The organism is Paracoccus sp. SM22M-07 (assembly GCF_001887735.1).
In the GTDB taxonomy this organism is placed as follows: Bacteria; Pseudomonadota; Alphaproteobacteria; order Rhodobacterales; family Rhodobacteraceae; genus Paracoccus.
This window is the reverse complement of record NZ_JPKW01000004.1, coordinates 245,342-285,721: the sequence shown is the minus strand read 5'-3', so window position 1 is coordinate 285,721 and position 40,380 is coordinate 245,342. Positions and strand designations below refer to the sequence as shown.

At 68.0% G+C, this 40,380-nt stretch carries 41 protein-coding genes; 26 read left to right on the top strand and 15 right to left on the bottom strand.

The genetic code is table 11. The features are described from left to right. Positions 1-819 (bottom strand): LacI family DNA-binding transcriptional regulator (locus tag IE00_RS08330; RefSeq protein WP_139291373.1); only part of this gene is annotated, 819 nt, incomplete at its 3' end. A gap of 137 nt (positions 820-956) precedes the next feature. On the opposite strand from IE00_RS08330, the gene iolG reads away from it, so the two are divergent. From iolG to iolB, 10 genes are all read left to right on the top strand, one after another. Continuing rightward, a complete protein-coding gene (gene iolG, locus IE00_RS08325; protein WP_072296615.1) occupies positions 957-1,961 on the top strand; it encodes an inositol 2-dehydrogenase in 1,005 nt (334 codons plus the stop codon). Further along, on the top strand, positions 1,958-2,779 hold the full coding sequence (locus tag IE00_RS08320; protein ID WP_205949660.1) for a sugar phosphate isomerase/epimerase: 822 nt from the start codon (positions 1,958-1,960) through the stop codon (positions 2,777-2,779). Before iolG ends, IE00_RS08320 begins: the two co-directional genes overlap by 4 nt. An 87-nt stretch (positions 2,780-2,866) precedes the next feature. Then, positions 2,867-3,790, top strand: coding sequence for a sugar ABC transporter substrate-binding protein (locus tag IE00_RS08315; protein WP_072296614.1), 924 nt, complete (start codon positions 2,867-2,869; stop codon positions 3,788-3,790). A 71-nt stretch (positions 3,791-3,861) separates the two neighbouring features. Next, a complete protein-coding gene (locus IE00_RS08310; RefSeq protein WP_072296613.1) occupies positions 3,862-4,965 on the top strand; it encodes an ABC transporter permease in 1,104 nt (367 codons plus the stop codon). Between the two features lies 1 nt (position 4,966). Continuing rightward, entirely contained in the window at positions 4,967-5,743 is a 777-nt protein-coding gene (locus IE00_RS08305) for an ATP-binding cassette domain-containing protein (protein WP_072296611.1), read from the top strand. Further along, on the top strand, positions 5,743-6,858 hold the full coding sequence (locus IE00_RS08300) for a Gfo/Idh/MocA family protein (RefSeq protein ID WP_072296610.1): 1,116 nt from the start codon (positions 5,743-5,745) through the stop codon (positions 6,856-6,858). The genes IE00_RS08305 and IE00_RS08300 overlap by 1 nt, the downstream gene beginning before the upstream one ends. Then, entirely contained in the window at positions 6,855-8,774 is a 1,920-nt protein-coding gene (gene iolC, locus IE00_RS08295) for a 5-dehydro-2-deoxygluconokinase (protein ID WP_072296609.1), read from the top strand. The genes IE00_RS08300 and iolC overlap by 4 nt, the downstream gene beginning before the upstream one ends. Next, positions 8,771-10,600 (top strand): 3D-(3,5/4)-trihydroxycyclohexane-1,2-dione acylhydrolase (decyclizing), encoded by a 1,830-nt coding sequence (gene iolD, locus IE00_RS08290; RefSeq protein WP_072296877.1) that lies wholly within the window; start codon positions 8,771-8,773, stop codon positions 10,598-10,600. Before iolC ends, iolD begins: the two co-directional genes overlap by 4 nt. Positions 10,601-10,612: 12 nt before the next feature. Next, positions 10,613-11,527 carry a myo-inosose-2 dehydratase gene (gene iolE, locus IE00_RS08285; RefSeq protein WP_072296608.1) on the top strand — a complete coding sequence of 305 codons (915 nt, stop codon included), beginning with the start codon at positions 10,613-10,615 and terminating at the stop codon, positions 11,525-11,527. Between the two features lie 62 nt (positions 11,528-11,589). Beyond that, the gene (gene iolB, locus IE00_RS08280) at positions 11,590-12,396 is read left to right on the top strand and encodes a 5-deoxy-glucuronate isomerase (RefSeq protein WP_072296607.1); all 807 of its coding nucleotides are present in this window, start codon (positions 11,590-11,592) and stop codon (positions 12,394-12,396) included. Here iolB and nagA read toward each other — a convergent pair. Together nagA and IE00_RS08270 are read right to left on the bottom strand one after the other, a co-directional pair. Further along, positions 12,393-13,499, bottom strand: coding sequence for an N-acetylglucosamine-6-phosphate deacetylase (nagA, locus tag IE00_RS08275; RefSeq protein WP_072296605.1), 1,107 nt, complete (start codon positions 13,497-13,499; stop codon positions 12,393-12,395). The genes iolB and nagA overlap by 4 nt on opposite strands. Next, positions 13,496-14,335 carry a BadF/BadG/BcrA/BcrD ATPase family protein gene (locus IE00_RS08270; protein WP_072296603.1) on the bottom strand — a complete coding sequence of 280 codons (840 nt, stop codon included), beginning with the start codon at positions 14,333-14,335 and terminating at the stop codon, positions 13,496-13,498. The genes nagA and IE00_RS08270 overlap by 4 nt, the downstream gene beginning before the upstream one ends. 122 nt (positions 14,336-14,457) lie before the next feature. Between IE00_RS08270 and IE00_RS08265 the strand changes: the two genes are divergently transcribed. Continuing rightward, positions 14,458-15,087, top strand: coding sequence for a hypothetical protein (locus IE00_RS08265; protein WP_139291372.1), 630 nt, complete (start codon positions 14,458-14,460; stop codon positions 15,085-15,087). Here IE00_RS08265 and IE00_RS08260 read toward each other — a convergent pair. Then, positions 15,042-15,329 (bottom strand): DUF2218 domain-containing protein, encoded by a 288-nt coding sequence (locus IE00_RS08260; protein WP_072296600.1) that lies wholly within the window; start codon positions 15,327-15,329, stop codon positions 15,042-15,044. The genes IE00_RS08265 and IE00_RS08260 overlap by 46 nt on opposite strands. Before the next feature lie 207 nt (positions 15,330-15,536). Between IE00_RS08260 and IE00_RS08255 the strand changes: the two genes are divergently transcribed. Genes IE00_RS08255 through IE00_RS08240 form a run of 4 tightly spaced genes read left to right on the top strand, consistent with a single transcriptional unit; the run spans position 15,537 to position 19,114 of the window. After that, a complete protein-coding gene (locus IE00_RS08255) occupies positions 15,537-16,457 on the top strand; it encodes a siderophore ABC transporter substrate-binding protein (protein ID WP_072296599.1) in 921 nt (306 codons plus the stop codon). Continuing rightward, entirely contained in the window at positions 16,457-17,410 is a 954-nt protein-coding gene (locus IE00_RS08250) for an ABC transporter permease (RefSeq protein ID WP_072296597.1), read from the top strand. Before IE00_RS08255 ends, IE00_RS08250 begins: the two co-directional genes overlap by 1 nt. Next, positions 17,403-18,359, top strand: coding sequence for an iron chelate uptake ABC transporter family permease subunit (locus tag IE00_RS08245; protein WP_072296595.1), 957 nt, complete (start codon positions 17,403-17,405; stop codon positions 18,357-18,359). The genes IE00_RS08250 and IE00_RS08245 overlap by 8 nt, the downstream gene beginning before the upstream one ends. After that, entirely contained in the window at positions 18,356-19,114 is a 759-nt protein-coding gene (locus IE00_RS08240; RefSeq protein WP_072296593.1) for an ABC transporter ATP-binding protein, read from the top strand. The genes IE00_RS08245 and IE00_RS08240 overlap by 4 nt, the downstream gene beginning before the upstream one ends. A gap of 9 nt (positions 19,115-19,123) precedes the next feature. On the opposite strand, the gene IE00_RS08235 is transcribed toward IE00_RS08240, so the two are convergent. The 4 genes from IE00_RS08235 to IE00_RS08220 are packed head-to-tail and all read right to left on the bottom strand — an operon-like array spanning position 19,124 to position 21,533. Beyond that, positions 19,124-20,071 (bottom strand): energy transducer TonB, encoded by a 948-nt coding sequence (locus tag IE00_RS08235; RefSeq protein ID WP_072296592.1) that lies wholly within the window; start codon positions 20,069-20,071, stop codon positions 19,124-19,126. Further along, positions 20,068-20,442: a biopolymer transporter ExbD gene (locus IE00_RS08230; RefSeq protein WP_170864107.1), complete on the bottom strand. Its 375-nt coding sequence runs from the start codon at positions 20,440-20,442 to the stop codon at positions 20,068-20,070. The genes IE00_RS08235 and IE00_RS08230 overlap by 4 nt, the downstream gene beginning before the upstream one ends. Before the next feature lie 15 nt (positions 20,443-20,457). After that, the gene (locus tag IE00_RS08225) at positions 20,458-20,853 is read right to left on the bottom strand and encodes a biopolymer transporter ExbD (RefSeq protein WP_072296590.1); all 396 of its coding nucleotides are present in this window, start codon (positions 20,851-20,853) and stop codon (positions 20,458-20,460) included. Next, on the bottom strand, positions 20,850-21,533 hold the full coding sequence (locus IE00_RS08220) for a MotA/TolQ/ExbB proton channel family protein (protein WP_072296588.1): 684 nt from the start codon (positions 21,531-21,533) through the stop codon (positions 20,850-20,852). The genes IE00_RS08225 and IE00_RS08220 overlap by 4 nt, the downstream gene beginning before the upstream one ends. 172 nt (positions 21,534-21,705) lie before the next feature. Here IE00_RS08220 and mobA point away from each other — a divergent pair, with 172 nt between their 5' ends. Beyond that, the gene (gene mobA / locus IE00_RS08215) at positions 21,706-22,311 is read left to right on the top strand and encodes a molybdenum cofactor guanylyltransferase MobA (RefSeq protein WP_072296587.1); all 606 of its coding nucleotides are present in this window, start codon (positions 21,706-21,708) and stop codon (positions 22,309-22,311) included. Beyond that, positions 22,298-23,158, top strand: a complete 861-nt coding sequence (locus tag IE00_RS08210; protein ID WP_139291371.1) for a hypothetical protein — start codon at positions 22,298-22,300, stop codon at positions 23,156-23,158. Before mobA ends, IE00_RS08210 begins: the two co-directional genes overlap by 14 nt. A 6-nt stretch (positions 23,159-23,164) precedes the next feature. Here the strand turns inward: IE00_RS08210 and IE00_RS08205 are convergent, their stop codons facing one another. Further along, on the bottom strand, positions 23,165-24,244 hold the full coding sequence (locus IE00_RS08205) for a LacI family DNA-binding transcriptional regulator (protein ID WP_240493827.1): 1,080 nt from the start codon (positions 24,242-24,244) through the stop codon (positions 23,165-23,167). A gap of 155 nt (positions 24,245-24,399) precedes the next feature. On the opposite strand from IE00_RS08205, the gene IE00_RS08200 reads away from it, so the two are divergent. The 7 genes from IE00_RS08200 to IE00_RS08170 are packed head-to-tail and all read left to right on the top strand — an operon-like array spanning position 24,400 to position 30,961. Then, on the top strand, positions 24,400-25,722 hold the full coding sequence (locus IE00_RS08200; RefSeq protein ID WP_240493826.1) for an NAD(P)/FAD-dependent oxidoreductase: 1,323 nt from the start codon (positions 24,400-24,402) through the stop codon (positions 25,720-25,722). Beyond that, positions 25,719-26,528, top strand: coding sequence for a DUF1365 domain-containing protein (locus IE00_RS08195; protein WP_072296583.1), 810 nt, complete (start codon positions 25,719-25,721; stop codon positions 26,526-26,528). The genes IE00_RS08200 and IE00_RS08195 overlap by 4 nt, the downstream gene beginning before the upstream one ends. A 9-nt stretch (positions 26,529-26,537) precedes the next feature. Beyond that, entirely contained in the window at positions 26,538-27,698 is a 1,161-nt protein-coding gene (locus IE00_RS08190; RefSeq protein ID WP_072296581.1) for a cyclopropane-fatty-acyl-phospholipid synthase family protein, read from the top strand. Further along, on the top strand, positions 27,691-28,950 hold the full coding sequence (locus IE00_RS08185) for an MFS transporter (protein WP_072296579.1): 1,260 nt from the start codon (positions 27,691-27,693) through the stop codon (positions 28,948-28,950). The genes IE00_RS08190 and IE00_RS08185 overlap by 8 nt, the downstream gene beginning before the upstream one ends. Further along, entirely contained in the window at positions 28,947-29,693 is a 747-nt protein-coding gene (locus IE00_RS08180) for an SDR family oxidoreductase (protein ID WP_072296578.1), read from the top strand. Before IE00_RS08185 ends, IE00_RS08180 begins: the two co-directional genes overlap by 4 nt. Before the next feature lie 3 nt (positions 29,694-29,696). Continuing rightward, positions 29,697-30,419: a tryptophan-rich sensory protein gene (locus tag IE00_RS08175; protein WP_072296575.1), complete on the top strand. Its 723-nt coding sequence runs from the start codon at positions 29,697-29,699 to the stop codon at positions 30,417-30,419. After that, positions 30,416-30,961, top strand: coding sequence for a redoxin domain-containing protein (locus IE00_RS08170; protein WP_072296574.1), 546 nt, complete (start codon positions 30,416-30,418; stop codon positions 30,959-30,961). Before IE00_RS08175 ends, IE00_RS08170 begins: the two co-directional genes overlap by 4 nt. 1 nt (position 30,962) lies before the next feature. Here the strand turns inward: IE00_RS08170 and IE00_RS08165 are convergent, their stop codons facing one another. The 3 genes from IE00_RS08165 to IE00_RS08155 are packed head-to-tail and all read right to left on the bottom strand — an operon-like array spanning position 30,963 to position 33,414. Next, on the bottom strand, positions 30,963-31,628 hold the full coding sequence (locus IE00_RS08165) for an SDR family NAD(P)-dependent oxidoreductase (protein WP_072296573.1): 666 nt from the start codon (positions 31,626-31,628) through the stop codon (positions 30,963-30,965). Then, complete coding sequence (locus IE00_RS08160) at positions 31,628-32,026, bottom strand: DUF2177 family protein (protein WP_072296570.1); 399 nt, start codon at positions 32,024-32,026, stop codon at positions 31,628-31,630. Before IE00_RS08160 ends, IE00_RS08165 begins: the two co-directional genes overlap by 1 nt. 11 nt (positions 32,027-32,037) lie before the next feature. Further along, the gene (locus IE00_RS08155) at positions 32,038-33,414 is read right to left on the bottom strand and encodes a deoxyribodipyrimidine photo-lyase (protein WP_072296568.1); all 1,377 of its coding nucleotides are present in this window, start codon (positions 33,412-33,414) and stop codon (positions 32,038-32,040) included. 150 nt (positions 33,415-33,564) lie between these two features. On the opposite strand from IE00_RS08155, the gene cobA reads away from it, so the two are divergent. Together cobA and IE00_RS08145 are read left to right on the top strand one after the other, a co-directional pair. After that, a complete protein-coding gene (gene cobA / locus IE00_RS08150; protein WP_072296566.1) occupies positions 33,565-34,320 on the top strand; it encodes a uroporphyrinogen-III C-methyltransferase in 756 nt (251 codons plus the stop codon). Positions 34,321-34,451: 131 nt separating this feature from the next. Next, positions 34,452-37,775: a calcium-binding protein gene (locus IE00_RS08145; protein ID WP_240493825.1), complete on the top strand. Its 3,324-nt coding sequence runs from the start codon at positions 34,452-34,454 to the stop codon at positions 37,773-37,775. Here IE00_RS08145 and queG read toward each other — a convergent pair. The 3 genes from queG to mtgA all read right to left on the bottom strand — a co-directional run. After that, positions 37,772-38,854 carry a tRNA epoxyqueuosine(34) reductase QueG gene (queG, locus tag IE00_RS08140; protein ID WP_083554177.1) on the bottom strand — a complete coding sequence of 361 codons (1,083 nt, stop codon included), beginning with the start codon at positions 38,852-38,854 and terminating at the stop codon, positions 37,772-37,774. The two genes, IE00_RS08145 and queG, sit on opposite strands and share 4 nt — an antisense overlap. A 16-nt stretch (positions 38,855-38,870) precedes the next feature. After that, positions 38,871-39,557: a glutathione S-transferase family protein gene (locus tag IE00_RS08135; protein WP_072296564.1), complete on the bottom strand. Its 687-nt coding sequence runs from the start codon at positions 39,555-39,557 to the stop codon at positions 38,871-38,873. A 75-nt stretch (positions 39,558-39,632) separates the two neighbouring features. Further along, positions 39,633-40,380 (bottom strand): monofunctional biosynthetic peptidoglycan transglycosylase (mtgA, locus tag IE00_RS08130; protein ID WP_371328433.1); only part of this gene is annotated, 748 nt, incomplete at its 5' end.

Below are 40,380 nucleotides of genomic sequence, written 5' to 3'. Positions count from 1 at the left end.
CCCCAGCCGATAACGGATCGCGTCCATGGCGCCGATGGCGATGATGTCGTTTTCGCAGACCAGGACATCGGGGCGGTCGGCCGCGGTGCGGTCCTGCAGCAGCGCGGTCACGCGGTCGATGGCGGGGCCGAAATCATAGGCCGCGGCATTGATCGAAGGCACATGCGTCCCGGTGCGGTCCTGCCAGTATTCGGTGAAGGTGGATTTGCGGTGCAGCTTGGCCGATTGCGTGTCGGGACCAGCCAGGAAGACGGGCTTGCGATAGCCGCGTTCCAGCAGGTGATCGGCCATCTGGCGCATGGCGATCACGTCGTCGCAGGCGATGGTCAGCGTGTTCGGATTCTGGCTGTAGCGGGCGAAGATCACCAACTTTTTCAGCCGCCGCGCCCCAAGCGCCGTTTCCAGCATCTTGTCGTCGAAGCGGGTGCCGATCACGACCGCCGCATCGACGCGGCGCTGGCTGGCCGCCAGCAGCGCCGCCGAGGCATCCTCGCTGTCGGACATGTGCACCAGAAGCGTCCCCCAGCCCCGCGACCACAGGATGCGCGTCAGGCGTTCCAGCAGCACCAGCTTGTGCGGGTTGTTGAAATCATTGGTGATCAGCGCGATCAGGTTCGACCGGTCCGAGGCCAGCGACGATGCCATCAGGTCGGGCGCATATCCCAGGGCCTCGGCCGCGGCGATCACGCGTTCGCGGCTTTGCCGCGAGATCGAGGCGTCCTTCTTGAAGGCGCGGGCCACGGTCCAGCGCGACACCCCCGCCGCGGCGGCGACGTGGTCGGCGGTCACGGTATCGGTGCTGTCCTCGGGGTCTGCCATGGGGGCATCCTATCTTGCGCATCAGCCGACCGGAAGTGTCTTGCACGCGCGTGCAGATAATTGTTGCACGCGCGTGCAACGCTGTGCAACGTTGCGTCACATACGGTTCTGCAGACGATTCGAGGGAGGAGTGCAGGATGCTTAGGGTTGCCTTGCTGGGGGCGGGCCGAATCGGTCGGGTCCATGCGACATCCATCGTCATGACGAAATCCTGCGACCTGGTCGCGGTGGCCGACGTGAACACCGACGCGGCCCGCGATCTGGCCGCCCAGATCGGCGCCCGCGCCATGAGCGTCGAGGAGATCGTCGCGGACGCCTCGATCGATGCGGTGCTGATCGCCACCTCGACCGACACGCATTCCGACCTGATCGAACGCGCCACCGCCGCGGGCAAGGCGGTCCTGTGCGAAAAGCCGGTCGATCTGTCGCTGGAACGGGCGCTGGCGACCCTGGCCAAGGCCGAGGCCACGGGCCAGCCGGTCATGGTCGGCTTCAACCGCCGCTTCGATCCGAATTTCGCCGCGCTGAAGGCTGCCTTCGACAAGGGAGAGATCGGCAAGGGCGAATTGCTGTCCATCACCTCGTTCGATCCGGCCCCGCCGCCGGTCAGCTATGTCAAGGTGTCGGGCGGGCTGTTCCGCGACATGATGATCCATGATTTCGACATGGCCTGCTGGATCTTCGGCGGTGCCCCCGCCAAGGTCACCGCCACCGGCGCGGCCCTGGTCGATCCCGAAATCGGGGCGGCGGGCGATGTCGATACCGCCGCCGTCACCATGGTCTGGGACGACGGGCGCATCGCGGTCATCAAGAATTCGCGCCGCGCCGGATACGGCTATGACCAGCGGATCGAGGTTCTGGGCTCGGATGGGCTGCTGTCGGCCGCCAACGTGCTGGAAAACACCGTCCAGAAGATCACCACCGCAGGGGCGGTCAGCGCCAAGCCGGTGCATTTCTTCCTGGAACGCTACATGCGGGCCTATCAGGACGAATGGACGGCCTTCGTGGATGCCGTGCAGGGCGGGACGACCATGCCCGTGACCCTGCGCGAAGGTGTCGCGGCCCTTGCCTGCGCCGAGGCCGCCACCCGGTCGATGCAGACCGGCCAGACGGTCGCCATCACCCCCGACATGCTGGGATGACCGCGATGCGACAGATCGGATGCTGCACCTGGATCTTCGGCACGAACGACATCGCGGCCATCGCCGCACGCGCCGTCCGCGCGGGTCTGGACGGGGTCGAGATCCATGGCGATCTGTCGATCGATCCGGTCCGGGCGGGGCGCATCCTGTCCGATCACGGCTTGCGGATCTTTTCGATCACGCCGGGGGATGCCGATATCAGCCATCCCGACGGGGCGATCCGCCAGGATGCGGTGGATTATTACCGCCGGCTGGTCGATTGGGCCGGATCGCTTGGAGATGCGCCGCGCGTCGGCTGCCACGGGCTGGTGCAGCGCATCCGTCCGCTCAGCGATCAGGCCCAGGAAGACGACCTGCTGGCCGACAGCACGCGCCGGATCTGCGCGCTGGCCCATGGGGCCGGGCTGGATGTCTGCTTCGAGATCCTGAACCGCTATGAAAGCCATCAGGTCCGCAGCGTGGCCCAGGGGTTGGCGCTGCTGGATGCGGTCGGTGCCGCGAACCTGGCGCTGTTGCCCGACGCCTATCACATGAACATCGAGGAGGCCGATCCCGCCGCCGCCCTGCGGTCGGGGGGCGGACGCATCGGCCTCTATCATCTGGCCGACAGCAATCGCGGCGCGGTGGGGGATGGTCACATCGACTTTGCCGCCCAGTTCCGCGCGCTGGACGCCATCGATTACGCGGGGCCGATCATCGTCGAACCCGCCGCCCCCGGACCCGATCCGTTCACCACGAACAAGGGTCCGGGCTTTGAGGATACGCTTGAGGATATGCTGGCCCGGTCCGTCCGGGCGATCCGCGCCTTGGGCAGCTGAGATCCGCGCGCCCGCAGAGGCGCCGGACGAACCCGCAGGCCCGAGGAGGGGCCGGGGATATATGACTTCAACCTTGGGAGGGAAGACATGACCACATTCAGAACCGCCGCGGCAGTCGCCGCATTGATGGCCTTCGGCGCCCCGGCGCTGGCCCAGAACATCATCGTCGTGGCCCATGGCCAGGCGAACGACCCCTTCTGGTCGGTCGTCAAGAACGGCGCGGCCAAGGCCGGCGAACATACCGGCGCGACGGTCGATTTCCGGTCGCCCGAAACCTTCGACATGGTCGCCATGGGTCAGCTGATCGATGCCGCCGTCAACCAGGAACCCGACGGGCTGGTCGTGTCGATCCCCGACGCGGATGCGCTTGGGCCCTCGATCGAACGCGCGGTCGATGCGGGCATCCCCGTCATCTCGATGAATTCCGGGTCCGACGTCGCCAAGGAACTGGGCGCGCTGCTGCATGTCGGTCAGTCGGAATTCGACGCGGGCAAGGCCGCGGGCGAAAAGCTGGCTGAGTTGGGCGGCAAGAAGGGCATCTGCGTCAACCAGGAGGTCGGCAACGTCTCGCTGGACCAGCGCTGCGCCGGTTTCGCGGAAGGCTTCGGCAACCCGGTTTCGGTCGTGCCGACCCAGAACGACCCGACCGAGGTCCAGTCCAAGATCCGCGCCGCCCTGGACAGCGACCCCGAGGTCGACACCGTCCTGGGCCTGGGCGCCAGCCTGGTCGGCGAACCGGCCGTGGCCGCCGTCAAGGCGCTTGGTCGCGACGACGTCCTGATCGCCAGCTTCGATCTGTCGGCGGGCTTCCTGCAATCGGTGGCCGACGGCGACGCCGCCTTTGCCATCGACCAGCAGCAATACCTGCAGGGCTATCTGCCGGTCGCCTTCCTGGCGCTGAACGCGGAATACGGGCTGATGCCGGGCGGCGACGTGCCTTCGGGGCCGAACCTGGTGATGCAGGACAGCGCCGCGCAGGTGATCGACCTGTCCGCGCAGGGCATCCGCTGACCGGCGGCCGAACAGGCGGGCGCATCGCGCGCCCGCCCATTCCGACAGAGCGAGAGGGGGGGAGGAAACCCATGGCCAACGCCACCGCATCCGCGGACGAGCGGATCAAGACCGAATCCATCACGACGCGCCTGATGAAGCGGCCCGAACTGGGGGCGATCGGCGGGGTGATCCTTGTCACCATCTTCTTCCTGTTCACCGCCAGCGGGACGATGTTCACCTTTTCGGGCATCATGAACTTCCTGACCCCCGCCGCCCAGCTGGGCATCCTGGGGATCGCGGCCGCGATGCTGATGATCGGCGGCGAATTCGACCTGTCGATCGGGTCGATGGTAGCCTTTGCCGGGATGATCTTCGGGGTCCTGGTCGTCAATATGGGCCTGCCGCTGATTTTTGCCATTCCGCTGACCATGGGCTTTGCCGCCGCGATGGGGGCCATCAACGGCGCCATCGTGCTGCGCACCGGCCTGCCCAGCTTCATCGTGACGCTGGCCTTCCTGTTCATCCTGCGCGGCGCTTCGCTGGTCGGGCTGAAGATCTTCACCAACGGCTCGACCCAGCTGCGCGGCGTGCGCGAATCGGTCGAGGGCGACTGGCTGGCGCCTTTCTTTTCGGGCGACGCCTTCGGGGGCGCCTTCCAGTGGATGGCCGACAATGGCTGGATCGAGGCGCTGAATTCGGGCACGCCCAAGGTCCCCGGCATCCCGGTCGAGATCCTGTGGTTCATCGCCGTGGCCGCCATCGCCACCTTCGTCCTGCTGCGCACCCCTGCCGGCAACTGGATATTTGCCACCGGCGGCGACAGGAACGCCGCCAGCAATTCGGGCGTGCCGGTGCGCAAGGTCAAGATCTCGCTTTTCATGCTGACGGCCTGCGCGGCGGCGCTGGTGGCCATCATCACCGTCATCGACACCGGGTCGACCGATGCCCGCCGCGGCTTCATGAAGGAATTCGAGGCGATCATTGCCGCCGTCATCGGTGGCTGCCTGCTGACCGGCGGCTATGGGTCGGCCATCGGGGCCTTCTTCGGGGCGATCATCTTCGGCATGGTCACCATCGGGCTGACCTATACCGGCTTTGACCAGGACTGGTTCCAGGTCTTCCTGGGCGGCATGCTTCTGCTGGCCGTGGTCTTCAACAACGCGATCCGCAAGCGTGTGACGGGGGAACGCTGACATGACCGATCCCATCATCCGGATGCAGGGCATCAAGAAGCATTTCGGCAATGTCATCGCCCTGAACGGCGTGAACTTCGATGTGCGCCCCGGCGAATGCCACTGCCTGCTGGGCGACAATGGCGCGGGCAAGTCGACCTTCATCAAGACCATGTCGGGCGTTCACAAGCCGACCGAGGGCACGATCCTGTTCGAGGGCAAGCCCCTGTCCTTCGACAGCCCCCGCGACGCGATGGAGGCGGGCATCGCCACCGTCTTCCAGGACCTTGCGATGATCCCGCTGATGAGCGTGACGCGCAACTTCTTCATGGGGCGCGAACCCACCAAGGGCCGTTTCGTCAAGCGCTTCGACCTGGAGGCCGCCAACCGCATCTGCATGGAGGAGATGCGCAAGATGGGGATCAACCTGCGCGCGCCCGACCAGGCAGTGGGCACGTTGTCGGGCGGCGAACGCCAGACGGTCGCCATCGCGCGGGCCGTGTATTTCGGGGCCAAGGTGCTGATCCTGGACGAACCGACCAGCGCGCTTGGCGTGCGCCAGACCTCGAACGTGCTGGCGACCATCGCGCGGGTGCGGGCGCAGGACGTGGGCGTCGTCTTCATCAGCCACAACGTGCGCCACGCGCTGGCCGTGGGCGACCGCTTCACCGTGCTGAACCGCGGTCAGACCCTGGGCACCGCCCAGAAGGGTCAGATCGACGCCGCCGAATTGCAGGACATGATGGCCGGCGGGCAGGAGCTGGCGACGCTGGAAGGCAGCCTGGGGGGCACCATCTGATGACGCAGGCACGACCCCTGGGCGTGGCCCTGATCGGCACCGGGTTCATGGGCAAATGCCACGCGATGGCCTGGCGCAACGTCGCCACCGTCTTTGGCGGCGCCCATCCCCGGCTGCAGGTGCTGTGCGACATGCCCGATCGTGCCGAGGCCATGGCCGCGCAATTCGGTTTCGCCCGCGGCACCGATGACTGGCGCCAGGCCGTCGCCGACCCGCAGGTGGACGTGGTCAGCATCACCACCCCCAACGGCCTTCACCGCCCCATGGCCGAGGCCGCGCTGCGCGCCGGCAAGCATGTCTGGCTGGAAAAGCCCATGGCGCTGACGCTGGCCGATGCGCAGGCCATGGCCGATCTGGCGGCGGACCATCCGGGGCAGGTGACGCTCCTGGGCTACAACTATCTGCGCAGCCCGGCCTTTCAGGCGGCGCGCGATCTGGTCGCCAAGGGCGCGATCGGGCGTCTGCTGGCCTTTCGCGGCGTCTATGACGAAGACTATTCCGCCGACCCGCTCCTCCCCTGGTCGTGGCGGATGACTCACGAGGGGGGCGGCCTGGGCGCGCTTGGCGATTTGGGCTGCCACCTCGTGAGTCTGATGGTCGCGCTGATGGGGCCGGTCGATCAGGTGACGGCCATGACCCAGATCGCCGTCCCGCAGCGTCCCTCGCCCCAAGGCCCGCGTGCGGTTGAGAATGAGGACAGCGCCTTGGCCCTGATCCGCTTTGCCAGCGGGGCGCAGGGGTCATTCGCCACCTCGCGCGTGGCGCGTGGCCGGAAATGCCGCCTGCAGTGGGAGGTCCACGGCGGCGACGGCACGCTGGTCTTCGACCAGGAAAACATGAACGAACTTTGGGTCCATCAGGCAGGCCAGCCGGGTTTCGTGCGGCATCTGACCGGACCCGAGCAGCCCGATTTCGCGGCCTTCTGCCCCGGCGCAGGCCATAATTTCGGGTTCAACGAACAGAAGGTCATCGAATGCCGCGACCTGATGCGCGCCATCGAAGGCCAGGGTCCCGCCACGCCCGATTTCGCACAGGGCCTGGAGATTGAACGGGTCATTCACGCGATGGCGGCCTCGGATGGCCGCACCGTGACGATGAAGGAGTTTCAAGGATGAAGACGATTGATGTCGTGACGATCGGTCGGAGTTCGGTTGATCTTTACGGTCAGCAGGTCGGCGGCCGTCTCGAGGACATGGGGTCCTTTGCCAAATATATCGGCGGCAGCCCGACGAACATCGCCTGCGGGACGGCGCGGCTTGGGCTGCGTTCGGCTGTGATCACCAAGGTCGGCGACGAACATATGGGCCGCTTCATCCGCGAACAGCTGATCCGCGAAGGCGTCGACGTGCGCGGGGTGGGGACCGATCCCGACCGGCTGACCGCGCTGGTGATCCTGGGCATCCGCGATCAGGACAGCTTTCCGCTGATCTTCTATCGCCAGGACTGCGCCGACATGGCCTTGTCGCCCGACGATATCGACGAAGACCTGATCGCCGATGCCCGCTGCGTGCTGGCGACCGGCACGCATCTGTCGCATCCGCAGACCGAAGCGGCGGTCATCAAGGCGCTGGATCTGGCACGCCAGCATGGCGCACGCACGGCGCTGGACATCGATTACCGTCCGAACCTCTGGGGCGTGGCCGGGCATGGCGATGGCGAAAGCCGCTTTGTCGAAAGCGCCGCCGTCACCGCGCGCCTGCAGGCGACGCTGCACCGCTTCGACCTGATCGTCGGCACCGAGGAGGAATTCCACATCGCCGGCGGCACGACCGACACGCTGGCGGCGCTGCGCGCGGTCCGCGCCGTCAGCGATGCCACGCTGATCTGCAAGCGCGGGGCTGCGGGTGCCGTGGCCTTCGAAGGCGCGATCCCGGACAGCCTTGATGCCGGTCAGGCGGGCCCCGGTTTCCCCATCGAGGTCTTCAACGTGCTGGGCGCGGGCGACGGCTTCTTTTCGGGCCTGCTGAAGGGCTGGATGGATGACGAAGCCTGGCCGCGCGCGCTGGAATACGCCAATGCCTGCGGCGCCTTCGCAGTCAGCCGCCACGGCTGCACCCCCGCCTATCCCAGCCTTGAGGAACTGCGTTTCTTCTTGGATCGCGGCGTGATGCGCCCCGATCTGCGCAACGACCCCGATCTGGAACAGATCCACTGGGCCACGAACCGTCAGGGCCGCATGGGCGGCGACTGGTCGACGATGCGGGTCTTTGCCTTCGACCACCGCATCCAGTTGGAACAGATGGACGGATACACCCCCAGCAAGGGCGGTGCGTTCAAGCAATTGTGCCTGAGGGCCGCGCTGCAGGTGCAGGACGGGCAGGCGGGCTATGGCATCCTCTGCGACAACCGCATCGGGCGCGACGCGCTGCATGCGGCATCGGGCACGGGGCTGTGGATCGGCAGGCCTGCCGAATGGCCCGGATCGCGCCCGCTGGCGCTGGAACCGGAACTGGGCCCCGATTGCGGCGCCCTGCAGGAATGGGCGCGCGAGAACGTGGTCAAGGTGCTGTGCTTCTGTCACCCGACCGACGACGCCACCCTGCGCGCCGAACAGGAGGCGACGGTGGCGCGGCTGTATGCCGCCGCGCGCCGCAACGGGCTGGATTTCCTGCTGGAGATCATCCCGTCGAAGGTCGGGCCGGTCGATGACGACACCACCGCGACGCTGATCACCCAGTTCTATGCCGCGGGGATCTTCCCCGACTGGTGGAAGCTGGAGCCGTTGACCAGCCCCGAGGCATGGTCGAAAGCCATCGCCGCCATCGAGGCGCATGACCGCGACACCCGCGGCATCGTGGTCCTGGGCCTTGATGCCCCCGAGGATCAGCTGGCCGCCAGCTTTGCGGCGGCCGCAAATTTCCAGCTGGTGCGCGGGTTTGCCGTGGGCCGGACCATCTTTGGCAGCGTGGCCCGAGACTGGCTGGCCGGACGCATCGACGACGCGCAGGCGGTGGCCACGATGGCGCAACGCTATGACCGGCTGTGCCGGATTTGGGACGATGCGCGCGCCGCATCGCGGGTGGCAGCATGACGGGCACGATCCGACTGACGGCCGCGCAGGCCATGGTCCGCTGGCTGTCGGTGCAGATGACCGAAGACGGCGAACGCTTCATCGACGGGGTCTGGGCGATCTTTGGCCATGGCAACGTGGCCGGCCTGGGCGAAGCGCTGCACGGCATCGGCGACGCGCTGCCGACCTGGCGGGGCCAGAACGAACAGACCATGGCCCACGCCGCCATCGCCTTTGCCAAGGGTCACGGACGCCGGCGGGCGCAGGCGATCACCGCATCCATCGGGCCGGGGGCCACGAACATGGTCACCGCCGCGGCGGTGGCGCATGTGAACCGCCTGCCGCTGCTGCTGATCCCCGGCGATGTCTTTGCCAACCGCCGCCCCGATCCCGTCCTGCAGCAGGTCGAGGATTTCACCGACGGCACGGTCAGCGCCAATGACTGCTTCCGCCCGGTGGTGCGCTATTTCGACCGCATCACCCGGCCCGAACATCTTCTCAGCGCGCTGCCGCGGGCGATGCGGGTGATGACCGATCCTGCCGATTGCGGGCCGGTCTGTCTGGCCTTCTGTCAGGACGTGCAGGCCGAGGCGTTCGACTGGCCGCAGGCGTTTTTTGAACCGCGCGTCTGGCGCATTCGCCGCCCCGCCCCCGATGGGCAGGAACTGGCGCAGGTGGCCGACCTGATCCGCGCGGCCAAGGCGCCGGTGATCGTGGCGGGCGGTGGCGTCATCTATTCGGGTGCCGAAGCGACGCTGGCCGATTTCGCCACTCGCCACAACATCCCGGTGATCGAGACGCAGGCCGGAAAATCGGCGCTGGCGCAGGACCACCCGATGAATTTCGGCGCGGCGGGGGTCGATGGGTCGGCGGCGGCGAATGCCGCGGCGGGCCAGGCCGATCTGGTGATCGGCATCGGCACGCGGTTGCAGGATTTCACCACCGGGTCGCGGACGCTGTTCGCCAACGGGCGCCTGGTCGGCATCAACGTGCAACCCTATGACGCGGCCAAGCACGGCGCGGTCACGATGGTCGCCGATGCCCGGGTGGCGCTGGAACAGCTGGGCACGGCGCTTGGCGATCACCGCGCGGCAGGTGCCGATACCGACAGCCGCGCGGCCTGGCTGGCGGCGGTGGACGCGCATTGTGCCGCGCCCACGGGCGATGGCCTGCCGACCGATGCGCAGGTGATCGGCGCGGTGCAGCGGGCCGCGACGCCTGCCAGCATCGCCATGTGCGCGGCCGGCACCATGCCCGGCGCGCTGAAGCTGCTGTGGCAGCCCAGCCAGGGCGGCTATCACATGGAATACGGCTTTTCATGCATGGGCTATGAACTGGCTGGCGCGATGGGCCTGAAGCTGGCCCGACCCGAGCGTGAGGTGCTGTGTTTCGTGGGCGACGGCAGCTACATGATGGCCAACAGCGAATTGGCCACGGCGGTGATGCGGCGCATTCCCTTCACCGTCATCCTGACCGACAATCGCGGCTATGGCTGCATCAACCGCCTGCAGCAGGGGTGCGGCGGCGCGCCCTTCAACAACATGTATGTCGACAGTCGGATCGAGGCGCAGCCGCAGATCGACTTCGTCGCCCATGCCGGGGCCATGGGGGCGCATGCCGTCAAGGCCAGCGACATCGCCGACCTGCAGGCGCAGATCGAAGCGGCGCGCGGGCGCGACATCCCCACCGTCATCGTCATCGACACGACCGCCGCCCAAGGCCCCGGTTTCGGCAATGCGGGCCATTGGTGGGACGTCGCCGTCCCCCAGGTGGGCGATACCGATGCGCTGCGCCGCGCCCACGAACGCTATCTTGAACAGGCGGGCCGTCAGGCCACGCGCAACTGAACGGACAAGACCATGATCCTTTACGGCACCAACCCCATCGCCTGGTCGAATGACGACGATCACAGCATCGGCGCCCATCTGTCGCTGGACGATTGCCTGTCCGATTGCCGCACGATCGGCTTTGACGGCATCGAAAAGGGCCACAAGATGCCCAATGAAGGCGGTGCGCTGAAGACCACTCTTGGCGAATACGGGCTGCGTTTCGTGGGCGGCTGGCATTCGACCAACATCCTGGCCGCCGGCGCGACGCTGGACACGGAAGAGGCGGCGCTGGATGTGCATATCGCCATGACCAAGGGCGCGGGCAGCGACGTGGTGATCCTGTGCGAATGCTCGAACGCGGTGCATGGCAACGATCAGGTCGCGGTGAACGACCGCCCCATCCTGTCGGATGAGGAATGGGACCGTCTGATGGCGGGGCTGAACGCCCTGGCCACCCATGCGGCGGGGCAGGGCGTGCGCGCCTGCTATCACCACCATATGGGCACCTGCGTGGAAAGCGAGGATGACGTCGACCGCTTCATGGCCGCCGCCGGACCCGACCTGCATCTGCTGCTGGATACCGGCCACCTGACCTTTGCAGGCGCCGACCCCGCGGCGGTCGCGGCGAAATACATGGACCGCGTCGGCCATATCCATTGCAAGAACGTCCGCGCCGACATCATGGCGCAGGTCCGCAACGACGGGCTGTCCTTTATCGAGGGCGTGCGCCGCGGGGCCTTCACCGTGCCGGGCGACGTCGAAGGCTGCGTCGATTTCCCCGCCGTCCTGCAGATCGCGGCCAGGGCGGGCTATTCCGGCTGGCTGGTGATCGAGGCCGAACAGGACAGCGCCATCCGCGATCCGCTGCATTACCAGTCGATGGGGCTGGCCGCGCTGAAGGCCGCCGCCGTCGAGGCCGGGCTGGACCAGGGCGTGACCGCCTGACGATGTGCGGGCGGGGCATTCCCGCCCGCATCCCTTCACGATCCGACAAGCAGGAGCCGACCATGACCCATCTTCTTCGCAAGCCCTTGGGGCAGCATGGCAAGGTGCACCAGATCACCGCCCAGGATGCCGGATGGCGGCATGTGGGGTTCTCGCTCTATCGTTTGCGGGCGGGGGAAAGCGCCGCCGAGGCGACCGGCGCGACCGAGGTGATCCTGGTCATGGTCGAGGGCAAGGCCGCCTTCACCGCCGCCGGCCAGGACTGGGGCGTGCTGGGCGACCGGATGGACGTCTTTGAAAAGACGCCGCCGCATTGTCTCTATGTGCCGAACGCGCAGGACTGGGCCGCGAAGGCCGAAACCGATTGCGTCATCGCCGTCTGCGCCGCCCCCGGTCGCGGCGGCCATCCCGCCCGCCGCATCGGCCCCGACGGCATCGCGCTGACCGAACGCGGCAAGGGCACCAACACCCGCCACATCAACAACATCGCCATGGAGGCCGAGGATTGCTGCGACAGCCTGCTGGTGACCGAGGTCTTTACCCCCGCCGGCCATTGGTCGTCCTATCCCAGCCACCGCCATGACGAGGACGACTTTCCGCGCATCACCTATCTGGAAGAAACCTATTACCACCGCCTGAACCCCGCCCAGGGCTGGGCCGTGCAGCGCGTCTATACCGATGACGGTTCCCTGGACGAGGTGATGGCGGTCAAGGATGGCGACGTGGTGCTGGTCCCGCGCGGCCACCACCCCTGCGGCGCACCCTATGGGTTCGAGCTCTATTACCTGAACGTCATGGCGGGACCGCGCCGCAACTGGCGCTTTGTCCCGGCCCCAGAGGTCGAGGAGATCATCGCCCGCGACGCCTAAACCGCCAAGGGGCCGCGCAGGGTCAGGTCGTGGTCCAGCACGATCAGATCCGCCCTGCGTCCCGCCGCGACATGCCCGAAACGGTCATCCGCGCCGATCAGCGCGGCAGGAATGCCGGTCGTCATGGCCAGCGCCCGCGCGGGGTCGGCCCCTGCCGCCACCACGGTTCGCATCGCACGGTCCAGCCGCAGATCGGCCCCTGCCAGCGTGCCGTCGGGCAGGGTCAGGCGTCCGTCGCGGCGCAGGATCCTGCGCCCGTGCAGGTCAAAGCGGTCCATGTCGCTGCCCGCCACGGCCATGCAATCGCTGACCAGGAACAGCCCCGATCCGCGCGCGCGCAGGGCCACGGCCAGCGCCGCCGGATCGACATGAATGCCATCCGCGATCAATCCCGCCTGGGCATCGCCCGACAGCACGGCGCCGACCAGACCGGGGGCGCGGTGGGCCATCTGGCTCATGGCATTGAACAGATGCGTGGCCACACGCGCGCCGGCGGCGAAGGCTGCGCGGGCGGTTTCCAGGCTGCAATCGCTGTGGCCCAGGCTGACCAGCGCGCCTGCATCCGCCAACTGCGTGATCTGGTCTGGGGTTGCGGCCTCGGGGGCCAGGGTCACCATCAGCACCGGCAGGTCGCGGGCGGCGGCGCAAAGCAGGGTCAAGTCGTCGTCCCGCAGGGGGCGGATCAGCGTCAGGTCATGGGCCCCGGCGCGGCGCGGGTCCAGATGCGGACCCTCAAGATGCAGGCCCAGCAGGCCTGGCGTTCCGGCGCGCAGGGCCTGGATGGTGGCGTCGATGACGCGGGCCGTCACCTCGGGGCGGTCGGTGATCAGCGTGGGCAGGATGCCCGCGCAGCCAAGCCCGCGATGAGCGGCGCAGATATGGGCCAGGGCGGCCGCATCCGTGTCCGCGCCCACCATCAGCCCGCCGCCGCCATTCACCTGCAGATCGACAAAGCCGGGGGCCAGGATGCCGTCGATGGCTTCGGCCCCTGCCGGGCGGTCGCGGGTGACGGCGGTGATCCTGTCGCCTTGGACCGTGACGGTCATGTCTTGGTGCAGGCGGGTGCCGTCGAACAGCAGGTCGGGGGCCAGGACGCGGGTCACGCCACGCCCCCCAGGTCCCGCGCCATCGCCAGCGCCCCGTCGACCGAGGACCCCAGGGCCGGGCGCACATCCCAATCCCGTGCCAGCTGTCCGGCATAGAAGGGGCCAAGCCCGCCCAGGCAGACCACGGGCAGGTTCCGCCCCTGCTGCAGGACGCGGATGGCATCCGAAATCTGGGCCACGGCCTGATCGCGGATGCGCCGCCCCTCGGGGTCCTGGGTGGCGATCAGCCGCGGGGCCAGGGTCGCGAAATCGGCGGGGCTGGCGGTGGTGCCGAAGGCGATGATGCCCTCATGGCCGCCAAATTCGTCGCGGATTGCCGCCAGCAGCGGGCTGTCGGGGGCAAAGCCGTCGCCCGCGCGCATGGCCTGCGCCAAGAGGGTCCGGCCAAGGACGGCGCCGCTGCCCTCGTCGCCCATCAGAAAGCCGCGCCCGCCATATTGGCGCAGATCGCCCCCCCGCTGCACGGCCAGGACAGACCCCGTGCCGACCGCCACCAGGATGCCGTCGGCCGTGCCCAGGGCGCCCCGCGCGGCGGTGACGGCATCGTTGACGACCAGCGTGCGGGCAAAGGGCAGGCTGTCGCGCATCAGGGCCGCGGGCCGGGCAAGCCCGCCCCCCGCGACACCCAGCACCGCCACCAGATCGGCGGGGGTCGCCCCGGCCTGCACCATCGCGGCGGTGGCGGCCGCCAGGATGCTGACCGTCGCCCCCTGCGGGTCCGAATTGATGTTGGCCGGCCCGCCTTCGCCACGGCCCAGCAGCTGACCGGCGTGATCGCAGATTGCCGCCCGACAGCCTGTCCCGCCGCCATCCAGTCCCAGATAAAGCACCATCACGCCTCCTGGCGGGCAAGGAACGCCATGCGGGGGCGAATGAAAAGCCCCAATTTCATCCCTTGCCGGGTTTTCAACAGGGCGATGTTCATGCAATGTTCACCTTCTGCCCAAGGTCGATCATGCTGCCACCCGAACCGAACCCCTTTCAGCTTGTGCCTGCCCGCATCCACGAGGTCGAGGGTGCGGGCCGCCATGCCTTTGCCATCTTTCAGGCCGCGCGCCATGCAGGACCGGTCTTCTGGGTCCGGCCCCTGCGCGATCGGGGGACCTTCCTTCCGGCGGGGCTGCCGCAGGGGCTGGCTGCGCGGCTGTACCAGGTCTGCGCCAGATCCGAGGTCGATCTGCTTTGGGCGGTCGAGGAAACTTTGCGCGCACCCCTGACGGGCTTCGTCCTGGCCGAGCCGACCAAGCCCCTGTCGCTGACCGCAGGGCGAAGGCTGCAGCTGGCGGCCGAGGCCGGGCGCACGACGGGCCTGATGATGATCGGGGCGGGGGCCGGGTCCAATGCCACCGAAAGCCGCTGGCATTGCAGGCCCTTGGCCGAGCCGGGAACAGGGGGCGACCTGGCCGCCCATCACTGGGCGCTGAGCAAGAACAAGCGCGGCCTGACGGGCGCCTGGCATGTCGCGTGGGACCCGCAGGATGGGGACCCGCGGATCCTTGATACCCGTGACGATGCCTGTGATGGTCAGGCGGGGTTCGGTCAGGCGGGGGCCGACCAGGCCAGCGGCGCCGGGTCGTCGCGCTGAGCAAAGCGCAGCAGGTGTCGTTCGACGACATCGCGCAGGCTTTCCATCGCCTCGGCATCGCCGGCATTCAGGACCAGATGCAGGCCATCCGCGGTCGTGGCGATGCGCGCAGTTCCCATCTCGAAGGTCAGGATCGCGTGGTCATCGGCCAGGGTGACCGGGATCTTGTGGCCGAAATGCTTGCCCATGGTGGTCATCAGGCCCGTGGCGCGTTCGGTGGGGAAATCTGCGGTCATCTGCATGGCGGAATCCTTTGGCATCCGGCCCCGCGATCGGGGCGATCCGCCTTGGGCTAGGGCGACCAACCAATTTTGTCAACAAATCGGCGCGATAACCTGACAAAAACACGCGGGCATTCTTTACCTTGGTCATCTGCCGCGCTAGGGCCTTGGTTGCGCGTCCGATCGTCCGGCCTGTCAAAGGGGTGCGCGTCAATGAAAGGATCTGCCATGCGTCGCATTGCCCTGTCCGGCCTGATGGCCGTCGCCCTGTCATCCGCCGCCCTGTCATCCGCCGCATCGGCCCAGGATGTCGGCATCCAGACCGCGCAGGGGTTGGTCGAATTGCCGGCAAACCCGCAACGGGTCGCCGTCTATGACATGGCGGCGCTGGACACCCTGCAGGCGATGGGCGTGACGCCCGCGGGCACCATCGACGACATCATGGTTCCGGCGCTGCGCGAAGGGGCCAAGGACGCCGCCCCCGTCGGCACGCTGTTCGAACCCGACCTCGAGGCGCTGGCGGGGCTGGCACCCGATCTGGTCATCGTCGGCGGCCGGTCCTCGACCCAGCTGCAGACCGTGTCGCAGGTGGCCCCCGCCATCGACATGACCATCGACACCGATCTGCTGCCCGAGGCCCGCGCCCGCATCGAGGCCTATGGCACGCTGTTCGGCAAGCAGGACCGCGCCGCGCAGATGCGCGACACCCTGGATGACAAGCTGGCCGCGCTGAAGGATGCCGCCCATGGCCACGACACCGCGATGATCGTGATGACCAACGGCCCCAAGATGGCGGCCTATGGCAAGGGGTCGCGCTTTGGATGGATCTACGGGGCCACCGGCCTGGCCGAGGCCGCGCCCGATCTGGACGAGGCCACCCACGGGCAGGCCATCACCCATGAATTCATCGCCGAGGCCGATCCCGACTGGCTGCTGGTCGTCGATCGCGGCGCCGCCATCGGCGAGGATGGGCAGGGCGCCCAGGCGACGCTGACCTCGGATCTGGTGGCGGGGACGACGGCGTGGTCCAAGGGGCAGGTCGTCTATCTGGACCCGGCGGCGAATTATATCGCGGCGGGCGGTTACGGGTCGCTGATCGCGACGCTGGACCAGCTGACCAAGGCGCTGGCCGACAGCCCCGCCCGCTGATGCGGCTGCTGCCCACCCTGCTGATGGCGCTGGTCGCGCTGATGCTGGCCAGCCTGACCGTCGGGGCCGCCCATGTCGATCTGCGCGACATCTTCCGCGACAGCCGCGCGATGCTGGTCCTGCTGGAATCGCGCCTGCCGCGCACCCTGGCCGTGGCCCTGACGGGGGCCGCGCTGTCGGTGGCGGGGGTGCTGATCCAGGCGCTGGTGCGCAACCGCTTTGTCGGGCCGGACACGGTCGGCACCGCCGAGGGCGCGGCCCTTGGCCTGCTGGCCATCACCATCCTTGCCCCCGCCAGCCCGCTGTGGGTGCGGATGATCGTGGCCAGCCTTGCGGCGATGGCGACGACCTGGCTGTTTCTGGGCGTGATCCGCCGTCTGCCCGTGCGCGAGGTGATGCTGATCCCCATCGCGGGCCTGGTCCTGTCGGGGGTGTTGGGATCGGTCGTGACCTTTGTCGGCTGGCAGACCGACCTGATGCAATATGTCGGCACCTGGCTGCTGAGCGGCGAATTTTCGGGCGTGATCGCGGGGCGATACGAATTGCTGTGGGTCGCGGCGGGTGCGGCGGGGCTGGCATGGTTCGCCGCCGACCGCTTTGCCATCTTGGGCCTGGGCGACCAGGTGGCCACGGGGCTGGGGCTGTCGACGGCATCGGTCATGCGGCTGGGGCTGGCGGTGGTGTCGGTGGTGACGGCGATGGTGGTGACCACGGTGGGCATGATCCCCTTTGTCGGGCTGGTGGTGCCGAACCTGGTGTCGCGCATCATGGGCGACAATCTGCGGGCCTCGCTGCCGGTGGTGGCGTTGTCGGGCGCGGTGCTGGTGATGGCCTGCGACCTGGCGGGGCGGCTGGTGATTTATCCCTACGAGGTTCCGGCGGGCCTGATCCTGGGCATCCTGGGCGCCGTCCTGTTCCTGTGGCTGCTGCATCGCAGGCCCGGCCATGGATAGGCGGCGCGGGCTGATGCTGGCCGGGCTGGCCCTGCTGTTGGCGGGGGTGTCGGCGCTGTGGATGGTCCAGGGCCTTGGGGCGGGCAATCGCGGGTTCATCCTGTCGCTGCGCGCGACCAAGCTGGCGGCGCTGATCACGGTGGCCGTGGCCATCGGCGTGGCCACGGTGCTGTTTCAGACGGTGGCGGCGAACCGGGTGCTGACGCCCTCGATCATGGGGTTCGACGCGCTTTACGTGCTGATGCAGACGCTGATGGTGGTGGTCCTGGGCAATGCCGGCTTCGCGGGCCTGCCGGCGGGCCTGAAATTCGGGGCGGATGTCGGGGTGATGACCGCGCTGTCGGTGGCGCTGTTCGGCACGCTGCTGGTCAGGGGTGCGCGCGACATTCCCCGGATGATCCTGACCGGGGTGATCCTGGGGGTGCTGTTCCGGTCCGTTTCCGGGTTTTTGGGGCGGGTGCTGGACCCCAATGAATTCGCCGTCGTGCAATCGGTCAGCTTTGCCAGCTTCAACCGCGTCGATGCGGCCCTGCTGCCTGTGGCGGGCGTGCTGACGGCGGGGGCTGTGCTGACCGCCCTCCGCCTGGCGCCGCAGCTGGACGTGCTGGCCCTGGGGCGCGAACCGGCGGTGTCCCTGGGTCTGCGCCATCGCAGGCTGGTCATGGCGACGCTGGCGTTGGTGGCGATGCTGGTGTCGGTGTCGACGGCGCTGGTGGGACCGGTGGCTTTCTTCGGGCTGATCGTGGCGGGGCTGGCGCATGGGGCGCTGCAGGACGCGCGCCACGCGGGGCTGATCCCCGCCGCCGGGCTGATCGCGGCCATCCTGCTGGTCGGCGGTCAGTGGCTGTTCGAACGCGTGCTGGGACAGGCCGCCACCCTGTCGGTGGTGGTCGAATTCGCCGGCGGGCTGTTCTTCCTCTATCTGCTGCTGAAAGGCCGTATCCGATGATCCAGATCAGCAATCTTGGCCACCAGATCGGCGGGACGCAGATCCTGCACGACATCACCACCCGCTTTCCCAAGGGCCGGTTGACGGCGCTGATCGGGCCGAACGGGGCGGGCAAATCCACCCTGCTGCGCCTTGTCGGACGGTTGGAACCCCTGCAGCAGGGGCGCATCACCGTGGCCGGCCACGACGTGGCCCGCACGCCCACCGCCGATCTGGCCCGCGTCATGGCGATTCTGGGCCAGCAGACCGCCATCGCCAGCCGGCTGCGCCTGTCCGAGCTGGTGGCCTTTGGTCGCTGGCCCCACCATCAGGGCCGCCCCGGTCCCGCCGACCGCGCCAAGGTGGCAGAGGCCATCGACGCCTTTGGCCTGACCCCCCTGCAGAACCGGTTCCTGGACGAGGTGTCGGGCGGCCAGGCACAGCGCGCCCATATCGCCATGGCCTTTGCCCAGGACACCGAATGGCTGCTGCTGGACGAACCCCTGAACAACCTGGACATGGCCCATGCCCGTGCGCTGATGGCGCGCCTGCGCGACCTGGTCGACCGGCAGGGCCGCAGCGTCGGTCTGGTCGTGCATGAAATCAACTATGCCGCCGCATGGGCCGATCACGTCATCGCCATGAAGGACGGCCGCATCGTGGCCCAGGGAACGCCCGATGCCGTCCTGACCCAAGGCGTTCTGTCGGATCTGTATGACGCGCCGATCACCGTCGGGCGGCACAAGGACCGCCCGCTGGTGCTGCATCACGCCTGATCCAGGGCCTCAGCGCAAGGCGAAGGGCTGACGGAAGGCCACTGCGGCCTCGGTCAGGCCGGCGGGGGCCGCGGGGCATCTGCCGGTGCGCTGCAGGGCGCGCTGGATCTGCTGATCGACGCGCGCATTCCCGGTCGAACCGGCCAGCGAGGCGCCTTGGATCTGGCCGCTGCGGGCCACCGTCACGTCGATATTCACCTGCTGGCCGCGCCCGCCGCTGATCCGCGACAACTGGCGGGCCAGGCATTGGTTGATCTGCGCGCCCCATTGGGCCTTCAGGTTGGCGCGGGTCTGGGCGCTGACGCCGCCGCCTCCGCCCCCCTGACCCGAGGCCTGGCTGGTCCCGCCATTCCCTTGACGGCGCGCGGGCTGGGCCTCGGCCGCCCGTGCGGGCGCGGGGCTGGCCGGTTCCGGGCGTGCCTGGCGCTCGGGCTGCGGTTCGGCCTTGGGCTGCGGCTTGGGGCGGGCGGGCTTGCGGTCGGGACGGGCCGAGGCCGCCAGCGCGGTATCGGGCTTGATCTCGGGCGGGGTCATCTGCTGCAGGTCGGGCAGGTCCAGCGTCGCGGGATCGATCCGGGGTTCGGGTTCCGGCACTGGCTCGGGCTCGGGTTCGGGCGGGGGCGGCAGGTTCGGACGCGCGGCGGTCGGCATGGGCGGGGCCATGTCGGGCAACGCGGCCATCTGCGGCGCCTCCTCGACCGATGCATCGGGCAGATCCGCGCTCTCCGGTTCCGGCTGGACCTGTTCGGGCTGCTCGGCCGTGTCGGGCTCGGTCTCCCATGCCTCGACCAGGGCCTGCGCTTCGGGTCCGCCCGCCGCCAGCGATGCGGGCGGGGCATCCATCGCGGCGCCCTTTTCCAGCTGGTCCTGCGGCAGCATCATCGCCGCCGCCGACACGTGCAGCGCCGCCGCGATGGTGAAGAAGCCCGCCGTTTCCAACATCCGCCGCGACATCATGGCTGACCCTTGTTGACGACCAGCTGTGCCCCGGCATCGGTCACCTGGCGCAGCTGTTTCAGATGGGCGGCCAGGCTGACCGCGGGGGTGGCGGCATCGGCGCGGATCTGGACGGGCAGGGTGTCGGTGCGGGCGGCGATCAGCGGCCATACATCCTCGCCCCGCGCCTCGTTCCAGGCCAGCTCACCGGTGGCCGACACGTAAAGCACGTCCTGCGCCTGCGTGCGCAGATCGGACCGGCTGTCCGGCGGCGTCACGGGAAACGGCGTCGAGGGCGATATCTGCGCCGTCAGCAGAAAGAAGATCAGCAGCAGGAAGACGACGTTGATCATGGGGATGATCGATTCGCCGCGCGGCCGGCGCCTGGGCATGTCGATATGCATGGGCTATTCCACCAGGATCATGTTGGTGATGCCGCCCGCGCGCAGATCGTCCATGACGCCGACCAGCCGCTGCAGGTCGGCCCCGTCGCGGGGGCGCAGGATGACGGCATCGCCGGGTTCGGGCAGCAGGTCGGACAGCGCCGCGACCAGGTCGGGCCGGGCCATCGCCGTGCCGTTCAGCAGGATCGCGTCGGGCGTCACGTCGACCAGGCGCGGCGCGCCCTGCCATTCGGTGGCCTGACCCTCGGCCCCGCCCGCGATGGGCAGGGCGACATCCATGCCGAAGCGCGATGCCAGCATGAAGAAGATCAGCAGCAGGAAGACCACGTCGATCATCGGCGTCAGCGACATCCGTCGCGGGTGCCGGCGCGGTCCCAGGTCGAAACCGCCCTGGGTCATTCCGCGGCCTGCAGCAGGCGGGCGCGGGCAGGGGCGGCGTCACGCTTGACGAAGACGCGGGTGGCCAGGTCCTCCAAGTCCGATTGCAGGCGGTCGCTGATGCTTTCGAACCAGGACAGCGCCACGCCCGCGGGGATGGCGACCGCCATGCCCGCCGCGGTCGTCAGCAGCGCCACCCAGATGCCGCCAGCCAGATCGGACGGATCAGCCTGGTTCCCCGAGGTCTGCAGCACCTGGAAGGCCGAGATCATGCCCAGAACCGTCCCCAGCAGGCCCAGAAGCGGCGCGATGGTGGCGATCAGCTCCAGCGCGCGCAGGCCTTCGCGGGACCGGTACAGGGTCTGGCGGGCGACGCGTGCGGTTTCCTCGCGCGCGGCCTGGTCGTCGAAGGCCGGATCAAGCGAGGTGCCGATCGCCGCCTGCGCCACGCGCGCCCGCGCCGAGGGACGCCCCCGCACCTGGTCCAGCGCTGCGCGGCGGTCGCCCTGCGCCCACAGCTCCAGCGCGCGCCGCGAATGCCGCCCGCCCCAGACCCCCAGCCGCCACAGCGACAGCACCTTCCACAGCACCACCGCCAGCAGGATCACCGAAAGCGCGGCGATCAGCCACATCGTCCAACCGCCGTCGCGGATCATCGCGAAAAGGGGAATGGAGGCCAATGTCGTCCCGAGTTCGGTCATGGGTCGGTTCCTGAATGCTGGGGCGGCGCATGGCCGCGGCAGGCGTGAAAGGCAGGCCGGCAGGGCCCGGATGCGTGGTTTCCCATGCCGATACCGTAATCTTAGTAAAGATGTCAAGAATAGGCTGGCAATAGCGCTTGCCCCGGCGATCTGGTCGGTTCAAGGATGGGGCATGAAGATTCCGGTCGTCATTCTTGCAGGCGGACGGGCCACCCGGATGGGCGGTCTGGACAAGCCGTTGCTGACCTTGTGCGGGCAAAGCCTGCTGTCGATCATCCTGGACAGGCTGCAGGGGCAGGGCGGACCGGTGGCGCTGAACGCCAATGGCGATCCCGCCCGCTTCGCATCATACGACCTGCCCGTCCTGCCCGACAGCCTGCCCGATTTCCCCGGACCGCTGGCGGGCATCCTGGTGGCGATGGACTGGGCCGCCGCGACGGGCGCGCGCCAGGTGGTGACGGTGGCGGGGGACACGCCGCTGTTTCCCCGCGACCTGGTGGCGGGGCTGGCCAAGGCCGCAGGGCCGCAGGGATTGGCGCTGGCGGCAACGCGGGATGGCGCGGGTTTGCGCGATCACCCCACCTTCGGGTTGTGGCCGGTGGACCTGCGGGACGACCTGCGCGCCACGCTGGCGCAGGGTCAGGGGCGGGTGCGCAGCTTTACCGCGCGCCACGGGGCCGTGCAGGCCATCTGGGACGCCGCCCCCTTTGATCCCTTCGCCAATATCAACACGCCGCAGGATCTGGCCCTGACCGAGGCCCGGCTTGCCGCGCTTTGACCGGATCCTGATCGTCGACTGGTCGGCGGCGGGCAAACCCTGCCGGGGCGCGAATTCCATCTGGATCGGCAGCGATGCGGGCGAAGCGGCCAATCCCGAAACCCGCCAGCGGGCGTGGAAGATGCTGGGCTGTCAGCTGTCGCGGGCGCGCAAGGCGGGGCATCGGGTGCTGATCGGCGTGGATTTCGCCTTTGGCCACCCGGCGGGGCTGGCGGCGATGGTGACGGGGCAGGGGCGGGCCATGGCGCTGTGGGACCACCTGTCGGCCCTGCATCACGATGACGGCACCAATGCCAGCAACTATCGCGACATCGCCGCCCAGATGAACCGCCAGATCGGGCAGCCGGTCTTTTGGGGCAACGGGCGCAAGGCCCAGATCGCCGATCTGCCGCGGCTGAAGCCGCCCGTGCATCCCGACCTGCGCGACCACCGCGCCACGGAAACGGCCATCACCGGGGCGCGGCCGAAATCGGCCTTTCAATTGGCGGGGGCGGGCAGCGTCGGCGCCCAGAGCCTGACGGGAATCCCCTGGCTGGCGCGGCTGCGCGACCGGCAGGATGCGCGGGTCTGGCCCTTCCAGGACTGGCAGGACGCGCTGGTGGTCCTGGCCGAGGTCTATCCCTCGATCATCGCGGACCGGTTGCGCGGGCTGTCGGGTTTCGGCTGCCTGGACCAGGCGCAGGTCACGGTGCTGGCGCGGGCGCTGCGGCGGCTGGATGACGCGGATGCGCTGCTGCCGCTTTTCGCGCCCGATCCCCGCATCGCCGACCTGATGGCCGAGGGTCAGATCCTGGGCACGGGCCACGAAGCCGCCCTGCGCGCCGCGGCGGCGCAGGTGACCGCCTGACGCCGGTCAGAGCGGCGGCGCGGTGGAGCGCCCGACGACCAGCTCGGCCTCCAGCAGGTCCTGGACATGGGGGGCGTCCTTGTTGCCCACCCGCTCGATCAGGCGGGCGGCGCAGCGTTGTCCCGCCAGGCGGACGGGCGACCGCATGGCGGTGAAATAGGGCACCGTGTCGCGATTGGCATAATAGGACAGGTCGTCGTCGAAGGTGACCACCGACAGGTCGCGACCCAGCACAAGGCCGCGTTCCTCGGCGGCCTGGCGGATGCCCGTGGCGATGGTGGTCGCGGCACACAGGATCGCGGTGGGCGGTTCCGGCAGGTCCAGCAGGCGCAGCGCCTGGGCATAGCCGTAAGCCGCCGTCATCTCGGCCGAGACCATCATCTGCGGCGTGGGCGACAGCCCCGCATCCCGCATCGCCTTGGCAAAGCCCTGCCGGCGGCGATGGGCGAAATCCAACCGCTCGTCCCCGTTCAGCAGGGCGATGCGCCGGTGCCCCAGCTGCAAGAGAAACCCCGTCGCCCGTTCGAAGGCGCGCTGGTTGTTCACGTCGACCCAGGAATAGGGGCCGGAATGTTCGCTGACCCGGCCATGCACCACGTATGGCAGGCCGATGCTGTCCAGCAGCGCGGGCCGGGTGTCGTCATGGCGCGGGAACTGGACGATGACGCCGCCGATCATGCCCTTGGACTTCAACCCGCGATAGGCCTGCGCCTGATCGTCGTCGGGGACCATCGACAGGTTGATGTCAAAGCGGCGGGCGGCGCATTCCTCGCCCACGCCGGCCAGGAAATCGGCATAGATCGGGTTCACGATCTCGTTCCGACCGGTGACGGGGATGACGCAGCCGATGATGTCGGCATGACCCGTGGCCAGAAAGCGCGCATGGGCATTGGGGCTGTAGCCGTGCAGGCGCGCGGCCTCGATCAGGCGGGCGCGGGTGCGTTCATTGACCTCGGGGTGGCCGTTCAGCGCCCGGCTGACGGTCGTCTGCGACATGCCGACCAGCTTGGCGAATTCCTTAAGCGTCATGTTCGTCCGCATCTTGCCGCGGCGCGTTGTCGAGCCGGGACGGGTATCGGTTTCCATCAATGCAGCTTTCGCCCAACGATGGCAACAGTTTCGCGCTTTCAACGGGTTCGCGCAATCGTGGTTGACTTTCCGACCGCCGACCCCCCGAAGTCGCAGGGTGCAACCTTTTCCCGGCCTGTCCGTGTCTTGGCACCAAGAGCAGGAGACAGACAGTGACCGACCCGACCCAGTTCCGCCCCGCCCCCCGCATGTCCACGCCAGGGGCCCGCGTCCGCGTCGCGGTGATCGGGGGTGGCATCTCGGGGCTGGGGACCGCCTGGCTGCTGGACCCGCATCACGACGTCACCCTGTTCGAGGCCGAGACCCGCCCCGGCGGCCATGCCCGCACCGTCGAGGCCTTGGGCACCCCCGTCGATACCGGCTTCATCGTCTGCAACAGGCGGACCTATCCGCTGTTCATTCCCATGCTGGAACATCTGGGCGTGGCCCTGGAAAAATCCGACATGACGTTTTCAGCCAGCTTCGGCGGCGGGCGATACGAATACGGGACCGCCACCACGGCGGCGCTGTTTGCGCAGAAGATCCGGGCGCTGGACCCCCGTCACCTGCTGATGCTGCGCGACATCCTGCGCTTTTTCCGCGAAGCGCATGGATACCAGGATGGCGGGCTGTCCCTTGGCCAGATGCTGGACCGGCTGCGCCTTGGGCGCGACTTCCGAGAGATGTTCCTGCAGCCGATTTCCGGCGCCATCTGGTCCACGCCTTCGGGCGACATGCTGGATTTCCCGGCCGCCAGCTTCGTGCGGTTCTTTGACAATCACGGCCTCTTGTCGGTCAGCGGCCAGCCGGACTGGCTGACGGTCACGGGCGGATCGCGCGCCTATGTGCAGGCCATCACCGCGGGGCTGCGCGGTCAGCTGCGCCTGGGTGCGCCGGTCTTCAAGGTCATCCGCCATGCCAAGGGCGTCACCGTCGTCACCCCCCGCGGCCCCGAGGAATTCGACCGCGTCGTCATGGCCGCCCATGCCCCCCAGAACCTTGCGATGCTGGATCATCCCGATGCGCAGGAACGGGCCATCCTGGGCGCCTTCCGCACCCAGCCCAACCGCATGGTGCTGCATTCGGATGAACGCCTGATGCCGCGTCGCCGTGCGGCCTGGGCATCGTGGAACTATATCACGCAGGAACGCCGCCCCGTGCCGGACCGGCCGATCAGCCTGTCATACTGGATGAACCGCCTGCAGAACCTGGACACGCCCAAACCGCTGATCGTGACGCTGAATCCCGAATTCGAACCGCGCGACATCCACGACCAGGCGATGCTGGCCCATCCGCAATTCGACGATGCCGCCATGGCCGCGCAACGGCGGCTGCCCTCGATCCAGGGGCGCGGCGGGGTCTATCACGCGGGCGCCTGGACGCGCTATGGTTTTCACGAAGACGGCCTGCTGTCGGCGCTGCGCGTCGCACAGGCCATGGGAATCGAATGGCCTTTGGGGATCGACCCCTGGGCCGAGGAGGCAGAAGCCGCATGACCGATCTGTGGAGGGGCGCGCTGATCGACACCCGCATCTGGCATGGCCGGCGGGGCGACGTGGCGCGCGACTTCCACTATCGCACGACCTATCTGGCGGTGCCGGTCGCCGGGTTCGATGCGGGCGACCTGCCCGTCGCGGTGGACCATGCGGCGGTTTGGCAGGTGCGGCGCCGCGATTTCGGCGCGCGGGACGGATCGTCGCTGCAGGGCTTCATCATGGGGCTGCTGGAACCCGCCGGGCTGTCGCAGGCCCGCCACGTCACGCTGGTCACCACGCCGCGCACGTCGGGATACGGGTTCAACCCGGTCAGCTTCTGGCTGTGCCGCGACGATGCGGGCGATCTGCGCGCCGTCCTGGCCGAGGTGTCGAACACCTTTGGGGAACGCCATCTGTATCTGTGCCACCGCCCCGATCTGGGTCCGATCACGCGCAGCGACCGGCTGACGGGGGACAAGCTGTTTCACGTATCGCCCTTCCTGCCGCGATCGGGGCGCTATGTCTTCCGCTTCGATGCGGGGCCGGACCGCTTCGGGGCCTGGGTCGACTGGATCGGCGCGGATGGGACGGTGCGGCTGGGGACCTCGATGGTGGGGCCCGCGCGGGCCATGACGCGGCGCGCCGTCCGTGCCGCCGCCCTGCGCCGACCCCTTCAGGCACAGCGGATCATGGCGCTGATCCACTGGCAGGCCGCGCAACTTTTCGGACGGGGCGTCCGTTACTTGAGAAAGCCCACGCAGAAGGCCGCCAGGGCCTCGGACGCGACCGCGCTGGACCGCGGCAAGGGATCACATGACAGGGGATGACGAATAACGATGCTGCTGCAAGGAAGACTGTCACGCCAGTTCCTGGAAACCGCCGAGCGTATCGAACGCGGCACGCTGACCATCACCACGCCCGATGGCGCCATCCATGCCTTTGGCGGCGTGCATTCCGGCCCTGACGCGCATCTGGTCATCCATGACTGGCGCATGGCGCCCGCGCTGGCCGCCAAGGGCGATATCGGCATGACCGAAGCCTATCGCGACGGCTGGTGCGACACCCCCGACCTGGAGGCTCTTCTGACCGTCGCCCTGCTGAACGAGGACGTGCTGGACCGTTACATCTATGGCAATCGCCTGCAGGCGATGGCGACCAAGGCGCTCTATTTCTTCAACCGCAACACCAAGGCCGGGTCGCGTCGCAACATCCAGGCGCATTACGATCTGGGCAACCAGTTCTATGGCCTGTGGCTGGATGACAGCATGACCTACAGCTCGGGCATCTATGCGCCGGGCGACGACCTGACCGCGGCCCAGCATCGCAAATACGACCGCATCATCGACAATTTGTCGGGCAATTCGGGCCGCTTGCTGGAGGTCGGCTGCGGCTGGGGCGGTTTCGCCGAACGCGCCATGGCACGCGGCGATTTCGCGCCCAAGGGGCTGACCCTGTCGGTCGAACAGGCCGAATATGCGCGCAACCGTCTGGGACAGGGGGCCGATATCGCGCTGCAGGATTACCGCGACGAGGCGGGCAAATACGACCATGTCGTGTCGATCGAGATGTTCGAGGCCGTGGGCGAGAAGTTCTGGCCGGTCTATTTCGGCAAGCTGGGCCATGTGCTGGCCGACAAGGGCCGGGCGATGATCCAGACGATCACCGTGGCCGACCGCTATTTCGACCGCTATCGCAGCGGCCCCGACATGATCCGCAGCTTCATCTTTCCGGGCGGCATGCTGCCGTCCCCGTCGCGTTTCCAGGCCGAGGCCGCCCGCGCCGGCCTGCGGGTCGAGGACAGCTTCGGCTTTGGCCGCGACTATGCCCGCACGCTGCGCGAATGGCTGGTGCGGTTCGACGCGGCCCTGCCGCAGATCCGCAGCCTGGGCTTCGACGATGCCTTCATCCGCGTCTGGCGCTTCTATCTGGCCGCCTGCGCGGCGTCGTTCGAGGTCGGGCGCACCGACGTGATCCAGTACCGTCTTGCCCATGCGTGACGGCCCCCGGCCAGCGGATCCACCGCGGGCCGAGGTCTTGGCCTATGGCGCGCTGGCCGCGCCCCTGGCCTTTGGCGGGCTGCCGCTTTACATCCACGCGCCCGATTTCTATGCCGCCGATCTGGGCGTGGGGCTGGCGGCCCTGGGAGTCGTGCTGGCCGCCCTGCGCGCGGTCGACGCGGTGCAGGACCCGCTGGTGGGTTGGGCGGGCGACCGCTGGCCCCGGGCGCGGCCCGCGATGATGGTGGCGGGCGCGGTGGCGCTGGTGGCCGGTGTGGCGGGGCTGTTTGCGCCGATGGGCCTGCCGCTGCTGGTCTGGTTCGCGCTGATGATGGTGCTGGCCAGCCTGGGGCACAGCCTGATTTCGGTGAACCTGATGACCTATGGTGGGGTCTGGCGCGACGCGCCCGCCGCCAAGTCCCGCATCAGCGGCTTTCGCGAAGGCTTTGGTCTGGCAGGGCTGATCCTGGCGGTGTCGCTGCCGGCCGGATTGGCGGTGGTGGTGGGACGCCAGGCGTCGTTGATGGCACTGGCGGCGGTGCTGGCCATCGGCATGGCGATCTGCCTGCCCCTGTTCCTGCGCTGGCGGCGGGGCGCGCGTTTCGACCTGCAGGCCGCGCCCGATGCCGCCCCGCCGGGCCTGCGCGCCTTTGGACCCTTCTATGCGGTGGCGGGGCTGGTCTTGTTGTCGGCGGCCTTTCCTGCGGCGCTGATCCTGATGCTGGTCCGCGACCTTCTGGGTGCCGAGGATCTGGCCGGGGCCTTTCTGCTGGCCTATTTCGTGGCGGCCCTGCCGGGGGCGGCGCTGGCGGGGCATCTGGGCGGGCGTTTCGGCGCCGTGCCGGTCTGGACGGGGGCGCTGATCCTGTCGATCGCGGGGTTTGCGGGCGCCTTGGCCCTGGGGCCGGGGACGGTGGGGCTGTTCTTTGTCATCTGCCTGCTGACGGGCCTGACCTTCGGTGCGGATCTGGTCCTGCCGCCGGCGATCCTGTCGGCGCGGATCGGGGCCACGGGCAGCGCCGCCGCGGCCACCCGCGCCCATGCAGGGCTGGCCTTCCTGACCAAGGCGGCGCTGGCGCTGGCGGGGGCCATCGCGCTGCCGCTGCTGGCGCGGGCGGGGTTTCGTCCAGCGGCACCGAACCCGGAACAGGCGCTGGACGCGCTGCGTTGGATCTATGCGGGCCTGCCGCTGGTGCTGCGTGCGCTGGCGATCGGCCTGTTGATCCAATTTCACCGGAAGGGCCGGATATGAGCAGCGACAAGACCCCCGAACGCATCTGGATCATCGGCGCAAGCGACGGGATCGGGCAGGCGCTGGCCAAGGCCTGGTCGGCGCGCGGCGCGCATGTGATCCTGTCCGCCCGCAGCCGCGAGCCGTTGGAAAAGCTGGCCGCCCAGCTGGGCCGTGCCGATGTGCAGGTGCTGGATGTCGCCGACCGCGCCAGCGTCCAGGCCGCCGCCGATGCCATCACCGCCGATGGTCCCGTCGACCGGATCGTGCATCTGGCCGCCATGTACGATCCCGGCCGCATCGCCGATCTGGACCCCGACAAGGCCGCGCAGATCGTCACCGTGAACCTGACCGGCAGCTTTCACATCGCCCAGATCGGCCCCAAGGTCCTGCGCGAGGGTGGACAGTTGGCGCTGACCGGATCGGTGGCGGGCTATGTCGGCTTGCCGCAGGGGCAGATCTATTCGGCCTCGAAGGCGGGGGTCATCAATCTTGCGGAATCGCTGCGGGCGGAACGGACCGATCTGGACATCCGCCTGATCTGTCCGGGCTTCGTGGAAACGCGGCTGACCGAAAAGAACGATTTCAAGATGCCCGCCATCATCAAGCCCGAGGAAGCCGCCAAGGCCATCATGAAGGGCCTTGAAGGCGGCAGCTTCGAGATCCACTTCCCCCATCGCCTGACGCGGTCGCTGAAGCTGATCCGGGCGCTGCCCTATGCCCTGTCGATGCGCCTGACCCGACGCCTGAGCCGCGAGGACTGATCCATGACCAACCGCAGCTGGGCCATCCTTGTCCTGATCGCGGCGATCGCCTTTGCGCTGTCGCCGGTCATCTTTCCGGGCTTTGCGGGCTATGATGCCGACCTGTTCCCGATCCCGCAGGAAAACCCGCCCGTGCAGCCTGCGGGCTGGGCCTTTTCCATCTGGGGGGTGATCTATCTGTGGCTGATCCTGGGCGCGGGATACGGGCTGTGGCGGCGGGCCGATGATGAGGACTGGGCCACCATGCGTCCCGCCCTGCTGATCAGCCTTGCGGTGGGTTTCCTGTGGATCCCGGTGGCGCAGGTGCTGCCCGGCCTGGCGACGCTGATGATTCTGGTGATGATGGTGTCGGCCATCGTGGCCATGCTGTGGGCGGGCCGACGCGATCCCTGGCTGGAAGGGCGGCCCGTCGCCCTTTACGCGGGTTGGCTGACGGCGGCGTCGGGGGTGTCGATCGGCATCTGGCTGGCGGGGCATGGCATCCTGTCCCAGCAGGTGGCCGCCATCCTGTGCCTGATCGGCGTCTGTGCCGTGGCCCTGGCGGTAATGACGATGCGGCCCGAAGAATGGGCCTATCCCGCCGCGGTGATCTGGGCTTTGATCGGGATCATTGTCGCCAACCTTGCCAGCGGCAACATAGTCATCGTCATCCTTGCCCTGATCGGTGCGATCGCACTGGCCGCCCGCGCGGCGATGGGGCTGAAACGCAAAGGACAAGCAAGATGAAACGCCGCCTGTTCCTGTCGCTGGCCACGGTCATTTCAGCCATGGGGCTGACCAGCGTCGCATCCCGTGCGGCCGATGCGCCGGTCTTCCGCTTTCCCTCGATCGACGGGGGCGAATACGACACGGCCGATTGGCGTGGCAAGCCGGTCTTGGTGGTGAACACGGCCTCGCTTTGCGGTTTTGCGGGGCAGCTGACCGACATGCAGGCGCTGCACGACGCCTATGGTGATCGCGGGCTGGTGGTGCTGGCCGTCCCTTCGGATGATTTCAACCAGGAACTGGCCAGCGGCAAGGAGGTCAGCGAATATTGCCAGATGGAATATGGCATCACCCTGCCGATGACCGATATCCTGCACGTGGCCCAGGGCGAGGTTCACCCCTTTTACGCCTGGGTCCGGCAGCAGACAGGTTTCGTGCCCAAGTGGAACTTCAACAAGGTCCTGATCGGCCCCGAGGGCGCGATCCTTGGCAGCTGGGGGTCCTTCACCAAGCCCGGCGGTCCGCAGATCAGCGCGTTGTTCGAACCCTATCTGCAGGGTTAGATCACCACGGCACCACCTGGCCCTTCCAGTCGCGGAAGCTGCCCGTGTCATCGGGGGTCAGGCTGTCGATGACCGACAACAGCGCCCCGGCACTGTCATCGGGCGTGATGGTCGGATAACGGGCGGCATATCTGGCCGTCAGCGGCGTTTCCACCGTGCCCGGATGCAGCGCCACCAGGATGGCATGGCGGTTGCGGCGGCGATATTCGATGGCGGCGGTGCGGATGATCTGGTTCTGGGCGGCCTTGGCGGCGCGATAGGACACCCATCCCCCCAGGCCATTATCCCCGATCGACCCGACCCGCGCCGACAGCGAGGCCAAAACCGATCGCCGGTCGCTGGCCAGCAACGGCGCGAAATGGGCGATGACCAGCGCCACCCCGGTCGCGTTCAGCGCAAATTGCGCCGCCATCGCCTGTGCATCCACCGCATCCATGGTCTTTTCGGGCTGATGCCCACCGACGACCAGCGCCCCCGTGGCATTGAAGATCAGGTCGAACCGTTTGTCGGACAGCCGCGCGGCGTGATCTCGCAGCGTATCCGGGCGGTTCACGTCCAGCCCATCCGCGCTGCGCGACAGGCCCGTGACATCGGCCCCCGCATCGCGCAGGCGGTCGCACAGGGCGGCGCCGATGCCGCCCGTAGCCCCGATGACCAGCGCCTGCATCAGGCCAGCCAGCGCGTGATCATCACCCCGGCCCAGGCCGAAGCACCCGTCAGCGCACCACCCCACAGCGTGTCGGTGATGACCTGTTCCCACGACCACGGGCGCAGCGTGGCAAGGTTGGTGAATTCATAAGTGCCATAGCACATCAACCCGATCAGCGCCCCGCCGATCAGTGCCTGCACGGGCTGGTTCGCCTTCAACGCCGGAACCGACACGAAATAGAGCACGCCCACGATATAGAGCGAATAGAAGAACGCCGCCGGCCCGATCCGGAAGGGATCGGCCAGCAGGTCGCCCACATGGCGTTCAAAGACCGGGCGGATCAGCTTGCTGATGCCCACCGCATCCACCGCCAGGAAGATGACCAGTGTCGAGACATAGAGGATGATCATTTGCATCGGATGTTCCTTCAGGATTTCACGGTTTCATAGGCGTCAAGTGCGCGAGCCCTGCCCTCGGACAGGGAAATGGCGGGGGTGGGTTTTCGCGACAGGTCGATCTTCCACGACCGGGGCGCGGCGGCGGCGAAACGGGCCGCGCCTTCGGCATCGGGGTCCAGCCAGTAATCGCGATACCGGCTTTCTTCGTCGAATTTCTCGGCCTGGGTTTCGGGGTTGAACACCCGGAAGAAGGGCGAGGCATCGGGTCCGCATCCGGCCACCCATTGCCAGTTCATGGCGTTCGATGCCGCGTCCCAATCGATCAGGCAATGCGCGAACCAGTCGATGCCGACCCGCCAGTCGGTCAGCAGATGCTTGGTCAGATAGCTGCCGGTGATCATGCGCACGCGGTTGTGCATCTGGCCGGTGACATAAAGCTCGCGCATCCCGGCATCGACCATCGGCACACCGGTCATCCCGCGCCGCCAGTCCCGCGCGTCATCATTGTCGCGCTTCCATGGAAAATCCGCCCATTCCGGACGCCAAGGGGTGCTGGCCATGTCGGGGGCCTCGTGGAACAGTTCGCGGGCGAATTCGCGCCAGCACAGTTCGGACAGGAAATGGTCGATCCCCCGCTGGCCGTCCTGAAGGGCCGGCTGGCAGTGACGCCAGATGCGGCGGGCGCTGATCTCTCCCACGGCCAGCGCATCCGACAGGTTCGAGGTCGCGCGGGGCCGCCAGGGATGGTCGCGATGCTGCTTGTAGTCGGGCAGGGTGCCGTCCAGGAATTCGTCCAGGCGGGTCATGGCCTCATCCTCGCCGGGGCGGATGTGGTCGGCGACGATGTCCCAGCCACGGTCCATGGCGGCACGGGCCTCGGGCCAGTCGGTGCCGTCGCTGTCGGGCCAGCTGTCGGGCGCCGACAGGGACGGTGCGGGCAGGGGCGGGGCGATGTCGGTCTGGCGCAAGGCCTTCCAGAAGGGGGTGAAGACCTTGTAGACGCCGCCGGTCTTGGTCAGCACCGATGCCCGCGGCACAAGATCGGCCAGTTCATGCAGATGCAGCGTCGCGCCGCCCCGTTCGACCGCCGCCTGCAATCCGTGATCGCTGGCAAAGGGGAAGCCGACCGTGGTGTGGACCGCGCTGGCGCCGGTTTCGCGGGCGATCTGTTCCAGAACCTGCGCCGGATCGCCGCGCCGCACGATCAGCTTGCTGTGGCGTTGGTGCAGCGAAGCCTCAAGGCGGGGCAGGGACATGGCCTGCCTTTGGGCGCTGGCGGGATGGTCGCGGGCTTCGGCAGGGTCCAGGATGACCAGCGGGATCACGGCGCCATTCTTGGCGGCGGCGACAAGGGCGGGGTGGTCGTCCAGCCGCAGCACCCGTCTGAACCAGCAGATCACCGTCATCGCATTCTCCTTGTTGCCTGTCCTGACATCACGCATCACCGCGTGGAAAGTTTCATCGCATCCGCAACTTGCATTCCCGATGCGCGGCATTGTCACACCCGCGCGGGGTGGTATAGCTGTCCCACCCAGCATCCAGAGGCCGCCCCCACATTGCCAGATCATGCCCCCACCCCCGGTTTCGTCTCGCTCGTCTCGGCGGGGCCGGGTGACCCCGAGCTGTTGACGCTGAAGGCCGCGCGGCTGTTGGCGCAGGCGGATGTGGTGCTGTTCGACGACCTGGCCTCGGGGCCGGTGCTGGATCATGCGGGGCCCGATGCGGAACTGATCGCGGTGGGCAAGCGCGCGGGGCGTCCCTCGGCCAAGCAGGAGGCCGTGAACGAGCTGATCATCCAGCATGCCCGCGCCGGCAAACGGGTGGTGCGGCTGAAATCGGGCGATGCGGGCATCTTCGGGCGCCTGGAGGAGGAGCTGGTCGCCCTGACCCAAGCCAATATTCCCTTCGAGATCGTGCCGGGCGTCACATCGGCCAGCGCGGCCGCGGCGGCGGTCGGCATGCCCCTGACGCGCCGCCTGACCGCGCGCCGGGTGCAGTTCGTGACGGGTGCCGACGTGACGGGGCAGCTGCCCGGCGACATCAACTGGGCGGCGCTGGCCGATCCGGCGGTGACGACCGTGGTCTTCATGGGCCAGCGCAGTTTTCCCAAGATGGCGCAAGGACTTGTGGAACACGGACTGCCCGGCACCACGCCCGCGGTCTTTGCCGAAGCCGTGGGTCACCCCACCCAACGCCTGGTGCGCACGACCGTCGACGGGTTGGCGCGGATGTTGCGCGACGGCCCCGTCAGCCAGCCTGGGCTGATCATCTATGGTCCCTTGGCCCTGCCGACCGGCGAGGAAACGGCGTGATTTTCAAGGGGTGACGGAGTCCTCATTGCATAAAATGCAAAGGAACCCGGACTAGCCAAAGGGATAGGTTAAGCCCATCTTTAACCTGTTCCGAGTCACCCGCCCCCCTTGCGGCTCACATCCGAAATATCATGATCGAGTATCGCCACGTGACCACCTTCGGTGTCACGCAACAGCGCTGGCTTGCCAACATCACCGATCTCGCCCTGGTCGAGATCGATGGGCAGGCGATGCTGGTGGTGGCGACGCAGCTGGGCGGCGGGATCAGCAGCTATGCCCTGGGGGGCCCCGGCACGCAGATCACCGCGTTGCGCAACCGCGCCTATCTGGGCGATACGACCTATCAGGGCCCGCCACGGCTGTCGGTCATCGACATGGGCGACCGCAGCATGGTTCATGTCGCGCAGATGGGCGGCATCGCGGATCAGGCGACCGAATTGCGGGGGGGCAACGGGGCTTTGGGGTCGTTTCAGGCCCTGTTCCAGAACGGGCTGGGGCGGTCGCTGACGGCCCTGGGGCAGGTCCTGACGGCCCAGGGCAACATCGTCTATTCCGCGCAGGATGGCGGGCTGCGCCTTCAGACGCATGTGGTCACGGATGACGGCAGGCTGACGGCGCGGGGGCAGGTCGTTCTGACTGCGCCCGCGGGCAGCATCGATGCCACGCTGGACCGCATCGTGGACACCTCGGTCAATGGCCAGAAGATTCTGGTGGCGGTGTCGGCGGGGGGGAACTTCATCTCGACCCACCTGATGTCGCCGACCGGCGCCCTGAGTGCGGGCGTGGTCCATGTCGCGGGCCAGGGGGCGGGCTATGACGCGCCATCCGACCTGCGGGTGGTCGGTTCCGGCGGGCGGACCTATGTCGTCGTGGCGGGGTCGGGGTCCGGGTCGCTGACGGTCTTTCGGCTGGACGGAAAAGGCCAGCTGACCCCCGTCGATCACGTGCTGGACGAGGCCACGACCCGGTTCCAGTCGGTCACGGCGCTGGAAACCGTCCAGATGGGAGAACGCGGCTTCGTCTTCGTCGGCGGGGCCGATGACGGGATCACCGTCTTCACCGTGCTGCCCGACGGCCGCCTGCTGCATCTGGGCACCATCGCCGATACGGGCGACATGACCCTGGCCGATGTCAGCGACATCCAGGCGCTGGTGCGCGACGGCCAGATCATGCTGTTCGTGGCCTCCGCGACCGAAACGGGCATCACCCAGCTCAGCTTTCAGCCCGGCCCGATCGGCAAGACGGGCTTTGCGGGCGCGGGCATCGTCAAGGGCGGCACCGGCGGCGACCTGCTGGTCGCGGGTGCCGACACCACCCGCATCGAGGGTGGCGCCGGTGGCGATATCCTGGTGGCGGGCAACCGGCCGATCACGCTGGTGGGCGGTACGGGGGCCGACATCTTCGTGCCGTCGCGCGTCAAGGGGCGCATCACGATCCAGGATTACGAACACGGGGTGGACCGCCTGGACCTGTCCATGCTGGGCAGCATCCGCAGCATCTGGCAGCTGCGCTTCATTCCCACTGCCAGCGGCGTCATGATCATCTATGGCGAGACGATCCTGGACATCCAGACCCGCGACGGCCGCTCGCTCAGCATCGCCGACTTCTCGAACGCGCTGTTTCCTGTCGCCCATTACGACCTGCCCGAGATCGACCCCGAGGATAACGCCCCCGGCGGGACGCCCTCGGACAAGCCCGAATGGCTGATCGGAACCGCCGGCAACGACCGGCTTCTGGGCACCGCCGCGCCACAGGCGGTCATGGCGGGGGCGGGCAACGATACCGTGTCGGGCGGGGCGGGCAGTGACACCATAAAAGGCGAAGCCGGTCACGACGTCCTGCGCGGCGGCAATGGGGCCGACCAGATCAGGGGCGGGTCGGGCCGCGACACGCTGTTCGGCGATGCCGGTGACGACCTGCTGAACGGCGACCATGATCACGACCTGCTTTATGGGGGCGCAGGCAATGACACGCTTTACGGGGGCTTGGGCAACGACCTGATCTATGGCGATGACGGCGATGACGTCCTTTACGGGGGGGCGGGCAACGACACGCTGGTCGGCGGGGTGGGCGATGACTGGCTGCAGGTCTTTCTGGGTAACAACCGCCTTCTGGGAGAGGATGGCGACGACACGCTGATGGGCGGGGCCGGGGCCGATTTCCTGTCGGGCGGCCTGGGCAATGACAGCCTGTCGGGCGGTGACGGCAATGACCGGTTGCAGGGCGATGACGGTGACGACTCGCTGGACGGCGGCGCAGGCGGTGACACGCTGCTGGGGGGGCGCGGTCACGACTTGATCCGTAGTGGCGATGGCTATGACCTGGTTCTGGGGGGCGAGGGGAACGACACGATGGTCGGCGGGCCGGGGAATGACCGCCTGCTGGGCGGGGCAGGCAATGACAAGATCCACGGCGATGACGGCAATCATCGCCTGCTGGCTCAGTTCGGGGCGGATCTGATCTATGGCGGTGCGGGGCGTGACGCGATCTTCGGCCATGCCGGAAATGACACACTGTTCGGCGGTGACGATTTCGATTTCATCGACGGGGGTGCGGGATTTGACAGGCTGTACGGAGAGCTGGGCAACGACACGCTGCAGGGCGGGCCAGGCCACGACCTTCTTTACGGGGGCGATGGCAATGACCGCTTGTTGGGCGGCAACGGCAATGATTCGCTTTATGGCGGGGCGGGCCATGACTTTCTGCAGGGTAGTGGCGGCCTGAACTGGCTTTACGGCGAAGACGGCAACGATACGCTGATCGGGGACAAGCACGATGACCACCTGATCGGGGGGGCGGGCAATGATCGTCTGCTGGGAGGATCGGGCAATGACATTCTGTTCGGGAATGCCGGCGATGACACGCTGTCCAGCTCAGCTGGACAGAACCTGCTTTCGGGTGGCTATGGGAACGACCTTCTCAGCGCTGGCGGGGGCAACGACACGCTGTTGGGCGGGGCGGGCAACGATACGCTCTCCGGGGGTGACGGCAGCGACCTGATGCGCGGTGCCGGGTGGCGGGACCACCTATCGGGGGGACTGGGCAATGACACCTTGGATGGTGGCGCCGGGGATGACCGGCTGTTCGGGCAGGGCGGCAATGATACGCTGGCAGGGGGGGCAGGCCGGGACGTTCTGATCGGCGGCGCGGGCGCGGACCGGCTTGCCGGTGGCTCCGAAGGCGACCTCTTTCGCTATGAACACGTCAATGACAGCCGCGTCAACAGCTCGGACCTGATCGTCGGCTTTCAGCCCGGTCTGGATCGTCTTGACTTAAGGCCCCTGAATCTGGGCCATGCCGGGCCAGAGGATTTCAGGGGTGGCAGATCGCTGTCCTGGGATCATGCCGGGTCGCAGACGCATGTCATGATCGACCTGAACGGCGATCACCATGCCGACATGCTGATCCGGCTGAATGGCACGCTGACGCTGACGGGCGACGACTTCCTGATCTAATCCGCCAAACGCGCCACGGCCCAGGCCGCCGCATCCGCCACCGCCCTATCCGGATCGCCGCACAACCCCTGCGCCACAGGTATCAGCGTCGCATCCCCCGAATTACCGATCGCGTAAAGCACGTTGCGCACAAAGCGGTCGCGCCCGATCCGCTTGATCGGACTTCCCGAAAACCGGGCCCGGAACCCCGCATCGTCCAGCAAGGCCAATTCGGCCAGGGGCGGGGCGTCGATGATCCCGCGATAGCGCATCTCGGTCCCCGATTGGGCGAACTTGTTCCACGGGCAGACCGCCAGACAGTCGTCGCAGCCATAGATCCGGTTGCCCATCAGCGGCCGCAATTCGGGATCGACCGGGCCTTTGTGCTCGATCGTCAGATAGGAGATGCAGCGGCGCGCATCCAGCTGGAACGGCGCCGGAAAGGCCCCTGTCGGGCAGACATCCAGACAGGCGCGACAGGACCCGCAATGCTCCCCCTGCGGTGCATCGGGCGGCAGGGGCAGTGTCGAAAATATCGCTCCCAGAAAGAACCAGCTGCCCAGGTCGCGCGACAGAAGATTGGTATGCTTGCCCTGCCATCCCAACCCCGCCGCCTGCGCCAGAGGCTTTTCCATCACCGGGGCGGTGTCGACAAAGACCTTGATCTGATGCCCCGGCGTCTGTTCCAGCATCCAGCGGCCAAGACGCTTCAGGCGCTTCTTGACCAGGTCGTGGTAATCCTTGCCCTGCGCATAGACGCTGACCGCCGCCCGGTCGCGCTGATCCAGCACGGCCAGCGGATCGTGGTCGGGGGTATACAGCTCGGCCAGCATGATCACGGATCGCGCTTCGGGCCAAAGCGCCTGCGGGTCGCCCCGCCAATGCGTCCGCTCGGCCATCCAATCCATCTGCCCGTGCCGCCCGGCCTCCAGAAATGCCGCCAGCCGCCCGGCCAGTTCGGGAACGGCATCGGTGGTGGTGACCCCCATGCGCGAAAAGCCGATGGCCTTCGCCTCGGTCTCGATCTCCGCCTTCTTCTTTGCCCAAATACCCTCGGGGGGTCCGGGGGGCGACGCGCCCCCGGCCGTCGCGGGACGCATCCCGCCCCCTGCAGGCCTATCCGAAGTCCAGCTCGGCATAATGCGCGGCCGGATGGATGCCCGGAACCTGATCGGCCAGAACCGAACGGAAGGCCGGGCGCGACTTGATCGTGGCATACCAGTCACGCAGCATCTCGGACCGGTCCCAATCCACATCCGAGATGTAGTCCAGGCAGGAAAAATGCGCCGCCGCCGTGAAATCGGCCAGGCTGATCGCATTTCCGGCCAGCCAGCGCCGCGTCTCCAGCAGGCTGGACAGATAGTCGATATGCTCCTTGATCGCCCTCAGCCCGTCCTTGACGACGCGGCTGTCGGGATATCCGGTCCGCATGACCTTCTTCCAGACGCGTTCGTTCAGGATGGGCTGGGTCACCTCGGTGTGGAACTTGTCGTCGAACCACGCGCAAAGCCTGCGCACCTCGTGGCGTTCCAAGGGCGTGCTGGGCATCAGCGCGGGCGAGGGCATGGCCTCGTCCAGGTATTCGACGATCGCCTGGCTTTCCGACAGCAGGTTCCCGCGATAGCGCAGCACCGGCAGCTTGCCGGCGGGGTTCCTGCGCCTCAGGTCGGGGGGGCTTTCCCAATAGCGTTCCTCGACCAGTTCGACTTCGATCTTCTTTTCTGCCAGCACAAGGCGCACCTTGCGGCAATAGGGGGACAGCGCCGTGTGATACAGTCGCGTGGTCTGCGTATTGTTGTTCATGGACTGCTCGAGACCTTCTTCTTATCGCAACGCCATCTTGATACGCGCCAGCATGGCCGCTTTCAACCAAGCGCGCTAAGGGGCCATGTCGCGCTGAAAGCAATCCGCCCGCCCGTCGCGGCCGATGGTGGCAGCCCCGTCGGCGATGGCGCGCGACCGCGCCGAGGCGGCATGGGGGCTGCGCTTGCGCGGGGCGGGCAGGACGGCGGCCAGCCGGGCGGACTGCACCCGGGTCAGGCGGTCGGGCGTGGTGCCGAAATATTCGCGCGACGCGGCGCCGATGCCGAAGATGCCGGGGCCGAACTCGGCGATGTTCAGATAGACCTCCAGGATGCGCGGCTTGGACCACAGCCCTTCCATCATCGGCGTCAGGGCGGTTTCGGCCGCCTTGCGGGCCCAGCTGCGGGTCTGCCACAGATAGGCGTTCTTGGCGGTCTGCTGCGTCAGCGTCGACGCACCGCGGCTGGAGCCCGAGGCCACGACCTTGCGGATCTCGGACATGTCGAAACCCCAGTGCCGGCAGAAATTCGCATCCTCGGCCGCCACGACCGAACGGCGCATCACCGGCGCGATCCGCTCCAGCGGCACCCAGGTCCGCTCGACCAGCGGGTCCTGCCGCGCGGCGCCCAGCATCGTCCATGTCAGGGGCGGATTCACGAAGGCATAGATCGTGACCGATCCCGCCATCACCAGCGCCACCCGCAACAGCATGAAGCGCAGCCAGAAGACCAGATAACCGCGCAGCGACTGTCTGCGACGGCGGATCGGCGCGGCCTCGGGGGGCGGGGCGTCGGGGGATGGGGTTTCGGGGGGGCGGCGGGAC

Excerpts from the sequence above, each read along its gene's own strand:
- iolE (WP_072296608.1), top strand. The coding sequence starts at position 10,613 with ATGATCCTTTACGGCACCAACCCCATCGCCTGGTCGAATGACGACGAT.
- IE00_RS08165 (WP_072296573.1), bottom strand. The coding sequence starts at position 31,628 with ATGCAGGCGCTGGTCATCGGGGCTACGGGCGGCATCGGCGCCGCCCTG.
- IE00_RS08265 (WP_139291372.1), top strand. The coding sequence starts at position 14,458 with ATGCTGCCACCCGAACCGAACCCCTTTCAGCTTGTGCCTGCCCGCATC.
- IE00_RS08320 (WP_205949660.1), top strand. The coding sequence starts at position 1,958 with ATGACCGCGATGCGACAGATCGGATGCTGCACCTGGATCTTCGGCACG.
- IE00_RS08220 (WP_072296588.1), bottom strand. The coding sequence starts at position 21,533 with ATGACCGAACTCGGGACGACATTGGCCTCCATTCCCCTTTTCGCGATG.
- IE00_RS08145 (WP_240493825.1), top strand. The coding sequence starts at position 34,452 with ATGATCGAGTATCGCCACGTGACCACCTTCGGTGTCACGCAACAGCGC.
- IE00_RS08185 (WP_072296579.1), top strand. The coding sequence starts at position 27,691 with ATGCGTGACGGCCCCCGGCCAGCGGATCCACCGCGGGCCGAGGTCTTG.
- IE00_RS08235 (WP_072296592.1), bottom strand. The coding sequence starts at position 20,071 with ATGATGTCGCGGCGGATGTTGGAAACGGCGGGCTTCTTCACCATCGCG.
- IE00_RS08255 (WP_072296599.1), top strand. The coding sequence starts at position 15,537 with ATGCGTCGCATTGCCCTGTCCGGCCTGATGGCCGTCGCCCTGTCATCC.
- IE00_RS08300 (WP_072296610.1), top strand. The coding sequence starts at position 5,743 with ATGACGCAGGCACGACCCCTGGGCGTGGCCCTGATCGGCACCGGGTTC.
- IE00_RS08250 (WP_072296597.1), top strand. The coding sequence starts at position 16,457 with ATGCGGCTGCTGCCCACCCTGCTGATGGCGCTGGTCGCGCTGATGCTG.
- IE00_RS08160 (WP_072296570.1), bottom strand. The coding sequence starts at position 32,026 with ATGCAAATGATCATCCTCTATGTCTCGACACTGGTCATCTTCCTGGCG.
- IE00_RS08155 (WP_072296568.1), bottom strand. The coding sequence starts at position 33,414 with ATGACGGTGATCTGCTGGTTCAGACGGGTGCTGCGGCTGGACGACCAC.
- IE00_RS08175 (WP_072296575.1), top strand. The coding sequence starts at position 29,697 with ATGACCAACCGCAGCTGGGCCATCCTTGTCCTGATCGCGGCGATCGCC.
- iolC (WP_072296609.1), top strand. The coding sequence starts at position 6,855 with ATGAAGACGATTGATGTCGTGACGATCGGTCGGAGTTCGGTTGATCTT.
- IE00_RS08305 (WP_072296611.1), top strand. The coding sequence starts at position 4,967 with ATGACCGATCCCATCATCCGGATGCAGGGCATCAAGAAGCATTTCGGC.
- IE00_RS08310 (WP_072296613.1), top strand. The coding sequence starts at position 3,862 with ATGGCCAACGCCACCGCATCCGCGGACGAGCGGATCAAGACCGAATCC.
- IE00_RS08230 (WP_170864107.1), bottom strand. The coding sequence starts at position 20,442 with ATGCCCAGGCGCCGGCCGCGCGGCGAATCGATCATCCCCATGATCAAC.
- IE00_RS08240 (WP_072296593.1), top strand. The coding sequence starts at position 18,356 with ATGATCCAGATCAGCAATCTTGGCCACCAGATCGGCGGGACGCAGATC.
- iolD (WP_072296877.1), top strand. The coding sequence starts at position 8,771 with ATGACGGGCACGATCCGACTGACGGCCGCGCAGGCCATGGTCCGCTGG.
- IE00_RS08170 (WP_072296574.1), top strand. The coding sequence starts at position 30,416 with ATGAAACGCCGCCTGTTCCTGTCGCTGGCCACGGTCATTTCAGCCATG.
- IE00_RS08245 (WP_072296595.1), top strand. The coding sequence starts at position 17,403 with ATGGATAGGCGGCGCGGGCTGATGCTGGCCGGGCTGGCCCTGCTGTTG.
- IE00_RS08190 (WP_072296581.1), top strand. The coding sequence starts at position 26,538 with ATGCTGCTGCAAGGAAGACTGTCACGCCAGTTCCTGGAAACCGCCGAG.
- IE00_RS08270 (WP_072296603.1), bottom strand. The coding sequence starts at position 14,335 with ATGGTGCTTTATCTGGGACTGGATGGCGGCGGGACAGGCTGTCGGGCG.
- IE00_RS08225 (WP_072296590.1), bottom strand. The coding sequence starts at position 20,853 with ATGACCCAGGGCGGTTTCGACCTGGGACCGCGCCGGCACCCGCGACGG.
- IE00_RS08135 (WP_072296564.1), bottom strand. The coding sequence starts at position 39,557 with ATGAACAACAATACGCAGACCACGCGACTGTATCACACGGCGCTGTCC.
- queG (WP_083554177.1), bottom strand. The coding sequence starts at position 38,854 with ATGCGTCCCGCGACGGCCGGGGGCGCGTCGCCCCCCGGACCCCCCGAG.
- iolB (WP_072296607.1), top strand. The coding sequence starts at position 11,590 with ATGACCCATCTTCTTCGCAAGCCCTTGGGGCAGCATGGCAAGGTGCAC.
- IE00_RS08195 (WP_072296583.1), top strand. The coding sequence starts at position 25,719 with ATGACCGATCTGTGGAGGGGCGCGCTGATCGACACCCGCATCTGGCAT.
- iolG (WP_072296615.1), top strand. The coding sequence starts at position 957 with ATGCTTAGGGTTGCCTTGCTGGGGGCGGGCCGAATCGGTCGGGTCCAT.
- IE00_RS08180 (WP_072296578.1), top strand. The coding sequence starts at position 28,947 with ATGAGCAGCGACAAGACCCCCGAACGCATCTGGATCATCGGCGCAAGC.
- IE00_RS08205 (WP_240493827.1), bottom strand. The coding sequence starts at position 24,244 with ATGGAAACCGATACCCGTCCCGGCTCGACAACGCGCCGCGGCAAGATG.
- IE00_RS08315 (WP_072296614.1), top strand. The coding sequence starts at position 2,867 with ATGACCACATTCAGAACCGCCGCGGCAGTCGCCGCATTGATGGCCTTC.
- IE00_RS08260 (WP_072296600.1), bottom strand. The coding sequence starts at position 15,329 with ATGCAGATGACCGCAGATTTCCCCACCGAACGCGCCACGGGCCTGATG.
- mobA (WP_072296587.1), top strand. The coding sequence starts at position 21,706 with ATGAAGATTCCGGTCGTCATTCTTGCAGGCGGACGGGCCACCCGGATG.